The sequence below is a fragment of the Corynebacterium sp. MSK297 genome, assembly GCF_030232885.1.
GTDB lineage: Bacteria > Actinomycetota > Actinomycetes > Mycobacteriales > Mycobacteriaceae > Corynebacterium.
Map to the genome: position 1 here is coordinate 1 of NZ_JASPGD010000003.1, position 57,671 is coordinate 57,671.

Sequence of the window (57,671 nt, forward strand, 5' to 3'; positions counted from 1 at the left end):
TTGTTGAGTGTTGGAAGAAAGAAAATCTCGAGGTTACCAGTTAAGGTCACTGGTCCGATATTCCAGCCCACTCCAGTGACATCGAAACGTTCATCTTGTTCGCCCAAGCGGTTCAGCCGGATCTGCTCAAAATTCGTGCACATGATGTAGCGCGGCCACTGGTGCTCTTTGATGGTGCCGCCGCGCAGATAATCCAGCGCCTGCTGGTGGGCGGCATCCAGATCCACATCCAGCGACTTTGCCTCACCAATCAACTTGTTGGGCATAAAGAAATCAATACGTCCGTGCCCGCCGGTGCTGCTGCGCTTAGCAGTCTGCTCAAAAACATTGAGGTAGGTGGCATTAATACCGAAGCAAGAAAAGAAATCTGTCCAATACTGCTGCGCGTACTTTTGCTCGGTGCCGGACTCATTGGTTTCGCGCCAGGCGGCGATGCGTTCGCGCCAGCGCACCACAAATTGTGAGAGGTTGTGGCGGATGGTTGAGCGTTCCAGGCGTTGCGTGGTGGATGTGGCGCGAGTCATTACTCCATTATCGCAAAGCTGGTGGGGTAACGCAGGTTTAGCGCAGGTTAGGTGTGCTGTGAGCCGTCAGGGCCTGCGGCGTCGTCAAGCAGCACATTCACGTCCTCACTTCGGCTGACCGCTGTCACAATGCCCGGGGTGGCGTGGGGTCTGGGTGACAACCTACGTGGTGTAGAATCAAAACTGAATGGGAGTGATTCAGATGTCAGTTGTGAATATTGAGATCGGCCAGCGGATCGTCGATGCACGCAAGGTTGTAGGCGTGTCGCAGCGCGAGTTGGCCAAAGAGACCGGCTTGTCGCAGCCGACGATCCAGCGGATCGAGAAGGGTGAGCGGGCTGCGTCGAGGCTGGAACTCGTGCTAATCGCAGACGGTTGTGGTGTGCTGGTCGACGACCTGCTTGGCACGAACAGCATCGCTAACGAAGTGCGCTGTGCTGGGCGCACTGACGAGGCTGGATCGAAGGAGCTTGCCGACTACCTGATCTACGCATTCGGAGTTTCGCGTCGTCTCGACCAGCTGGGCATCCCGGAGCGCGTATGAGTAACGAGGCCATCGGACGGGCAGCCGCCGAGAGATTCCGCAGAGAGTATTCCCTCGGCTCCGAGCCAATAACGAATCTGGTCAGGCTCATTGAGCGCAAGGTGGGAATCGGTGTGGCCTACGTTAGGACCTCGGCAGCTGGTCACGGGATGACGATGCTTCTGGATGATATGCACCTCATGGCGGTGGGTTGCACGAAGCATCCCATGCGACTTCGCTCCACTCTCGCTCATGAACTTGGTCATCATCAGCTCGGCACTATTGACAGCATGACAGATGGTACCGATTGGGCTCGGCGTAGCCCCGAAGAGATCCAAGCGGACGCCTTCGCCCGCCACCTGCTAGTTCCAATGGGCGGCGTGGCGGACGTGGTAGACGGTGAGGAGGCCACGCTCGTGACTCTCTCCGACATTGTGCAGACCTACCTCGCCTCTCCCCACATGGTTGCCATCCAGATGCGCGACGCTGGTGTGATCAATGCCGACACCTGCAAACAATGGAGCCAGATTACTGCTGGCGCCATTGCTGCTCAGTTCGGCTGGCGCCCCGAGTACCAGGCCCTAGTCGAGCAGTCGAGCAAACCTCGTGGTCCGCAGAGCCTCATGACGCGGGCCATAGAGGGCTACCGCCAGGGGAGCGTGGCCTCCTCGACTATCGCAAAGCTCAGTGGCGATCCCAATGCCTCAGCCACGAAGGCAGCCCTGGCTGAGGAGGGAATCACTCCTGTCGAGGTGCCAGCCGTGTCGGCACTCCGTCCTAAAGACACAGGTGAGCGGCTCACCTCTGAGGAGTTGTCGGCGTTTATGGGCGGCGCGGAGTAATGCACATCCTTGACACCGGACCGATTTTCAAGTTCCTTACCACCGACTGCGTTCCCGAGTTGCTTTGCGCTCTGGGCCATAACAAGATTCACGTGCCCAGGGCAGTAGAGCTGGAAATATTGGACACTCCCACCCGGCATAGGCAGTTTGAGCGCGCACGTGAGGTCTGGCACCGGTTCCCAGAACGCTTCAGGGAGATTATCCCGGACGATGCCACCGAGGAACTCAGACAGTGCTGTCAAGCTGTCCTGGGAATGGAGTTCGAGGAAATGTACGCTGAACCCAAGGACCGCGGAGAACACATGGCGATCCTCCATGGCGTCCTCCGCGCTCGTGCGGGTGAACAAGTCATCCTCGTGTGCGACGAGACAGCCGGCACCAATGTCATCAAGAAACAGGCAAAGGTGCTCAGCCAGGCGCAACGCAGAGGTCAGTTTTTGCCCGGAGGGAGCATTCAGCACGCTGACACGATCCAGCTGCTGTGGTGGGCAATCGAGGGCGGCGGCTTCAACGGCAGCCGCGAGCAATTTCTCACCAAGTACAAGGCGATGGCTGCCTTGGATTCATCAATGCCGTTTACTGCGAAGGAAGTGGGGCTAACCAAGAGCCCACCATGGCCACCAGACGCGAAGCGCTAATGTTAAAGACTTTCGTGGGGTGACCGGCAGTTTGTCGACATTGCAGCGGGCCACCGTCGCTGATTCCCAACACCGACTCACGCAGTCAGCGCAATGTCACAGTGCAGCACCAGGTCGGCTCGGAACGCTACGAGTCCGACTCGTGGCTTCCGGGTTCCGCAACCTGTCCTTCTTCATGCTGGGCTTGCTGGGCGCACTGCCGAGCAATATGCCACGACACGCCCAGCTTCGGTGCAACAGCGAGTCGGTAGTAGTTCACCCGTTCAAGAATCCGTCGGGCTTCAGCCTCATCTTCGATGCGCATCCCCCGAGAACGGAGAAGATCAATTTGTTCTCCGTGAGATTTAAAAATTTTCGACGGCTGTGACACGCAACTCCCCCTAGAAACGACCGAAGAAAAATGAGGACCGGCCCTGGACTGCTACGAAGAGCAGCGGAACCGGTCTTGGTGTTTTCAGCCTACCCGATGGAGCGGTGCTAAGCAACGATCCTGAGATCAAGTCACTCTGTCGACGCAGGGGTGACGTGCTGTGCTGCGCGCTGGGCAATCGCAGGATCTTTCGCGTTAGCACGGATGCGGTGGGCCAGATCCACGAGAGCCTCTGCCACAATTCGGAAGCCCAGCGCATGTGGGCGTACGTAGTCAAATGGCATATCGACGATCTCTTGGATAGTCACCGGGTGCAGATCACGCGCGGTGCGCCGACGTCGTCAAGCAGCACATTCGCGTCCTCGCTTTGGCTGACCGCTGCGACAATGCCCGGGGTGACCTGCTGGAACACCGTGATCGCGCAAGGCCTTGGCGACGGCGTCGGCACGCTGTTCCGGCCGCACCTGAGCCAGCGGCGCACCTTCCACCACGTGATCGCCCGGCCGCGCCAGAAGGCTGACGTTCACGTTGCAGCTTTCGGCATCGCGACGCAATATGGCGTAATCGATGCGAGTGAGGAAACCGTTCTTATACGCAGGAACGAGACTGATCACTGAGGTCGAGCCCATCATTCAAGAAGTGCTCCGGCATCCATCCTTAATTCAGCTTCGAACGGCCTTCCAGGCGCAATGGGCAAACCTCTACGAGATGGCTGCAGACAACGTGCAGGCGAATGAGTTGGATGGCAGAATCGAGGCTATTGTTGATAAGCTCCGAGATTTGCGAGCGACGTGATCTGTCGAGTAGCAGACCGTCATATAAAGGAGGTTAGATCGGTGCCTGGATTTCTCATTGAATACCATCGCCGCCGCGGCGCGGTGAAGGTTGAGAAGTTCGATTCTTTAGCTGAAGCAATGGAAGAGCGATTGATCCGGGACCAGAAAAACTTGGACGAGGATCTTGAGATCGTGACGGTAGCTAGCAAGAGCCGCGAACAGCTGGAGAAGTCCCACTCGCGGTATTTCATTTCAGCCTAGCCCGATGATATCCACATCCGTGAGCCTTTAGGCACCATTATGGGAGTAAACCTGCCGGGGCAGGCCCAAGCGGTGGCGGCACAACACTGTGGCAGAAAATTCTTAGCGGTACTCTGATAGATGGTCGCAGAAACCAGAAACGTACCCGAGGAGAAGACCAATGGCTAGCCATTACGATTTCTACGAATCGTTGGAACTAGATAAAAATGCCAGTACCGTAGATTTACGAGCCACACTTTCGCAGCGGCTGGAACAACTCACGACCGACGGCGCAGATGACTCCGACCCGAAATTCCATGAGTTGTCCACCGCCCAAACCATTCTGGGCGACGATGCGCGACGCAAGAAATACGACGACCGGCTGGCCGACGACTCCGCCGCCGCAATGCAGATCAGTGACCTGGTACACCTGGCTGACCACGGGCAATTCCCAGGCGCCAGCAATTATTCCTGGACAAATACCGCACAAGGTTCATCAGCCAACGCTGCGCAGATGAGCGCTGCACCGCAAACTTTTACCATCCACACCCGCAAGGTCGAAGAGGCAGAACCCACCGGTCGGCCGTTCGCACGTTTCAAAGCCGCACCGGGAACCACAAAAGCTGCGGTGATCGTCGCCGCACTGGTTCCGGTAGTGATGACTCTGTATCTGGTGTATGCGGGATTTGATGTCGCTGGGCAGTCTACGCCAACAAGTACTGGCGATGGTTTGGCAGACCTTTTCGCCGGAGCCATGTCTGGCGTGCAATCCATGGTGAGCTTGGTAGTCATGTTCGTTGTCGGGCTATTCACTCTGCTGAACATCCTCTGGGGCGAACGTGTGGTCCGCACCACGTTGAGCGAGCCAAGCAGAGCCAACCTTATTTATCTGTGGGTGATTACCGGTTTCTACGCGGTCGTCGATTTCAGCTTGTTTATCGCCGACACCGACGAATTCGGTTTTGCATTCTTCCTGCTGCTGATCCCACGCGTGGCAGTGATCGTCCTGCTTTCGCTGGGTGCTACGCGCCGTTGGTTTGATGGCACCGTAGAAACCCGTGTGCCGATGAATTAATCGCATGAACGCCTAAAATTAATACCTAGAAGTCCCGGTGAGAGCAACTCCCACTGGGGCTTACGTATATTGCTTATACGCTTGAATTCTAGGGCGCAGTTTAACTCCGCCTTACCGCAGCTCGCGTGGCTGCTGGTTCAGGTGACGCGGGCCATCTGCTTCCAACACCACAATATCTTCCAGGCGCATGCCCCATTTGCCCTCGACATAAATGCCGGGCTCGATGGAAAACGTGAAGCCTTCCTGCACCTGCTGCTTATTACCCTCCAAGTAGAACGGATCCTCGTGCGTCGACAAGCCAATGCCGTGGCCTAAGCGGTGGCTGAAGTTCTCGCCATAGCCGGCCTCTGTGATGATCTCGCGGGCAGCACGATCAATCGACTCCGCCGTCGCACCCGGCTTCGCGGCCTCGCGGGCAGCATGGAACGCGCGGGTGACAACCTCATAGGCATCGTGGAATTCCTGCGGGGCCTTGTCGACGGCGCCATCGACCACGTATGTGCGGGTGGAATCCGAGCGGTAGCCATCGCCAAAAGCACCGCCCAGGTCGACGACCACTGGCTCTCCCGTGTGCAGCACGCGGTCGGAGAACGAGTGGTGCGGGTTAGCGCCATTTTCGCCACAGCCGACGATGATGAAATCAATGCTGTGGTGCTCTTGCAAGATCAGGTCATGCAGTTTATTGGCCACTTCGCGCTCGGTGACACCATCGCGCAGCAGCGCCGGAACCTGCTCGTGCACGCGGTCAATCGCGGCCGCGGCGGCCGCTAGCTGCGAGATTTCCTCCTCACCCTTGGCCAACAGCAACTGGCTCATCGCATCTGAACCCAATTCGATGCTGTGGTTCGGCAGCGCAGCATCCAGGCGCAACACGTGATCAGCCGTCATCGCATTAGCTACCGCGATTGTGCTGTGATCGCTGTTTTCCTCCAACAGCTTCCGCGTGATCTCATACGGCGACTGTCCGTCGCGCCAGGCCTCGAAGCGGAAGCCGAGCTCGTCCAGGTTTTCCTGTTTCAGCGTCAGCACGTCGGTCTCCGGGCACACAGCCACCGGATCTTTGCCCGCACGCAGCACCAGGAAGGTGGCCCGCTCATGCGAACTAAAAGTGGAACCAGTCAGGTACTGGAAATCCGGACCCGGGCTGACCAGAAAACCCGCCAGATTCTGCGCGGCGACGATTTCGTTGGCTTTGGCTAAGCGCGCGCGGAAATGATCCGCGGTGACGGGGGTATACTTGCTGTTAGCGGCGGCGTCAGCAGAGTCAGCGGAGGCGTCAGCAGCAGAGCCAGCGGCGGTGGAATTATTGTGAGACGACAAAACCTAGGCCTTTCGATTCGTAGCGTTGTGTTCGTTATATCTAACGGAATTTCTTCCTGGGTTTTGCCGCCAGAATAACAGCGAATCGGGCCTAGGCTTCTGGTGTGTGAGGAGTATAAACCTCCCGGCAGGTGCCAGTCGGGAGCTAATCGAGCGCTAGCCGAGCGTCAGTCGAGCGCTAGTCGAGTGCTAACTGAGAGCCTCGAACTTGCCGACGGCGTGCACCTTCTTCGGATCTGAACCCTTGGTTACCTGTGCGTTCCAGGTAGCTGGGGTGTTGGTCGCCGGGGCGTTGGCAGCGGCATCGGTAGCTGGGGTGTTGGTAGCGGGCCCTGGTTGGGCGCCTTTGCCCCGGAACGTGTAATACGCGATGCGGGCAGGCAGGATCACTGGCTTCTGGAATTCCACCGTGTAGCGCAGCGCGCCGGGCAATTCGCCTTCCAAACCAGCAACCATCTTCGCGGCCGTCCACATGCCGTGGGCAATCGGGGCCGGGAAACCGAAAGCCTTCGCGCCGATCTTGGACACATGTATCGGGTTCTTATCGCCCGATGCTTCCGCGTAATCGTCAATGATGTCGCGGTCCACCTTCCAATTCACCGTGGCGGTCTCGTCGGCAACGTCTAGCTGCTCCAGCACGGAGCCGGAATCCTCGCCGCGGGTGCGCACCTCATTCGGCGTCTGCGCGGAAAACTTCGCACCCATGCCCAAAAACGCCGACGTCTGGCGCCACACCAGCTCGCCGTCAACAGAGATCTCACTGATGAAATCCACCAACAAGCCCTTACGGTGCGGGCGCAGGTTTTCTGCGTGCACGCGCAGGGTCAGCTCGTCGTCGATGCGCAGCGGGCGGGTCTGTTCAATCTCGTTGGTCAGATGCACCATACCGGCCGCGCGGCACGGGAAGTCCGGCGCCAGCATCACCTGCATAAATAGCGGGAATGACAGCACGAACGGGTAGGTGATCGGCAGTTCGTTGCTGTAGCGCAGGCCAGTCGCACGGGTATAGGCGGCCAGGTGCTCGCGGTCCACGGTGAAATTTGCGACCTCAAAAGCCGCCTGCGGGTCACCAGTGGCGTGGCGCTTGGTGCCCAGCACTGGCAGAGTGTCCTTGACGACGCCGCGCAGCAGCTTCGACATGTCGGGGACTTTCGCCAGCTTGGTGTAGTTGCGGGAATTCTGTGCAGTCATTGCGTACAACTCCTTTACGCGCCCATCATGTTCTGGCCACACACGCGCACGGCATTGCCGTTGACCGCGCGGGAACCAGAGCTAGCGAAAAACGCGACCGTTTCTGCAACATCGACTGGTAGACCACCCTGGTTCAGCGAGCTGATGCGACGGCCGATTTCCCGTGGGCCGGTAGGCATGGCGGCAGTCATCGCGGTTTCGATAAAGCCCGGGGCCACGGCGTTGACGGTGCCGCCAGCGGCTGCCATTTTCTCGGCCAAAGCGTCGACAAGCCCGATCATGCCGGCCTTGGTGGTGGCGTAGTTGGTCTGGCCACGGTTACCGGAAATACCAGCCATCGACGAGATTCCGACGATATTGGCATCTGCTGCCAGGCCGCCGTTGTTCAGCATCTGCTCGGTGATGCGTACCGGGGCCACCAGGTTGATGTTTTGCACCATCTGCCACTGGCCCTCGTTCATATTCGCCAGCAGCTTATCGCGGGTAACACCGGCGTTGTGCACGATGATGCCCACGGCCTTGCCGTAGCGCTGCTGGGCGTGCTCGGTGATGGCTTCGGCGGCGTTGTCTGCGGTGACATCCAGTGGCAGGGCAGTGCCTTTCACCTTGTTGGCGACTTCTGCCAATGCCTCGCCTGCCGGTGGAATGTCGATGCAGATTACGTCGGCGCCATCGCGGCCCAGTACTTCAGCGATGGTGGCACCGATACCGCGGGCGGCACCGGTAACTACTGCGAGCTGGCCCGCCAGTGGGCGTTCCCAGTCCACGTTCTCGTTCTCTGTGGCAGAAACGCGAATAACCTGGCCGGAGACGAACGCGGACTTGCCAGACAGCAAGAAACGCAGCGTGGATTCCAACGCAGAAATTGGTGCTCCCGGCTCAACATAAACCAGCTGTCCGGTGGCACCCTTGCGTAGCTCCTTAGAAATGGAACGAGAGAAACCTTCCAGGGAGCGCGCGACGATGCGGGCATCACCTTCCAGGTCATCCGGGTTATTACCGATCACGACGACGCGACCCGAAGCGCCGAGCTTGCGCATCTGCGGGTGGAAGAAATTGTAGAGTTCGTGCAGCTGTTCCGGGCGGGTGATGCCGGTGGCGTCGAAGACGATGGCGGCGCGCTTGGAATCCGCCTCGGCGTCGAGAAGCTGGTAGTCCACCTGGAGCAGGGAACGGATGTCGTCGGCAAGATCGCCGCCACCTACCACCACGGGACCATCCAGGAAGGGTTCGCCAGGGGTGTAGCGGCGGAGCTTGGTGCCCTGGGGGATGCCGAGTTTTGCGCCAAAGTCTGAGTTAATGACGCGTTCCAACATGGATTTTTTCGCCATAATGGGCCTCCTGTAGGGGGTAGAGACGAATTGTACGAATGGTTATGCGTGATTAAGGTTACACGAAATCGTGTAAAGTGAATCCTGGCACCCTATCCTAGGGTCACGGAAAAACTGCAGCAAGCAGATTGTTTTCTGAGACAAAACAAGGGAGAAAATTATGACCCAGCGTCGAAAAGTCGCGATCTTGGGCGGCAACCGCATCCCGTTCGCCCGCTCGAACAAGGAATACTCCTCCGCATCCAACCAAGACATGCTCACCGCAGCCCTCAACGGCCTGGTAGCACGCTACGGACTGCAGGATGAGCGGGTCGGTCAAGTCACCGCAGGCGCCGTCCTGAAACACTCCCGGGACTTCAGCCTGACACGCGAATGCGTATTAGGCTCGCCGCTTGATTCGCAGACCCCAGGCACGGACATCCAGATGGCCTGCGGCACCGGCATCGCAGCAGCCGTACACGTGGCCGACGCCATCGCAGCCGGACGCATCGAATCCGGCATCGCCGGTGGCGTCGATACCACTTCCGACGCACCGCTGGCCGTCGGTGACCGCCTGCGCCGCACCCTGCTGGAACTGTCCCTCGCCAAGACCGCCGCCCAGCGCCTGAAACTGATCGGCTCCATCCGCCCGAAAGACCTGGCACCAGAAACCCCACGTAACTCCGAGCCACGCACTGGCCTGTCGATGGGTGAGCACGCCGCAATCACCGCCCGGAAATTCGGCATTTCCCGCCAGGCACAAGACCAGCTGGCCGTGGAATCACACCAGAAACTGGCGAAGGCCTACGACGAAGGCTTCTTCGACGACCTGATCACCCCATTTTTGGGTGTCACGCGCGATACCAACCTGCGCCCAGACTCCACCGTCGACAAGCTCGCTAAACTCAAGCCAGTATTCGGCAAAAAAGATGCCGAGCGCCACGGCGCCCAGGCCACGATGACCGCTGGTAACTCCACCACGCTGACCGACGGCGCCTCCGTCGCCCTGCTGTCCAGCGAAGAATGGGCACAGCAGCACAACATCCCCGTCCGCGCATACCTGGTGGACTCCGAAGTAGCCGGTGTGGACTTCGTGCATGGCGACGACGGCCTGCTAATGGCACCGACCTACGCTGTGCCACGCCTGCTGGAGCGCAACGGCCTGAGCCTGCAGGACTTCGACTTCTACGAAATCCACGAAGCCTTCGCCTCCCAGGTGCTGGCAACCCTTTCCGCGTGGGAAGATGCAGACTACTGCCGCGAAAAACTCGGTTTGGATCAGCCATTGGGAGCTATCGACCGCGACAAGCTCAACGTCAAAGGATCCTCACTGGCAGCCGGACACCCATTCGCAGCCACCGGTGCACGCATCCTGGCAACCGTCGCCAAGACCCTGGAAGAAAACGGTGGCGGCCGCGCGCTCGTATCCGTCTGCGCCGCCGGTGGACAGGGCATCACCGCCATCGTTGAGCGCTAAACGCTAAAAGTTGAACGTTAAACGCTGAACCTTAAACGCTGAACGTTAAACCAGCGTGAGAACAACCTGAGTGAGACCCTCCTGGAAGGAGACCCCCATGAACCGCATCGCAGAATTTGCCAAGAACCTGGGCAAAGACTCTGACAACGGCGTTAAAGACAACGGCTCTGCCACTAGCTCTGACAACGGTGCTAAAGGTGCTGGTGCTAAAGACGCAGACTTGGAAACCAACTCGGCCAAGGGCACCCCGGAGCCATCCTCTCCGCGCACCCTGCCGACGGAACCAGACCATGCCGCAGCCGAAGACTTGCAGAAGCTTCTCGACGGTAAAGCCGCCCCATACCGCAAGGCAGTGCGTGAGACTCTGGAAGAAAAAGACCTGAAGCTGAACTTGGATGGTGGCATTGATGCCGTGCGTGACCGCATGTACGACCACATCAAGTTCTTGGTGGAATCCGGCGAATCCCGTCACTCGTTCTCCAAGGAAAACGGCGGTTCCGGAAACGCGCTGGCTGCAGTTTCTGGTATCGAAACCATCGGTGCGATCAACCCATCGCTGACCATCAAATCCGGTGTGCAGTGGGGGCTGTGGGGCGGCGCGGTCGACAACCTGGGTAGCGAGCGCCACCGCCATTACATCGAGAAGATCCAAAACGCCGAACTGCTCGGCTGCTACGCGATGACCGAACGCGGCCACGGTTCCAACGTGCAAGAGCTGGAAACCACCGCGACCTATGATCCAGACACGCACGAATTCATCATCAACAGTCCAACTGACTCGGCCCGCAAGGTCTATATCGGTAACGCGGGCCGTGACGGCCGCATGGCTGCAGTATTCGCGCAGCTTTACACCCCGGGCGAAGAAGAATCTCACGGCGTGCACTGCCTGATCGTGCCCATCCGCGACGAGGACGGCAACCCGCTCGACGGCGTCGAAATCGGCGATCACGGACGCAAAGGCGGCCTGCTGGGCGTGGACAACGGCACCCTGTTGTTCAACAACGTGCGCGTGCCACGCGAAAACCTCCTGAACCGCTTCGGTGACGTGGAAGAAGACGGCACCTACGTCTCGCCGATTGACTCACGCAACCGCCGTTTCTTCACCATGCTGGGCACGCTGATCCGCGGCCGCATCACCGTCGGCGGTGCAGGCCTGGCAGCTACCCGGACCGCCAGCGACATCGCCATCCGTTACGCTAACCGCCGTCGCCAGTTCGAAGGCGGCGAAAAGGGCGTCGAAAAGCGCCTGATCGACTACCGCCAGCACCGCCGTCGCTTGCTGATCCCACTGGCGCGCACCTACGCGCTGACTCTGCTGCAAAACCGCATCCTGGAACGTTACGATGACATGCTGAATAAGCAGGCCAGCGGACAATGGTCGGTCACTGACCCCACCGAAGAACAGCTGTTTGCCTCCCGCGAGATGGAATCGCTGGCTGCCGCCGTCAAGGCCGCATCCACCGAGCACGCCAACCGGACTTTGCAAGAAATGCGCGAAGCCTGTGGTGGCGCCGGATACATGTCCGAAAACCTGCTGACCACCCTGCGTGCCGACGCCGATATTTACTCCACCTTCGAAGGTGACAACACGGTGTTGATCCAGATGGTGGGCAAACACCTGCTGACCGCCTTCGGCCGCGATATGCAGGATCTTTCCCCATGGGACATGGTCAAATACGGTGTGGAAACTGCTGCCGATACCGTCCGTCGCCGCACCGGCATCCGTTCCGGCATGCAGTCCGTCATCGATCTGGTCTCCAACCGCGACGAGGACTCGCTGTTCGACGCCGGTTACCAGGTCAAGCTCATTGAAGACCGCGAGCAGGCCGTGCTGCGTTCGCTGGTGCGTCGTATCGCCCCAGCCCGCAAGGCAGACCGCGCCGAGGCCGCCGAGATCATTGATAAGACCCAGGACCACCTGATTGCCGTGTCCTGGGCGCACGTTGACTCGCTGCTGATGCGCACCATGGTCGAAACCGAACTGGAACTGCCAGAAGGCTCCGCCGCCCGCCAGGTATTTGAGCAGGTGCGTAGCTTGTTCTTCTTCGACCTGCTGATCAAACACGCCGGTTGGTACCAGGAGCACAACATGCTGCCATCCGGTCGCGTGAAAGCCGCCCGTGCCGCCATCAACGATCTGGTCGACTCGCTTGGCCCATGGTCGCAGGTGCTGACTGAAGCTTTCGCCACCCCGAAGAGCGCATGGAACGTGCCAATGCTGAACGACGGTGGCGTCGACGGCGGCGATAACGAAGCCTAGAAAATCTCCATCCGGCCGCCGGTAGATTCCGTTTGCCGGAGCTGGTTCACCCAGCCCGGCGAGCCCGGGTGGAAACGCAACACCGGGCGGGAAGCTTGGCAACCAAGAAGGTCCGCAACCAAACAGCTTGGACCTAGTGAATGCTCGAATTTGAGTTTTCTTCGAATAGTATCTCGAGTTTTTTCTCAATTCTGTTCATTTTCTTGAACAGAGTTATCAAGATAAAAACGATGGCAAGAATTATAATAACTGGGATAGCGATTAACAGTACTTGTGCAATGCTCATGATGTCAGATTCTAGGGTGTGACATGGGCGCGGGCAATAGTTGCGCAATTGAATAGTGTACGCGGCCTTAGAAAATCTCCATCCGGCCGCCGGTGGATTCCGTTTGCCGGAGCTGGTTGACCCAGCCCGGTGAACCCGGATGGAACCGCAACACCGGGCGGGAAGAAATCTTCACCGGCGACACCGACTCACGGCGCGCGCCGGTGCGTGCCTCCAAACGACGCCGCGCCCGGTTACCCGCCACAGCCAGCTCCCGGATCGACGGCGGATCCTGCGACAGTGTGTCGTGCGCCTCGGCCAATAACTCGATAGCTTCTTCCAACGCCTCGCACAGCGCCACGGAGTTCGTTTCGCACATCGCCTGAATCAACTCCGGGTTCGTGCCCGCCACCCGCGTGGCGTCTTTAAACGAGCCGGCCGCCAGCGACTGTGCCAAAATCCCGCCATTATCTCCGGTCACCGACAACGCCAACGCCATTAAGTGCGGCAAATGCGAGACCCGGGCGACGGCGTGATCATGGTTGACCACCCGTGCCGGGATGGCCTCGGCGCCAGTAGCACTGGCCATGCGCACGACGTCGGTAAACAGCTCAATCCAGCCCGCATCAATGAGCTGGCCATTTTTTTGTTGCTGGTCAGCGTAGTCATAGGTAATTGCCCAGGTGGCGCGCTCAAACAAACCCTTGCGGGAGGCATTCCACCCCGACTCCGAGGTTCCCGCCATCGGGTGCCCGCCAACGTAACGCGCCTCCATGCCTCGCTTGCGGATCTCCGCGTACACCTCCCACTTCACACTCACGACATCGCTGATGCCGCAGCTGGGAGCGTATTCCGCGATCTGATCCAACACCGCACCCACCGCAAACATGGGCACCGCGACGACGATCAGCGCGTTGTCTTCCTCCGCCCGGCGTAGCACCTGCGGCAAATCATCGGAGACGTCGTAGCCCTCCGAGACCGCTTTGCGCGCGCCGGACGTCGAGCGGTTATAGCCAAAGGCGGTATCGCCAGCTGCGACTAAATCGCGCAGCAAAGAACCTCCGATCAGCCCGAGACCGACTAAACACACTGGACGCGAAATTCTGGAGGATAGCACGGTATCAATTTTGCCAGAATGCGACTAGTCTCACGAGGTATGAACCAGCAAGATTTTGGACCGAGCTTTTCCGTCGTCGTCACCACCGTCGATGGCGCCTGGACTGTGCGCAGCTACGCGGATGATTTCGACGACATCGACACGTCCATCACGCAGGTGCGCAACCTGCGTTCAGAATCCGCCGCCTTCGCCATGCTCTGCATTGACGACGACTACTTCGTGCTGGTCCGCCCCACGCCCGGCGGGGTGCGCCTGCTGCTTTCCGACGCCACGATGGCCGTCGACGACGACTTCGCCGCCTCTGTGCTGGACCGGTTGGACATCGACGTGCCGGATATCGCGGAGGAAGAACTCGACGAGATCGAAGGCTGGGCCGACGGAGACTTCGCGATCCTCGCTGACCTCGGCGTTTCCGAGCAGATGCTGGAGGTTATGACCGACAACCTGGACGAATCCCCCAGTGACCAGCTGGTGCGCATCGCTGAAGAGCTCGGCTTCGACGAAGAATTCCTGGACGTCACCGGGCTGGATTAGAGGGGCCGTTTCGTGCTTGACGACGCAGCGGTGGACGCGGTGCCTGGCGACGCGGTGCAGTGCCGGGTGCTTGGCGACGCAGCGGCGCGCGTAGCGGCTGGCGACTCAGAGACGGACTCAGAGCCTGGCGACACAACGGCGCCCCGAGTGCTCCCGGAACAGTCCGCGCTCACGCGCGCACGCTCCCGTATGGACCGTGCTCTTGCAGCCGCGCGCGACACCCCGGCCGGGGATATACCGGTCGGGGCAGTCGTGTTTGGCCCGGACGGGGAGCCAGTCGCGGCGGCCACCAACCGTCGGCAAGTGGACAATGACCCCACCGCGCACGCCGAAGTGCTGGCGCTGCGTGCGGCGGCGGAAAAACTCGGGCGCTGGCGTTTGGAGGACTGCGAGCTCGTGGTCACCCTGGAACCCTGCGTGATGTGCGCGGGAGCGGCCGTGGCTGCGCGGGTGGGTAGCATCGTGTTTGGCGCGTGGGAACCGAAAACCGGGGCGTGTGGTTCCTACGTGGATGCGGTGCGTGCGCCCGGAGCGCTGTACGTGCCGGAAGTCCGCGGCGGGGTGGCGGAATCTGAATGCCAAGCGATAATTCACAGTTTCTTTTCAGACTTGCGGCGGTGATCTTCGGTAGAATGGTTCGTGTTAGCTTCACAAACGTTTCCTAGGAGGGAAAATACAATGGCTGATGCAGAAAGCTTCCTGGACAAGGCTAAGGCTAAGGGCAAGGAGATCGTTGGCGAGGTTCTCGACAACGACGAGATGAAGAACGAAGGCAAGGGCGAGGGTGCAGCCGCTGAGGCTAAGGGCACCGTTAACGACGCCAAGGACAAGGTCGAAGACAAGGCTGATGATCTGAAGGACAAGGCTTCTGAGACCCTCGGCAAGCTGACCGACGACAAGTAAATTGTCTGCTTAAAACGCCCGGTCAGCTTTGCTGGCTGGGGTTTCCGCCCGTTCGCGTGTGGTGCATTGTGCACTGCGTGCGGCGGGCGGTTTTTGCGTGTGGGGCGGGGCGTGCGGCGGGGTGGGTGTGCGGTGGGTAGCTCGGTGGGGGCGTAGATGCGTGCCGACGGCTGCGGTGATGCCCGGGGCTGGGTGGGTATTCGTATGGTTTTGAGGTGCGGGCGGGTGCAGTTTTGGGGTGGGGGTGCTCCGGAAATAGTGCAGTTTTACAAATAGAGTCTGCTTTGGGCCCTGTTTTGGGTGTCTATTTGCAAAACTGCGCCACTTACGCGACTTATTCCGCCTTGCCCATCCCGGTTTTCTCTCCGCAGTGGCCGCAGTGGCCGTCCACCCGGCTCACCTCGCACACGCCCCACGCCCCACGCGCCTTACACGCCCCACCCGCCCCAGATTTGGACACAGCCCGCAGTCTGTTCTATCCTTATCGGCGGTGGCGTGTCCGAGCGGCCGAAGGTGAACGCCTCGAAAGCGTTTGTTGGGTAACCCCCAACCGCGGGTTCGAATCCCGCCGCCACCGCCATTTTTCGAGCAGATCCTTAAACTAAGGGTCTGCTTTTTTAATATCGACAACAGTGCTCGCTAGCAGCAATGGCTTGATCATGACGGTGACATGTGCATACCAACACCTGCGTACAACGCCATGGTCAGAACCGCAACGCGCTAGCAGCAGCGAGAGTAAGGCGAACAACGTGGCAAAGTTTTTGTACCGGCTGGGATTATTCTCGTTTCGTCATAGCTGGAGCGTGATCATAGCTTGGCTGGTCATCCTGGCGGCGTCCGTCGGCGCGGCATTGAGTCTGTCGGGTTCGTTTACCGGCGATTTCGAAATTGATGAGACCCCGACGATCACCACCACTAAGCGCGTTGTTGAGTTATTCCCGGAAGACGGAAACCCAGCAGCGGCAGCGACGGTGAACTTGGTGTTCCAAGCCCCGGAGGGCGAAAAGCTCAGCGACCCGGACAACACTGCCGCGATCGACGAGGTCATCGCCAGTCTGGAAGAAAACCTGGTCATCGAGGATGAGCTGCGCTTCGGCAACCCGGTCACGCTTTCGCCGGAGCTGGTGGAAACCGTCGAGCGCATGGGGGTTGAGCAGGGCCTGCCAGAGGAAACCGCCCGCTTGGACGCCGAGCACCTGCGTCTTCTTAACGACGACGAAACCATCGGCTGGACTACCTTCCGTTTTGATGCGCCGAACGCCTATGAGGTGCAGCCTGAGCAGTACGACGCCGTCTACCAGGCCATGGACATTGGCCGCGATGCTGGCTTGACGGTGGAAGCTTCTGGCGAAGGTTTTGGTGACCCGATTGCTATTGAGCTATCCAATGAGTGGATTGGTTTATCCATTGCCTTCTTGGTGTTAGTGGTGACTTTCGGTTCGGTGGTCGCTGCGATCTTGCCGATCATCACTGCGATCGTGGCCGTGGGAATCGGTGCTTTGTGGGTCTTTGCTGCTACTGGTTTTGTTGAGCTGAATGACATGACCCCGATGCTGGCGCTCATGGTTGGTTTGGCTGTGGGGATTGACTACGCATTGTTTGTGATGTCGCGTTACCGCAGTGAGCAGCAGCGCCTGCCGAATGACAAAGCTATTGCGTTGGCCTGCGGCACGGCCGGTTCGTCGGTGGTTTTCGCGGGGCTTACCAACTTCATCGCACTGACGATGTTGTGGGTTGCGCAGATCGAGTTCCTGACCGCGATGGGGTTGGCCGCGGCAGCGACCGTCGCATTGGCCACCGTCGTCCCGCTGACCTTGTTACCAGCGATTTTGGGCTTGCTCGGCGATCGGGCCTTTGGTCTTGCACTCCCGGGGGTGGCGGGGCGTCCTCGTCGGAATGGGAAGAAAAAACAAGGTGCGACGATGGGGCGACGCTGGGTGGGCTTTGTGCAGCGTTTCCCGGCGATGTTGTTACTGCTGGTCGTGCTCGGATTGGGTGCGGCTGCTACCCCGTTGACACGCCTAGAGCTCGCGTTGCCGACAGATACCACCGGAAACCCGGAAACTACGCAGCGCAAGGCCGCAGACTTGAAGGCCGAAGGGTTTGGTCCGGGAACGAATGGCCCGTTGTTGGTGCTTGTCGACGCCCACACTGTCAACGAGGATGCCGCCGCGTTGCAGACGATGGTCGAGTTGCAAGGCGAAGAATCGCCCGTGGAAGTGCACGGTGCAGAACCGCCCGCCGAAGAAGGTGCAGCCCGGGAAGTTGCAGCTCCGCTGAGCCGTGAGGATAAAGCTGCCCGCGCGAGCTACCTGTATACCGTTAATCAGATCAATACTTTGGCTGCTGTGGAACATGCTCAGCTGGTGGCGCTGGCCGACGACGGCCGTGCCGCGCAGATCTTGGTCACCCCGACAACTGGCCCGGCGGAAGCTGCGACTGTGGACTTGGTGGAAAATCTCAATCGTATTAATGCCGAGGTGGAACGTGCCACTGGTGTCAGCGTTGGTCTGACTGGTTTGACGGCGGTGCAGGTGGATATCACTGAGCGCCTGGCCCAGGTGATGCCCGTGTATCTGGCGGTTGTCGTTGGAGTCGCGGTGCTTTTGTTGATCATGGTTTTCCGTTCTTTGCTGGTGCCTTTGGTCGCTGGGGTGGGCTTCCTGCTGTCGGTGGGGGCTGCCTTTGGCGTCACGGTGTTGTTCTGGCAGGAAGGCTTCGGTGGTTTTGTCGCGGCACCGGGTCCGTTGATTTCCTTTATGCCGATCTTCCTCATCGGCCTGACGTTTGGCTTGGCCATGGATTACCAGGTCTTTTTGGTTACGCGCATGCGGGAGGCTTTCGTCGTTACGCGTGGGGATGGTCTGCAGAAGTTTGCGCGGCATGACCCGGATGCGCGTGATTTCAACCAGATTGACTATTCCACTATTGCTGGGTTTAGCCAGGGCGCGCGCGTCGTCACGGCGGCTGCCGTCATCATGATTGCGGTGTTCGTTGGTTTTATTGGCCAGCCGTTGCCGTTTATCAGCATTTTTGGTTTTGCGTTGGGCGTGGCGGTGCTTTTCGACGCCTTCTTTATCCGTATGACGTTTGTGCCCGCCGCGATGTTCCTGATGGGCCGCGGCAACTGGTGGTGGCCGCGCTGGCTGGATAAGATCATCCCGCATCTAGATGTGGAAGGAACGAGTCTGGAAGACGACGAGGTGCCGACGCTGGATCGTGCAGCTCGACAAGCTAAGCATGCGAAACGCAATCAGCAGCCCGGTAGACACAGGAAGATAAACTAGCCGCTATGACCGATCTGAGTTTCACCGTCAATACCCACCTGGATCTACCGGGAATGCAAGGCCGTACGGGCACGATCACCACCCCGCATGGCCCGATTAATACTCCGGCGTTTATCCCGGTGGCCACCAAGGCGACGGTGAAGACGCTGAGCCCGGAACAAATTCGGCTCACCGGTGCGCAGGCGATCTTGTCCAACGCGTACCACCTGTACCTGCAGCCGGGCCATGACATTGTCGACGAGGCCGGCGGCGTCGCCAAGTTTGAAAGCTGGCATGGGCCCACCTATACGGATTCCGGTGGGTTCCAGGTGATGAGCCTGGGCGTGGGGCATAAAAAGACCATCAAGATGGATTATGAGCAGGAGATGGCGGAGTTCACCCCGCGGAAGGTGAATAAGGACTCGTTGGCGATTGTCGACGAGGACGGCGTGAATTTCCGCAGCGTGTTGGACGGTTCGCGGCACCGGTTTACTCCGGAGAAGTCGCTGCAGATCCAGCACGGTTTGGGTGCGGATATCATGTTTGCGTTCGACGAGCTGACCACGCTGGTGGATACCCGCGCTTACCAGGAAGAATCCGTGGCGCGCACGCATCGGTGGGCGGAGCGGTGCTTGGCAGAACACGACCGGTTGACACGGGAGCGTGCGCACCGGCCGAAGCAGTCGCTGTGGGGCGTGATCCAGGGGGCGCAGCATGAGGATCTGCGCAGGCAGGCCACCCGTGGGCTGGTGTCGTTATCGCAGGAGGCTGAGGCGGCCGGTCGGCGTGGTTTCGGTGGCTATGGCATTGGTGGCGCGTTGGATAAGGGCATGCTGGGCACGATCGTCGGCTGGGTGTGCGACGAGCTTCCCGACGATAAACCCCGCCACTTGCTGGGCATTTCCGAGCCGGACGACGTGTTCTGGGCAATTGAAAACGGCGCGGATACCTTCGATTGCGTCTCGCCGACGCGCCTGGGCCGCCGCGGTGGTGTCTACACGCTGGATGGTCGGATGAACCTGAAAAACAAGCGCTTTGAGCGGGACTTTTCTGGTGTCGATGAGGAATTCGGCGGCTATGTTTCGCAGAATTACTCGCGCGCGTATATCCGGCACTTGCTCAAGGCCAAGGAATTTCTGGCGGGCACGTTGTGCACGATCCACAACCTGGAATTCATGATTCGCCTGGTTGATAACATCCGGAAATCGATCGACGGCGGTTATTACCGCGAGTACCGCGATGAATTCCTGTGCCGGTACTATGCCAATACCAAGTAGCGCTGTTTCGGCTGGTGCTACAGCTAACGCTGCTGGCACCGGGGGTGTCGGCCGCTACGCGCCGTCGCCGACTGGGGACCTGCATTTTGGCAATCTGCGTACCGCGGTGGCGGCCTGGTTGTTTGCGCGTGCCGACGGTCTGGGCTTTGTGGTGCGCGTCGATGATTTAGATTCGCAGCGGTGCCGTGAACACTTCGTCGACAGCCAGTTGGCGGATCTGCAGGCGATCGGCCTGGACTGGGATGATCGCGGTGCGGAGCTGCGGCAGTCGGATCGGGAGGCGGCTTATGCCGCAGCCGTCGACAAGCTGGCAGGCCAAGGGTTGGTGTATGAGTGTTATTGCTCGCGTAAGGATATCCAGCAGGCGGCGTCGGCGCCGCACCAGCTTCCGGGCGAGTACCCGGGTACGTGCCGGGATTTGAGCGAGGCGCAGCGCGTGAAGAAACGCGAGGAACTTGCTGGGCAGGGGCGGGTTCCGGCGTTGCGGCTGCGTGCGGGGTGCAGCGAGTTCAGCATCACTGACCGGTTGCACGGCGAATACACCGGCCGGGTGGATGATTTTATTGTGCGTCGTGGTGGGAATGCGGCGCAGGCGCGTGATTATGCTTATAACCTGGCGGTTGTGGTCGATGATGCGCACCAGCAGGTTACCCAGGTGGTGCGGGGGAATGATTTGTTGTCGTCTGCGCCGCGGCAGGCGTATCTGGCGCAGCTGTTGGGGCTGGCCGCGCCCGAGTATGCGCACGTTGGCTTGGTGGTCAACGCCGACGGGCAGCGGCTGGCGAAGCGCGATGGTCCGATCACCCTCCGCACGATGTCGGCGCGGCAGGTGGCCGAAGAGGTTTTCGCGTCCATTGGTTGCGCTGGTGCGACGTCGTTGCACGAAGCTCTCGAGAGTTTCCGCCCGGAAGCGCTTGCCGACGACTACGTGTGGGCGGCAGGCTAGCAGCGCTAGTTCTCTAAATCTTCATCGCGTTTAAAAAGCGTGGAGCTGAGCGCGCCCAAGTGTTCAAATTGCGCCTGGAAGGCATGAGCATGCTCGAGATTGCCAACTGTCGCCCCGGACGGCCATGCGTGCAAAGCAAATAATGGCTCAGTCAGACGGATCTGACTGAGCCATTATTTCACGATTTTGCTGCTCGTTTCGCTACAGCTTCCCGCCCCAATATATAAGTAGCTCCTACGAACCCGAAAAACGCAATAACCCAAAGAAGAGTCGTAAACCCTGAGCTGGGCAACGAAGTTGCCAGAAGCAGCAAAGCTGAACTCAATAGTGCAATTAGAATACCCAGTCCTACGTTTTTATTGTTCCGAGAAGTATTCATCTTAACTCCAAACTCTTCCGGTATTGTGGCTTGAAACACACATTAGTCGCACCCCAGCGCCACGTCTAGGGGATTGTTGAAAGCTAGTAATCATTACTACCCTTTATTTGGGGGGGGGGTGCGTGCCTATTTTTTGCCACCCGGAAGCGCTTGCCGACGACTACGCGTGGGTGGGACGCTAGTAGCGCTAGCAGTGCCAGCGCGCTAGCGCTCCAGCACGGCTGCGCCGGTCACCGGGCGTTAGTTACCCAATTGCGCCGCATAGACCTTCGCGAGCGTCGCCAAGCTGGCATATAGGGTGGCGTCGTCGCGGTCGATCAGCCATAGCTGCGCGGTGCCGAACAGCGCGCCGAGGATATTTTCAGCCAACATATCCGCTGGCTGCGCCCAGGTTTTCCCGGTGGCTGCGGCGAGGTAGTCCAGGATGCTTCCGATCAGTTCGCGATAGCTGGCGTTGGACTCTTGCATGATCACCCGCAGCTGCTCGTCCCGGGCGCACATCAGCGCGAGTTCTTGCTGCGCGGCTTCCTCCCATGGGTCGCCGATCAAGTTATCGGCGTAGCTGGCAAAAGCGGCGTGCAAAATGCCTTCCGGGGAAACGGTCTGCTCTGTGGGGCTTGCCGCATGTTCCGGGGGGCTGGCTTGCTCCGGTGCGGCGAAGCGTCGAAAAGCTGCCGTCGAGCGATCAATATCGTCGCGGACGACGGCGCGGATCAGCTCGTCTTTGGAGTGGAAAGCGTAGTGCACCGAACCATGCGGCACCCCGGCTTCCTTGGCGACGGCGCGCGTCGTCAAGCCGAAGGCCCCATCGCGGGCCATGACGGTGTGGGCGACTGCGGTGAGTTCGCGGCGGCGTTGCTCGGCGGGGATACGTTTGCGGGACTGTTGGGAGCCAGAACCGGAGTGTGTGCTGCTCATCGCGGTGAAATCTCCTGCGGGTGGTGGACGGATTCCTCGATGCGTCGGGAATATTCGCGGATGCCCCACCAGCCGGCGGCCGCCGCGCCCAGGGCGATGAGTGCGCCCGCACCGGTGGCGACATTCATGCCGGTCAGGTAGGCGTCGTTGGCGGAGTCGATGAGGCGACTTGCCTGTTCAGTGGGCAGGCTAGCGGCGATCTCGTGTGCCCCGCCGAGGGTATCGCGGGCACTGACGGCCTGTGCGCCTTCCAACCCATGCTCGTCGGCATGCAGGTTCCGCGCATACACTCCCAGGCCCAGGGTGCCCAGCAGTGCGGTGCCCATCGCGCCGCCGAATTCGTAGCCGGTCTCGGAAATCGCCGAGGCCGCAGAGGCGCGCGCCGGGGGAGCGGTGCTGAGTACAACCTCGTTGGTCAGCGTTTCCGAGAAGCCGATGCCGAAACCGACCGCAGCCGCTGCGACCACGACCAGCAGCATCGTCGTGCCGGTATCTAGGAAGGATGCCAGCCCGAAGCCGAGCGCGGTGATCAGAGAACCAATGGTGATGACCTTCCTGATCGAGACCCGCTTGGCGACGGACGGCGAGATGAATGTGCCGGCCATCGTCGCCACGGCCAGCGGCAGCATCCACAGGCCCGCGCTCATGGAGCTGTAGCCTTTGACCAGCATGAGGTACTGCGGATAGAAGAACGTGAGCCCCAGCAGTGCGAGGGTGGCCAGCATGTTGACGGTGATCGCGGCGGTGAATCCTGGGCGCGCGAAGAGTTTCAGGTCGATCATTGGGTTGGCGATGCGGCGCTGGCGGTGGATGAATAATGCGGTGAAAGCGATACCCGCGACTAACGCAACGACGGAGGCCACCGTTGGTTGTTTGATCAGGGTTTTCAGCGCATAGACGACCGGGAGTAGACTGGCGATGGATAGCGCGGCCGAAGGGTAGTCGAATTTCTGTGGGTTCGGGTCGCGCGATTCTGGTAGCAGGTACCACGCGGCGGGTAGGAATAGCGCCATGACCGGGGCGTTAATCAGGAATACCGAGCCCCACCAGAAATGTTCCAGCAACAGCCCGCCGAGTACTGGGCCGAGCGCGCCGCCGCCACCGAAGGCGGCTGCCCACACGGCAATGGCCAGGCGTCGTTCGTGCGCGTTGTCGAAGATGGTGCGGATCAGCCCCAACGTCGAAGGCATGAGGGTGGCCGCGGAGGCACCCAGGGCGGCGCGGGCGAGAATCAGCAGCTCCGGGTTGGGGGCGAATGCCGTCGCCAAGGAGGCCAAACCGAATGCGGGGGCGCCGATCATGAGCATGCGTTTGCGGCCGAAGCGGTCGCCGAGCGAGCCTGCCAGCACCAAGAGCCCGGCTAGTAGGAAGCTGTAGATGTCGATGATCCACAGCATTTGTGCGGAAGTTGGGCCGAGGCCTGCGCTGATGGCGGGCACGGCGATGCTGATGACGCTCATGTCGATGCTCAGCAGCAGCACCGGGCCGACGAGTGTGGCCAGCGCGAACCAACGTGCCGCGGGGGATTGCATCGCTGTCATGGGTTTTCAGTACCGCCTTGAGAACTAGATGTGTGATTTCGGATCCTGAGCAGGTGCACAGGACTATTTGGCCGGGTGGCCAAGTTGACTCCAGCCATTGTGCCACATACTTGGCCGGATGGCCAACAATGGACGCTAGGAACGCGCTGAATATACAACGTGATTTATGCGACATCCTGGCTTATAGTTGCATAGCAGTTATCTCAAAATTTGTTGAAAAATGCTGGGAACGGCAAAACAGCAAAAACAGTAAAGAGAACACACCCCAGAATTGAAGAACAGTTACAAGGAGAGCGGCGATGGCGGACAATGATGCCGAAGGTGCGGGCAGGAAAGCCAAACGCATCCTGCGCGAAGTAACCTACCCGCACAATATTCACCCCGCGATGGTGCCGGGCGTGTCCGTGGAGGATCAAAAGATCCGCTATCGCGTCGATAAGCCCATGCTCACAGTGGTGGGCGGCTTGGTTGTGGCGTTCATCCTGTGGGGCGTGCTGGCGCCGGAGCAGGTTTTTGATGTCTCCTCGATGGCACTGGATTGGATCATGACCAACCTGGGCTGGGTGTTCACCATGATTGCCGTGGTGCTGTTCTTCATCCTGCTGGTGCTCGCGTTCTCCAAATACGGCCGCATCCCGCTGGGGCTGGACGATGAGAAGCCGGAGTATTCCACGTTGTCCTGGGCGGCGATGCTGTTTGCGGCTGGTATTGGCATCGGAATTATTTTCTTCGGGCCGTATGAGCCGCTCAGCCACTATTTATCCCCACGGCCGGGCGCGTATGAGGCCGCCAGCGAAGAAGCAATCAAGGGTGCAATGGTGCAGTCGACGCTGCACTGGGGCGCGAGTGCCTGGGCGATTTACGGAATCGTCGGCTTGTGTGTCGCCTATGTTTCTTTCCGACGCGGCCGCGTACCGCTGATGAGCTCGATCATGTTGCCGCTGCTGGGAAATAGGTCGACGGATTCGCTGCCAGCGCGCATTATTGATGGTTTGGCGATCATTGCCACGCTATTCGGTACCGCCGCCACATTGGGTATTGGATCTTTGCAGATCGCCAGCGGTTTCGAAGTGGTTTCTGGCTGGTCGACGGCGGGCAATACGGTGGCGCTGATCATCATCATGGTGCTGACCATCGCGACGATCGCCTCGGCGGTCTCCGGCGTGGCTAAAGGCATCCGGGTGTTGTCGAATATCAACTTGGTGCTCTCGATCGGCATCGCGGTGTTTTTCTTTGTCGTTGGCCCGACCGCGTTTTTGATGAACGCATTGCCAGCGGTGATGATCGAGTATTTCGCATCGTTTGGTGATGCGATGTCCGCGCACATGGGCGAAGGCGAAGAGATGCAGGCGTTCTTGTCTGCGTGGACCACGTTCTACTGGGCGTGGTGGATTTCCTGGGCGCCATTCGTCGGGGTGTTCGTCGCCAAGATTTCGCGCGGGCGCACCATCCGCCAGTTTGTGCTGGGTGTGTTGTTTATTCCGTCGACCATCATCATGACGGCGTTTGCTGTGCTGGGTGGTACGACGATTTGGCTGCAAAACCGTGATCATTCGATCGCGCCTGATGGCACGGCAGATTCGATGCCGGCACCAGAAGAGATTTTCTTTGTGGTGCTAGACCAGTTGCCGGGCGCGCACATTATTGCGCCGATCATCATCGTGGTGCTGATTATTTTCTTCGTGACGACGGCAGATTCGGCGTCATTGGTGAACTCGCAGCTATCGCAAAAAGGTAACCCTAACCCGAACCCGTGGATTACGACGTTCTGGGTTTTATGTATGGCTGGTATCGCCGTGGTGATTTTGCTTTCGGGCGGACAGGACGCGCTACGCGGTATGCAGAACCTGGTGGTGGTTACGGCGTTGCCGTTCGCGTTCATTTTGATTTTGATGTCAGTGGCATTGTTTAAAGAGCTGCGGAATGACCCATTTACCGTGCGCCGGATTTATGGCGACCGCTTGGTTGCGAATTCGGTAAAACAAGGCGTGTCGAAATACGGCGACAACTTTGCGTTGTCGATTGAGGAATGCCCACCGGATAGCGATTATTCTGCTGGTGGTAACTGGGATTCGCATGCCACCGAGAATGTTGGTTGGTACACGCGCACCGACGAGCAGGGGCGCGCCATTGAATACGATTACGAGACCGGCGAGTACTTGGAAGACGTAGAGCCGTACGAAGCGACTGCACGTGCTGCTCGTGGGATAGCCGAGCAGGTTGCGGTGGCTGATGAAGACGCTGACGACACTGACGACACTGACGACGCTGGTGACACTGGCGGCGCTGATGACGCTGGTGGCGCGAAGTCTGGAAACTCTAGCGGGTCTTAACGCCCATAGTGGTATCTGCAGGACGCAATGCGAAGTTCATCGCCGAAAATTTTATAAACTAGCCGGTGCTCATCTGTGATTCTCCGAGACCAATAGCCTTGAAATCCGTGTTTGAGTGGTTCTGGTTTGCCGATACCGGAGTTTCCATTTCGTTGAATCTCTTTGATTAATCTGTTGATGCGTTTGAGCACCTTCCGGTCTTCAGTCTGCCACCAGGTGTAATCCTCCCAGGCTGATTCAGTCCAGACTAGTTTCATTCGAGTAAATCCCGTTGAATACCTTCGCCATTTTCGAGCTGTTCAATTGAGGCTAGTAGTCGGCGAGCATTAGCCGGGCTTTTGAGTAAGTATGCGGTTTCTTTTAATGATTCATAATCATCAAGGGAGACGACCACTACCGGCTCATGTCCTGCGCGTGTAATGATGACTTCTTCACGATCATCAGTCACGGTATCAAGCATCTCAGCATAGCGTGCTCGTGAATCGGAATAAGACATGGTTTTCATGGGCACCTCACTCTCTCATTTACCTGTACAGAAAATTGTACGCTGGTGCTTTTATGTTTGCAATCTCTGTGTTCCTACAATGAAGCAGGTGACTGAATCGCCGCACCTGCACCATGAGCCACCCAAAGCGAAAACGGCACGTGCCCCGCAGCAAAAATCAACGATGCCCGTGCCACCAGCCGGGCCCGCATGGGCTGCTGCAGTGATGGGAAGTGCCTCGCTCGCGCAGGTCGTAGACATCTACTGGGGTGCCAGCGGTGCCGGGCACCCCGCCGCGGTGGCGTGGTATTTCATCGCGACAGCCATGCTGGTGTGGGTCATCGCGGGTTTTGTGCGGCACCGCAACCCGCAGTTTGTGCCCGAACACCTTCCGGCGTGGGCGATGACGGCGATGGGGATTCTTGCGTTGTCGATGGCGACGTCTGTGGTGCTCGGCTGGTGGTGGTTACATACTGTCTACTGGGCAATCGGCACGGTGCTGGCTTTCGTGGTTTCGATTCGTTACCTGTCCCACCTAGTGCATTTGCCCAGGGCTGAGTATTCTTCGGTGAATTTTACGTGGTCATTGCCGTTGCTCGCGCCGGTGGTGAACGCGGCGTCGGCGGGAATGCTCGCCCGGCACATCACCGATGTCGGTGGTAGCGGCACACTATCGTTTCTTGTGCACGCTATCGGCGCGGCCGGTTTGTTGCTGGTGCTGATTACAGCGGTGCCGCTACTGGTGGCGGTGTATATCGGCCTGGCCCGACAGAAACTAAAAATACCGCTGAATTTCACCACTATTTATTGGATCCCGCTCGGGTTGGTTGGTCAGGCTACGGCCGCGGCGCAGTTGTTGGGGCGCAGCGAACCGTGGGGCAGTATTGCCTACGGGTTTGGTGTGGTCACCATGGTGATCGGCATTCCCGTAGCGATTATTGCGGCCACCAACCACTGGCCCCGAGCCCTCCGCAATTCCATGGCGTATAACCCGACCTGGTGGTCTTACGTGTTCCCGTTGGGAACTGTGGTCTCGGGTCTTAACCAAATGAATAACGCCAGCGGGCAAGTCGTGTGGATTGGTATCGGTAATGTGCTGTTGTTGCTGCTCATTGCGCACTGGTGCTGGGCGTTTTTCGGTGGTGTGCGGTATGTTCAGCAGCGGCGCGGCTAGTTCGATCCGCCCGGGCCGGTAGACTAATTACCTTTGCTCTGCTTGCCACCGTCGCAGAGCAACCCGCCGCAGACCAACCCATCCCAGCCCCAACACGACCAGCACCACGAACCCGCCGGAAGCCACCGCCGCCGCGCTATAAAAATTCACAAACACCGAGGCCACAGCCAATACCCCGATCGCCCCGATACGCCCGACGACGCCAACCAGCGAGGTCACTGCGCCGATGCGTTCGACTGACGACGCCCGCCGCACCCCGAAGGCGGAATAGTTGGCAAAAACGATCAGTAAAAACGCCAGCGCCCCGTAAAACACCAGGTACACCCAGCCGTCGACAAGATAGGACAGCCACGCCAACACCGGGAACGCCACCACGGCGGCAACCACTAGCCCGCGGCGCCGGAACAGCACCTCCGGGCGAATAAAAGACGCCCCAAACGCCATCCCAATAAACAGCAAATATAAAAACAGCAGGTGCGACTCCGCGAAGCCCTTTTCCAAACCGACGGCCTGCCACAATTGAAAATGCAACTGTAAAAACGCCTGCGCGACCACCGCAAGCAGCAAAAACTGTCGCAACGCCGCCGAATCCCGCATCTCCTCCACGGTCGCACGCGCGTGTGATCTCAGCTCCTGCCACAACCTGCGTGCACCGCCAATCCGTGTGGCATCACGCTTGTCGACGCTCGCCCCGGCTTCATTCTCGCCGATGCTTGCTGCGGATTCATTCCCGCCGACGGTTGCCACCTTGTGCTGCTCCGGGATCCGGAAGAACAACGCGATCGTGACGACGGAAATCACCGTGGCTCCAACAGAAATGAAATAAATATTCGCGCCTACCGACAAATACAGCAGCGCGCCGATGGTGCTGCCGATCATCATGCCGAGGTACGCACTTTGCCCTTCCTTGCGCACCAACCAGGAAATGCGTGATTCAACATGATCCGGCGCACCCACCGTGCCTGCCGGACCACCCACAGTGCCTGCTAGACCATCCACCGTGCCTGCTGGGCCCTGCCGGTTTTTCGCATTGTTGATCAGCGCAGCATCCAGGGTGCCGGATTCTAAGGCCGTCGCCAAGCCATAAATGATCCAGGCCAGCAGCATCAACGGAAAGCCATGCCCGAAAATCACCAGCAGGAAGAATATGCAGAACACCAGCCGGGAAATAAAATACAGCGTGCGGCGGCTGATCATGTCTGCGATGGAGCCCGAGGGGAATTCGAAAAGCAATACCGCGACGCTAAAACCGGCCTGGACCAGTAGGATCTGCGGCAGGCTTAATCCCTTGTCCAGCAGCAGCGGCGTCAAAATCGCGTGCGGGACCGTCAGCGCGAGGTTCATGAGCAACTCGGCAGCGAAAAATGGCGTGGCGACGTCGGCAAGAACGCGCAGCTGCTCCCCGGACTGCATGCGCCCCTGTTGCCTGGTTTTCGGTCGCGGCATGGTGGTCCTTATCGTTGAGTTTTGCCTAGCTCAATCATCTGATTGACAAAACAATAGCACTGTGACCGGCTTAAACAATGGTTGATGAAAATCGGGCCTCGACGTTGCTGTGATGTAGGTCGCGTCTAGGATGGGCTAGGTGACTACAACGCCGCACTTGCACCATGAACCGCCCGCGCCACGGCCGAAACGCGCTGCACTGAGCCTGCCGCCCGCTGGCCCCGGGTGGGCGGCGTCAGTGATGGGTACGGCGGCGCTCGCACTGGGCGTCGAATCCTACTGGGGAGCTAGCGGCGTCGGTCACGCAGCGGCTGTGGCCTGGTATTTCGTTGCGACGGTTCTGCTGGCTTGGGTGATTGTCGGGTTTGTTCGACACCATAACCCACCATTTGTGGCAGAACACCTCCCGGCCTGGGCGATGACCGCCATGGGGGTGCTTTCGCTGTCGATGGCTACCTCCGCGGTTCTTGGCTGGTGGTGGTTGCACACCGTCTACTGGCTTTTCGGCACTGTGCTCGCTTTCGTGGTGACTGTCCGGTACCTGGTTTATTTGCCGTCTGCACAGTATTCGGCGGCGAACTTCACCTGGGCGTTACCGCTGCTTGCGCCTGCGGTGGCCGGAGCCCCGGCGGGAACACTTTCCCAGCACCTCACCGATACCGGTGGTAACGGCACACTATCGTTTCTTGTGCATGCCATTGGCGTGGTGGGGCTGTTGATGCCGCTGATTACAGCGGTTCCGGTGCTGGTAGCGGTGTATATCGGCCTGGCCCGACAGAAATTAAAAATGCCGCTGAACTTCACCACCATTTATTGGATTCCCCTGGGCGTGATTGGCCAGACCACAGCCGGGGCGCAGTTGCTGGGGCGCAGCGCACCCTGGGATCATTTTGCCTACGTATCCGGTGTGGTGATCATGGTGATCGGTATACCGGTACTGCTCATCGCGGCTTCGAAACACTGGCCGCAAGTATTCCGCAATTCCATGGCATATAACCCCACCTGGTGGTCCTGCGTATTCCCGGTTGGAACGGTGGTCTCGGGTTTGAATCAACTGACCAATGCCAGCGGCCATAACGCCTGGATGATCGTCGGCACCCCAATGCTACTCTTGCTTATTGCGCACTGGTGCTGGGTGTTTTTCGGTGGCGTGCTCTATGTGCACCGGCGGCGCGGGTAGACAGTGAATCTATCCGACGGTTCTGCACCTTTATTTCACACCCCCTACTTCACATCGCGCTTCTGGTTGGCGAGAAAGCCTAACCCACACAGCACGACTAGCCAGCCAATAAGCACTGCGGCACCAGCCCATCCAGTGTGGATGTAGTCGTAGAAAGCAAAACCGGTGGTCAACGAGCCAAAGGTGGTGTTAGGCAGCAGTTGGGCGACTGGGCGTAGGAATTCGTAGATCATCGCGGCAGAGGCCAGCAGTTGCTCGACGATCAGCATCCAGACGATCGGTAGCCCGACCGCCGCGATCTGCGAACGCACCAGCGCGGCCAAACCAACCGCAGCCACGGCATACAACGGGTAACCAATGAGCACAGCCCACAGGATGCTGGTGGCTTCACTGGAATCTAGGTGCAAACCAAAAACTGGCGCGACCACGAGCGATATCCCGATAGAAACCGCCAGCAACACCAGCACAAACACCCCGGTGACCAGCATTTTTGCCGCTAACCAGTTCCAACGTTGCGGTTGGGTCAAAAATGCCTGCCCGTGCATGCCGTGCGCCAGATCGCGTGAGGTCGATGCCGCAGCATAGATAATCGCGAGCATCTGAAACAGGTCCCCGGCAATCAGCAGGTCATTCCAATAAAAATCCGTCGTCGCATCCGAGGCGAACAGCCCCATCAACACGACGGGTCCAACAATCGAACCCACCAGCAGGATCGCGTAGACCCACGTGCTGCGCAGACTCGTTAGTTTTGCAATTTCTGAGCGGACTACATTCATGGTTTAAGCGCCTTTCCGGGTGGAATATTCTTGGGCATCGGCGGTAGCAGTCAAGAAACGCTGCTCCAGGTTCTGCGATTCGGTGCGCAGACCAATAATTGGGATTTGGTGTTCGGCAGACAGCTTGCCGACGAGCCGGCGGATTTCAATTTCCTCCGTATTTTCCGGAACCTCCAGCGCCAACACGCCAGCATCCCGCGTCGACACGTCCAACCCGGCTGATTGCAAACGCTGCGTGAGCTTGTCGACGTCGTCGCCACCAGCTTCCACCACTACTTTGGTGCCGCCGCGCAGGAATTCCTCCATGCTGTATTCGCCGATCATTTCACCGCGACCAATCACCACTAGGCGGTCGGCGGTCTGCTCCATTTCGGAAAGCAAGTGCGAGGAAACCAGCACCGCGCGGCCTTCACTAGCCAGGTGGCGGATGGTGTGCCGCATCCAGCTCACCCCTTCTGGGTCCAGGCCGTTGACTGGCTCGTCGAGGATCAGGTGCTTTGGATCACCCAACAGTGCGCCGGCCAAACCGAGGCGTTGTTTCATGCCCAGCGAGTATCCACCGATCTTCTTGTTTGCGGCATCGGAAAGGCCCACGATTTCCAGGCATTCGTCGACACGGGCAGCAGAGATTCCCGCGCCGTAGGCCAGCACCCGCAGGTGCGCGCGCCCGCTGCGGCCCGGGTTAAACCAGGTGGCTTCCAGCAAAGCGCCGACCTGCGCGGGTTTGTTGCGCACCCGGGAAAATTCCGTGCCATCCACAAAGGCCTGCCCGCTGCTGGGCTTATCCAACCCGAGGATGCAGCGCATAGACGTCGACTTACCGGAACCGTTGGGGCCCAAAAAGCCCGTGACCGCCCCGTCGGGGACCTGGAACGTCAAATCTTTGATGGCGGTTTTCGCACCATACTTTTTGGTTAGTTGTTCAACTGTGATCATGCCACCAGTATGGCAGCAGGCGACGGCGGTGTATATAGTGCTGCGGGTGGAAATTCGTGCCTCATACCGCAGTATGAGGTTGCGGTTCAGCCCAGCCCATGATGCACGGCATAGAGCACCGCGTGCACCCGGTCGCGCGAGTTGGTTTTCCGCAAAATGTGGGTTACGTGCGTTTTCACCGTCGGCATGGAGACGAACAGCTCCTGCGAAATTTCTTGGTTCGACAGCCCACGGGCCATCAACTGCAGGATCTCCGTCTCGCGCGGGGTAAGCGGTTCTGTTGTAGCGTTGTCGCTTGCAGAGTTGTCGCTGGAGCGGTGCTGCTTGTCGACGCCCACACTGGCCGCGCCCCCAGCGTTGCCAGAGCGCATGCTGCGCAGAAGACGTGCGGTGGCTTTCGGAGAGATGATCGCGGTGGATTCATCCACGGTACGCACTGCCTGCAGCAGATCTTCCGGTTCGCTGTCTTTGAGCAGGTATCCGCTGGCTCCGGCTTCGATTGCGCCGACAATATAATCGTCGTTTTCAAACGTCGTCAAGACGATAATGCGCGTATCGGGGTGAATTTTTAAAATTTCACGGGTTGCGGTGATGCCATCGGTATCTGGCATTTGAATATCCATCAACACCACGTCCACCGGATCATTCGCTGCCTGGTTAATAGCCACCGTGCCGTTGTCGGCTTGCCAGGCCACCGTGATGTCGTCCTGCGAATCCAGCACCATGGCAAAACCGGTGCGCACCAGCAGCTGATCGTCGGCAAGCCCGACTGTGATGGGGCGCGTCGTGTCCATGTTCATCCTTTGGCCGCTCATGTTGGAATCTCCACCGTGACATTGAAACCGCCTTCATAATACTGCGAGTTGCCCCAGCGCGCGGTGCCACCATGGATACGGGCGCGCTCACGCATGCCCTGCAAACCACGACCTGTAGAATCCGCGGCCTCATACACACCGGTTCCTGGAGCATTGTCGACGCTCACACGCACCGACGAAGCCGCAGACCAGTCGACTTCCAGGCGCGCGTCGGTGGGCCCGGCATGCTTCATGATGTTAGTCAGTGCCTCCTGCACGATGCGATACACCGTCAATCCACGGGCAGGGTCCAACTGCCGACGGGTGCCGGTCTCGTGCCAATCGATATGCACGCCGCCGCGCCGGGCCTCGTGCAACAATTCTTCGATGCGTTCCAGACCCGGCGACGAGGATGTCTCGCGGGTGTCGTCGTCACGCAAAACACTGAGCAACTGGCGCATTTGCGTCAATGCGTCCCGGCCGGTGTGCGAAATGGTGGTTAAAGCCTGCAGTGCGGCCTCGGGGTTATGGCGCGCGGCGTAGCGCCCGCCGTCGGCCTGCGCGATAACCGCGGTGAGCGAGTGGGCGACGATATCGTGCATCTCGCGGGCGATGCGGGTGCGCTCGGTGACTGCGGCGAGTTCCGCGCGGGCGTGGAGTTCTTCTAAGCGCAGGCGTCGACGGCGGCTACGCAGCCCCAATTGCCAACACAGCGCGATGGAAAGGAGGGTGATGAAGATGAGCGCGGAATACAAAACGAAAAACTGTTGCAGGCCAAGGGTGCTATCCAGCCCGAGAATCTGGTATAGGAAAAAATAGCTGCGCACCGTGGACAGCACCAGCGTGCCGACGGCGCCGAGCAGCAGAAACGTCACCCAGAGTTTGCGGCGCACCGGCAGGTTGGCGGCGATGAAAAATGCTTGCCAACAGACCACCGCATAGCCCAGCAACGAAAACCCATTGGTGGCAACCGCCAGTACGGTCAGTGTTGCCGCCAATAGCATCAGCGCTGGCTCCGGGCGGCGGCGTTGCCACAACAAACCCACCCAGAGCACCGTGGTGATAGCTGCGGTAAGCGCGGCCGGGGGACGGGGAGTAAGACCGGGATCGAAATCAACGTCTGCGAGTGCCAGCAGCACCAGCAGAGGTGTTTGCACCAGTACTTGGCGCCACAAAGATTTATCCCGCATGAGGCTCATGCTGCCAGTCTAGAGCGATGGCGCTAGAGCCGTGGCGCGTGCCTAGACCCCTGGCGCGTGCCTAGCGCATGAGTTCGGCGAAGCGCCGCAGGTAGTCAGCGACGAAGTCGCGGGTTTTGTCGTTGTTGAACGCGCCGGCGTCGTCAAGCAAGCTCGGTGATTGTCCCAGGAAGACCTCTGGCTGGCCTGGGGTGGGCATGTCGAAGTAGGAGAGCGCCAGGCGCAGGTTTTTCTGCGAGCTGTAGCCGCCCATGCGCCCGACGGAGTGGCTGATGATGCCGGCCGGGAGGTGTTTCCAGGCGACATCTGAGTTTGGTTTGGAGCCGATGTCGATGGCGTTTTTCAGGCAGGCGGGGATGGTGCGGTTGTTTTCCGAGGTCACGAACAAGATTCCGTCGGAGGCCTTGATGGTTTCACGGAATTCGGTGTAGGAGTCTGGGGTCTGCACATCGGTGACTTCTGGGTCGTCGTAGTCGAAGTTGTACAACGGCAGGTGCCCAATTTCGACGATGGTGCCGGTGCAGTCTTCCGGCAGTAATTCGATGGCTTGCTTGGCGATTTTGCGCGCGAATGATCCGCCGCGCAGGCTGCCGACCAGCACCGTGATCTGCTTTTTCTTGCTTGCCGACGCTTTCTGTGTGGGCGTTGCTTGGGTGGGGGCTGCTTGGGTGTTGTCAGTTGCTGGGTTGTTCATGCGCAACATCCTTTCTTTGTGCGTAGTAGGCTTGCTGACAATTAATTAATAGATATGATGAACAATTAAGTTCAGTAGCATGAAGTCTAACAAAGTTTGCGTGAACTAATTCCACTTGCAAGGAAGGAGCCTGCGATGTCACAAGCAGTCGACAAAGAATGCGCCTGGCTGGAAGCAATTAGCGTGTTCCAACAATTACGCAAAGGTAATTACCAAGCCGGGGTGGATGCGCTCTGCCCGCCCAAGGGTGAGGATGTCAAGGGTGCAGGCGTTGAGGGTGTGGGCGTCAATGGAGCAGAGCTCGCTGGGCAGAGTGAGTATTCCCAAAGTGAGCAGCAAGAAGTAGCCCACGGCCTAATGCGGATGTTGGCGATCTTGCTGCGTGGCGAAGACCAACAAAAACTCGATGATTTCGTGGACGTTGCGCTGGGGATGGCTCCGCCACCTCGGGGCTAATCGAGTGAACTTGGCCCCGTCGCGGCGCTGATGAGAGCCGAAGCCTTAGACTCCGATCGAATCGCAGGTGATCCTGTTTTTGGGGTCTCTTTTACAAATAGGCCACCTGAAAGCGGCCTTTTTCGTTCACTTTTTGTAAAAAAGGCACAACCAGTCCTGGGGGGCAGGTCGCGCCGGTGACAAGAACATGTTTACGCATCTGAAGGCTTCCTGCTGTTCGGCGTACTTTCGACGATTCTCCCGTCGGTGACCACTAGAATTCGTTCTGCCAGATTCACGATGTTTGCATCGTGGGAGGTAAAGATGACTGTGGAATCAGTCTCCAAGAGCTTGTTCATTGACAACTCTGCTGATACTGAATCGAGAGCGGATGTCGGCTCATCTACAAGGATGACCGGCGATTTTTGAAGGATGGCACGGATGATGGCAACTCGCTGTCGCTCTCCTCCGGACAATCCGCTATTGCCGGATCCTACTAATCGGTCTAGGCCGTCGGCGCTGGCGAAGTTTCCCAGTCCGAACTGATTCAGCAATGTGCAAAGAATTTTGTCATCGAAACTGTTTTCTGTCCCTAGAGTAAGGTTTTCTCTGAGTGTTCCCGGAAGCAAGTCAGGTTCCTGCTCGACGTAGGTGACAACAGTGCGAAGATCTTTTCTGTTCCAGTCACTAAGATCCCGCCCTCCGACACGGATGTGGCCGGCCGAGGGGTCATAGAATTTCAGTAGAAGACTGAATATTGTGGTTTTTCCCGCACCAGAAGCTCCTGTGAGTGCCACTTTCTCACCTGGCCGAACTGTTACAGTTGCGCTATCTAAGATGGTTTGGCCCTCTCGGCTGAACGATGCCGACTCGAACTCGATGGATCCTGGGGGAGTGGGCCAAAGCTCTGGAAGCGAATCGTGTCCGACTGAATCTTCAACTTCGAGATCGAAGAGCTGGTTAATTCTGCCCAGTGCCCCTCTAGCCTCAAAGAAGGCTCCGAGGGACTGAGACACCTGCACGATGGGGGCGAGCATTAGGAATAGTGCGGTAACGAAGATGGTAAGTGCCTCTCCCGACAAATCACCGTTGTTTAACCTAATGGATCCGAACGTGACGACCGCGAGAAGTGCGATGTAGGAAGCCACAGTGCTCAAGGGGTCAAGAACAGCTTCGACGAAGCTCATCTTTCGCCGGTTCCGGTAGGCGTGGTCAATCTCGGTGGACAAGTTGCCAATGACCTTTGTCTCGACTCGGAAGGCCTTGATAGTCCGAATTGTTGATAGCGCTGACTGTAAGATTTCTCCGAGCGCTGCAAGGTGGTCCTGAACTTTCGACGAGAGATTCTGTAGGGAACTTGAAATAGCTAGAATTATCACTAGGGCTATCAGCAGCACTGCAACTACGACCAAGAGTAATTTCCAGTCCACCACAGCCATATAAATGAGTGCACCGATGATGACGGTGACACCACCCACGAAATCAGTAAGGGTAGAAGAGAAAGCTGTGCTAACGATGGAGGTGTCCGACGTTACCCGTGTGGTGAAGCTGCCCGACCCCCCTTTCTCAAACTCCCCCATCTGCAGGTAGAGAAGGTGCTTCGTGATCTTCTTACGCATGTCGCGGACTGTTCGATCCGCTGCGATGGATACCACGTACATTGTAGCGGCGGTCAAAACGGAGGTTCCCAGAATAGTTAACAGTAGGAGTATCAGTGGTTGCTGAAACTCGCCGCTACTCACTCCGGATATCAACTGGCCAACAAGTGCGGGTTGAAGAAGAGTAACCGCGGTAGACAACAATGATAGGAGGATTCCCAAGCTGATCAGTCCAGCATTGTTTCGCAGAAGGTTAAAAGCTGTCATTGGGGTGGACTACTCCTCGGTTCAGGCTCTCGTCTGGGGGTATTGCGGTGCGTCAGCGATTCCGTTTCGGACCGTGAAGCGGTAGTAAAAGACAGGCTCTTCATCTTGTGCGTAGCCCGCTGAACGAACCAGCATAACCTCATACTCGGATGTATACCGCGGGCATGTTGGCTATCTTCCAGTCTTAGGGGACGGTTGAAGGCGTTTCATTTGTCTAAAATATCTTTGTGAAGTGACCCGTTTCTATGGGGCAGGGCAACGATATCAGGGTTCATGTATGGGCGCAGATTTATATTCGGGAAACTTTGATTACAAAATTGCCGACGATTTAGGGGCACGCACGCCTGTGTTCGGGTTGTGTGGCGCAAAGATAAAGACGGCAACACCGTCTCCACGCTCTACCGCGCGGATACGTCGAGGGCATTTACCCCGAGGTCTACGCCAAGCTAGTCGCACAGTCTGCCGGAAATCTCGGGCCATCGTGGATCGGGGTGAACCCGACCAATGGAAAGTGCCAACTCATCTTGGTGATCGACCCGTTTATGCCGATGGGCGAGCGGACTCGTCGAATATCCGATTAATCAAGGTGGTGGCTACGCTGCCTTCGCCCTCCGATTGTCACGGTCACCGTTTTACGCCGGTGATCCTGTTTTGGGGTCTCTTTTACAAATAAGCCCCCTGAAAGTGGCCTTTTTCGTTCACTATTTGTAAAACGGGACCATATTCTTGGTCGATGCCCCGGCCGGACACACTTTTGGGGATGCGGACGAAATCTTGGAGGATTTTCCGCATAACCCACCGCTTAGATCCGGGCTGCGGTGTGAAAAAGAAAAATCTCGAGACACCGAAATAGGAACGATGTCTCGAGACTTCACATGGCGGAGGATGTGGGATTTGAACCCACGAGGGTCGTGAAACCCGCACGCGTTCCAGGCGTGTGACATAGGCCGCTAGTCGAATCCTCCAGCGAGAACTAAGTCTAACAGTAGATCGTCAGAACACAAAACCGGGAAGAATTCAGGCAACTTCAGCGCTTTCACCTGCGAGTTTTCTCCGCCTTACGAGTTTTCTGCGCCTTGTAAGGTTTCCTCGCCTTGCGAGTTTTCCGTGCTGATCGGTTTCGCAGCTGCCACCACAACACCAGCAACCAGGCGACAAACCAACCAGCGTGCCACCCCCACGGCACCGGTTCTGGCCCAGCACCCGTTTCCGTGATCACACCATCGGCATAGACCACGCCAATGCCCAAGTTGCGCAGGCGCTCGTGATCGCCAGCCTCCCATGCCTGTTGCGCCAGGATATAGCGTCGCGATGGCTTGTCGACGAGCGCGCCGTCGACCTCTAACTGACCGGAATAGACCACCGGCAAGGCCTTCGTATACGGGTTGATGCTCACCCAACCCGGCGCAGAAACCACCGTCGGGGCATCCGGCAAAAACACCGTGCGGCCGTCGGCACGCTGCAATAAATCCTGGTCCAACCCGGCGGTGACCTCCCGCGGGGCTAGCACCGAGACCTCCGCAGGAGCATCGATGACCTGCAGCACAGCACACAGAAGAGCCAGATATGCCCACAACCGCGGCACGCCAGCGGCGGCGCAGCAATACGCGGGAATCGCCAACATCACCAGCTTCTGCGAATCCCGCAACACGCCCGGATCAACCGCAGACAACAGCTCCGGGGCCAGCCATCCCACCAACGCGCCCGCGAGACCCAGCACCGCCAACGCCAGCACCGCACGCGGCACCGCGCGACGGCCCAGCCACAGCACGGCAAACAACACCACCCCGAAAATCGCAAACCCTGCCGACCTCGACGCCGGAACCGCCTGCCCATTCCATATTCCCCCCAAGCCCAGCAGCGAACCCAGCGTGCCGACGTAGGTTTCTGCCCGCGGGCCAAAGGCAAAATAACTACTCGTGGCCGCATGCGGGATATCCTGCAACGATGGCACCAGCCACGGCAGGCTGGCCAAGCCCGCGACCACCAGCGTGAGCACGCGCGAACGCCAGTCACGCACGACGAATAACGCAGTGAGCGTGGCAAACAGTGCGCCGGTGGGCGTGAGCGAGGACAGCAGCACCGCCACCAACACCCAGACCAGACGGGTGCGCAGGGCGACGATGACCGGCAGCAACCAGGCTGCCAGCACCAACGACCACTGGCCTTGCAATAAGCGCTCGACGACGAACGGATTGGCCACCGCGATGGTCATTGCCGTCAGCTGCGCGGGCAGCGATGCAGAACGCTCGTGTGCCAGGAGCGCCCCGGCATACGCAGCGGCTGCCGCGCCACTGATGAGCAAGACCCGGACTATCCACGAGGCCGGAAACAACACCCCGAGGATCGCCAGCACGCCATCTTGTGGGGCATTGCGCGCGGGCAGATCCCCTAAACCGAAGGCCGACGGCGACAGGGCTGGTGAATCCAGCACGAGCATATCTCGCCAGGCTAGTTCGCCAGCTGCGAAAAACGGCCAGGTGAGAGCGCCAACCAGCAGGCTGGCCCACAACCCGAGGATCAGCAGGCGTGCGTTCATGTGCTAGCTGGCGCTGGGGTTGCTGGCGTTGGGATTGGTGCCGGGGTGGCCGGTGTCGGAGTGGTCGGTGTTGGCGTGGTCGGTGCCGGGGTGGTTAGCGTGGGCGCGCTTCTGGCTGTGCCGGTGGCGCCAGATCATCCACACCGCAGCTGCCAGCAAAGCGATGCCGAGGGCAGTGGCCAGAAAACCAATGGCCTCCCAACGTTCCACCACGCGCATTGTCTTGCTGGCCAGGTCTTGTGCTTCGTTGCGGGAAGCGGAATCATGTTTCGCGTGCGTGGACAACACGGTGCGCTCCGGGGCTGACTGCGCCGGGGTGCCATCGGCAGCGAGAAAGACCTCGTAGTGTTCATCGCGGTTGACGATCTGCCCAGTGATCGGTTCTACCCACACCAAGCGGTCCACAGAATAATAGGGGCGCATGGTCACGGTATCGGCGGCGGAAAGATCGCCGGTGACGCGCTCGTTGGCAAGCTCGTCGGCGGTATAAAAATCTGTGGCGGGGCCGGTGATCTCCATGGCGTCGAAAAGCTTCGTGGCTGGCTCGTCGAGGATTTTCGGTGACAGTGCCGAGACCGGGGTGGGTGGGCTGAGCAAATCCTGCGGCTGCGAATACGCGCGCAGCAAGGAATTGTGCAGCGGATGGGCCGTAATGGTGTGGCGGTATTCGTAAAACTCCGCGGTGGCAGCACCTTCTTCATCCTCGCCCTGCTCGATGGTGTCGGCGAAGTCGATGGGCAGTGGTTCTTGGGTGAAAAGATCGAAGAAATTATAGGAACGCTTCTGTGTATCCGGTTCGAAGGCATAGTAGATGCCTGGGCGGGCAAACAGGCCCGTGTCGACGACGGGGGTGTCTGTGTTGTCGGTTCTACCGTCATCATAAAACCGCACGCGCGAGGTAGGGTCTGGGATGCCAATGGCGGATTCGCGGTTGATGGTCACGTCGTTATCCGCATGACCGAGGGGGCGCGCGTTGGCGCCATCGTCGGCAAGCAGCGTGTGGCGTGCAGTAATTTCGGAACGGCGCGCCGGATCGTCTGCATCCTGCGTGGTGCGCAGCAGCGTGATTTCACTGTCGACGTGCGTGGTAGTGGTGTTGATATAACACGAAAAAGTTGGTGTCGTTTCCGGGCAATCGTCGGGGCGGGGAAGCGGCTTGCCAGCTCCGGCATTGTTGGTTGCTGCAGCGAATTCCGCCGTGTCTAACAGCTGGGTTTCCGCGTCTTCGGTGCGCGTGTGCACCGTGGTGCCTTCTGGCCAAGAATCGTGGAAGGCCATTACCAGCGGCGGAGCGGCGGCGCCAACCACTAGTGAGAGAGCAGCAGCGGCCACCGTTAACGTGACACGACGGAACATAGTGCTAGCAGTATACCTGCGGCGTTAACTTCTTAAGCGCTGAGGCCCAAGCTAAGTGGAAGCCCAATATGCAGTAACCTACACTTCTTTTTAATTTCCGCGAGTTGCTTAATGCTCACCATTCTCCCCACCTCGATTGCATATAATCAGACGCTAAAGGAACGAGGAATTGACGCATTATGTGCAGTAGGTTTGGCCGGGTGTGCGACATTTATCGCTTCACGCTTTATTTCTCATAGTGTGGATGATGGTTTATAAGCCGTCGTTAGCACGCGAACTGCAAGACTTGCCTGCTAGCCTGAGCGCATGGTCGCCACCAGTGTCTCCGCATCGGTTCCGCAGCGTATTGACTGCCTAGAAGGTATTCGTGCGCTTGCAGCCGTCGGGGTGCTGATCACTCACGTGCATTTTCAGACTGCTTCTGGGCCAGTGGTGCTGGAACGTTTTGATTATTTCGTGGCCGTGTTTTTTGCGCTCTCCGCATTTTTGCTGTGGCGTAGGCCGATCGGCCCGGGTTTTTTACGCAAGCGTGCCGCGCGCGTACTACCCGCTTACCTCGTCTGCGTTGCGGTGGTGGCGTTGGCGTTGCCAGCGGCTAGCACCATGAGCTGGCAACAACTACTCGCTAACCTGACCGCCACGCAGATCTATATTCCCGATGGGTTGGCACCAGGACTGACACATTTGTGGTCATTATGCGTGGAGTTTGCTTTTTATTTCACCCTGCCATTGATCGCCTGGGTGCTTCTGCGCTGGCAAGCCCGCACGCGAGTACTCCTGCTGTGCGCGGTGGGGATCGCGAGTTTGGGCTGGGCTTTTTTGCCGTTTGTGGCCGGTTTCGACGGTAGCGATGGCGCTAGTTGGTCGGCGAGTGTGAACCGGCAGATTTGGCCACCGGCCTATACGCTGTGGTTCGTCGTCGGCATGCTGGCTGCCGAGGCGGAATCGGCGGGTATTGCCAAGCGACCAGGCCTGGTACGACGCATCCTGGGCATGAAACCGCTGTTTTGGCTGCTAGCCACTGCTTGTTTATTCCTGGCCAGCTGGGAAGCTATCAGCCCGCGTGGCCTTACGCATCCGAGCCCACTGGAATTCGCCATCCGCATCAGTCTGGGCACTGTCTTCGCGGCGTGCATCGTGGTGCCTTATGCACTGCGGCCTACCCAATCTGGCCTGCTGCTGAGCCAACCGGTGCAAGCCGTGGGACGCTGGTCTTATTCGCTGTTCCTGTGGCATGTGGCGGTGCTGTCCATCGCCTTCCCGCTGGCAGGAATCGAGATGTTTAGCGGCGGTTTTGTCAGCATTCTGGCACTTACCCTGGGGCTTTCTGTAGCGGTCGCGGCTATCAGCTACACCTTGGTAGAAGAGCCAGCCCGGCTTTGGCTCAGGCAGGCCACCGCACCGGCAGCCAAACACGCCGCGAGCAAACTATCACCGGCATAATGCGCGTCCGGCCACGGTGCGCGCGCCAACCACAACCCGCAAATCCCCAGCAATGCTGGTGCCAAAACCACCGGTCGGATCGTTGTCCAGCGCGTGATTGCCCACGCCGCAGCTGCTGAGACCGCCCCTGCTGGGCCCACCACCGCACCCGAGACCGCAACGGCGGCCACTGGGAATGCCCAGGCAGGCAGTGTGGGTTTTGTTGCTAGCAAGCGTCGCGCGTGCCGACGTCGCGCGGTTGCGAATTGGGTGTTGGCCGTCGGCCGTGCGAGCGGGAACAACACCAGCGCGGCTAAGGTCACCAGCGATACCCCCGCACCCACAAATAAGGACGTGCGGTACGTAGCCTCACCGGCAAAACTCATGTGAAACTGTCCGGATGCGCCTGCGGGCAGCACAAACGCCTGGGTAGCGGCATCAATGCTGGTAGGTTGCAGCTCGGTGACAGTGCCGGAGGCGTCGACAAGCTCGCCGCGTAAGCCCTCATTGAACGCGCGTCCGGTGACGAGCAGGCGGCCCTCGCCTACAGCATCTTCAGCGTCTGCAGCACCCGGCACCGTGCGGCCATCGACAGGCTCATAACGCGCGGTCGGGGCAAAGCCAGGCTCGCGCAGGCTGACCCACGCGGCCGCAGTAGATATGGTGTGCGTGCCGGATAGTTCCACCGTTTCACCTGCGGAATATTCCGTGCCGTCGATGGTGACCGGCTGCTCATCGTCGGTTCGGATCTCCAGCTGCATTGTGCGCGGAACCTCGAAACTGCGCTGTACAACACCCGTATCCACCGCCAGGCGTTGGAAGACGAACTGCCGAGCATTCGCGGTAGCTGGCACGTGCACCAGGCGCGACAACTCATGGCCAGCCAGGTGGATATCGGAGACCCCGGTGCGGGTTTCCGGGTTGAGCTGGACTTCTATGCGGTTGGCACGGAGATCATTCGGGAAAGCAACGCGGGTATCTTCGCCGGCTGCAGTTTCCACGGTGATGGTGCGGATCGGCTCGTCGCTGGTACCCGCGTTATCATCCTCAGGAACGTCATTAGCACCCTCATCGGCATTCTCATAACCCCCATCAGCAAAAGCCAGTACTCGCAGGCGTGCATCCTCCGTGGTGGTCAGATGTAATTCCGGGGCGTCGACTGTGCCGTCGGTGCTGCGGAGCTGCAACGTTCCGGGATCGCCCGGGGCTGGCCACCAGGCTTGGTCCGTGCCATCGACCGCCGCATTGATCGAGCGCGCCGGATCTGCGCCCCCAAAAGCGGTGGCATCCGCGGCCGAAGATGAGGCCTGCAGTTGCACATCACCGCGGGGACGCACCGGCAGCGGCGTGGCGACGCTCGGGTAATCCACACTCGGGTGCTTCGTGGTGGCCTCATCCGGGCTGGCCAGCGGGCCAGAGACTGCTCCCTGCAGGGTGCCGAAATTACGATCGACTAGCAGTGGGGTATCGGTGACGATCTCGGCATCAGACCCTTCCTTTGCCGCCCCCGCACCCGCATGGTCCACCAACCGGCGCGGAGCCGGGCCATCGATAGCATCCAACACCGCCAGCGCCTCGCCGCCACCGGCCACCGTGACCGGATCATGCGCGATGTGCATATCCCGCTGTGCATCCAGGACAAAGACGGAAACCCCACCAGAATCTGGGTCGCCGAAATCATGGCGCTGCACAGCAGAACTTGCGGGGCTGTTTTCGACAGCGCGGTCTAAAGCGTCGGCAAGCTCGTCGGCACGCTCCCTCTGGGCGGAAGAATCCAAATCATGGCGCACCAGCACCGCACCGATTCCCAAACGCAACAACGGATCCACCGAGCGATCCAGCGTGGCCAGCACCCCATCCAGCCCACGAATCGCCTCCGGCGGCAACAGCGGCACTGCATCACGTACCGCCCAGGGCACATCCAACAACGGCTGGGCGGGCTCATCGCGGGTCCAACCCCATTCCTGCCGGGCAAACGAGGTTTCTGGAACCAGCAGGGTACGCGTGTCGACGTTGTCATTGAGGAAATCCGCAGCCTGGCGCCAATATTCCGGCACCTCGCGGTACGCACCGGTGGGTAGTAACCGGCCCGACCACACCGGAGCCACCGACAGCAGCGCGATCACCGCCACGCCCAGGCCTGCGGCCGCGCGCCGGGTCAACGGATGCTTAAGGCGCGGCATCTCCAGCACAGTGCCCAGGTGCGCTACGCCGAGCAGCAGCGGGATGCGCACCAGGGGATCGAATTTGTGCAGGTTACGCAGCGGAGCCAGGACGTTGTCCAGCAACTGCCCATAGGGCGCGGCCAGGATCGTGATTCCGACCAGCAGCATCACCAACCACAGCCCGTGGTAGCGCAGGCGGGTGCCAGGCGTGGAGCCCTGTGCGCCTTGAGCACTCAACGCCAAGCCCGCCAGACCACACGCTGCAATCGCTACCGTAACCAGCACAAACACCGGCTGCGAGACCAACAAATACCCGGCCTCGCGCTCAGTATCGGCAAACGGCGTCCAGTGAGTGGTGCCGCGCAGAATCTCCAGTAGGTTCAGCCAGCGTGTGGTCACATAGGACGATTCGATAAAATCCGTAAACGGTGGGGAATACTTGCCCAACACCAGCAGCGGGCCGATCCACCAGGCGCTCACAGCGACCGCGGCCGGGATCAGCAGCCAGCCTTGCCGACGCCACAGAATCACCAGGCCAGCCGGGATGCAGGCGGCTAGCGTTGCGGTGGCGTTGACGGCCCCCATCAGCGCGATGGGGATGGTGGCCGCGGCGATATCCCGGCCCGTGATTTTGTCTGTGCGCAACAGCGGCACCAGCACCCAGGGGGCGAGCATGACCGGCCAGGCCTCGGAAGAAATTGCGGTCAGTGTGGTGAGTGTGCGCGGCGACAGCGCAAACAGCAGCGCAGCGATGATCTGAAAAGCGCGGATGCTTGCCGACGCCGTGGTGGAGCGGCCAGAACCAGGAACAACACACTGGCAGAGCCGATAAAAACCGGAAAAACCAACCCCTGCGACGATGGTCCACCACAGCCGTTGCGCCACCCAGGCGGGAAGCAACCAGTCCGGGATGGCGTCGGCAAGCAGGAAAAACAGGCCCTGCGGGAACAGGTAGCCATAGGCCTGGTTTTGCAGCTGCCCCAGCGGGAAGACATCCGTCCAGGCGTGGGTGGCCGCGGCCAGAAAACCGGCGGGATCAGCCGTGAGATCGTGTTTAGTATCCGCGGCGATAAGCCCGACAGGCTGGGCAAACATCGCGGTGGCCAGCACCAGCCACACAATGGCGTGGGTGTTAAGTGGGTGAGTGGCGTGGGCGCGAATGCGCAGGCGGGCGCGCACGGCAGGCCTACTCACGTGAGCCGTATTCGGCACCACCTAACAGGGCATCATCCGGCGGGGTGGTACCAGAGATGGTGTCTTGGCCGGAAAACTGCGCGATGCCCAAAATCGCGACGACGCCCAGCGCGACGCCGACGACAGCGCTGCCCAGAGCCGGGCCTAGGCTGCGGCGGTTCAGCGACTGGCGGTTTGGCGACTGCCGGTTGAGCGAGCGAGAAGAATCAGCGGCCATAAATAATTGTCCTTAATCCTGGGGATGAATCATCCCTTAATTTAGTCGTCTCTGGTGAAGTATTCCGGATCGTCTTCTTCATTTTCCGGTGGCACGACCAGCACCGGAACCCCGGCGTTTTTCACGATTGTTTCCGCCGTCGACTGCGACCACAGCGCGCGGAATCCGGTCAGCGCGCGGGTGCCGGTGATGATGACGTCGACGTCGAGTTCTTGGGCCGCATCCACGATGGCCGAGGCGATGGTCGTGGCCGATTCCACCAGGTGCGCCTTGCCGTACATGCCGAGCTTTTCAGCTGCAGCGATGCCCTGGCGGCACACTTGCACGGCTTCGGCGTAGGCGGGATCGTCTTCCAGATTATCGGAGGTCATCGTCGCCTGATGCATGCCGGTGCGCGAGGCAGCGCGGGCTTGCTGGCGGGCGATCGGCTCCCACGCAGTCAAGATTTGCACGGTGCCGGGTTTGAGCAACTTGGCAGCGTATTCGAGCGCACGGTCGGCGTTTTCGGAGCCGTCGTAGGCAATGAGCATGGTCTGTTCGCGGGAATCGGAACTCATAGCTTTCTATCCTAATAGCGTTGCGGGTCGAATTGCTGCAACCAAACTAGTACCAAGCTGTGTGAGCGGTTAGTCTATAAAGCGTGAATTCGGCGAAATCGAGAAGTTTCAAAGGTGTGGCGATTGTGCTCGGCGTCTTCGTCGGGCTTTTCGTCATTGCTGGCATTGCCTACGCCATTGATGTCTCCACGAATCAGGGCAAAATCCCGCGTGCGACGTCCGTGGGTGGCGTCGATATTTCCTCCCTGGAGCGCGAGGATGCTCTGGCCAAGCTTGACGACGAACTCCGCGAGGCAGAAAACGAACCCGTGCGTGTTGCTGCAGGCGAAAAAACCACGGAATTCGTGCCAGCGCAGGCAGGGCTGCGCCTGGACTTGGAAGGCACGATTGCCGCTATTCCCGATGAGTCGATGAACCCACTTGTGCGCCTGGCCAGCTTCTTCCGTTCGACGAAGGAAGTCGACGTACAAACCGCCGAGGATCCGGCCGCGCTGAACCCGGAGCTTGACCGCATGGTCGGCGAGCTGCACCGGGACCCCGAAGATGGCGCGGTATTCCTGGAAGCCGGCAACGTGGAACCGCGTGATGCCGTACCGGGCCAGGAAGTTGATCGCGCGCAGCTGCAAGAAGAGGTTGCGAGCTCCTGGTTGGATCCGGAAGGCATCGCGGTAGAACCGAATGAGATTGAGCCGGTGATTAACCAGGATCAGGTGGATGCGATCGCCGAAGGCCTTGCCGCCAAAGCTGTCTCCGGCCCGCTGAAGGTGCGCGGCCGCGAGAATATTACGGGCACGATTGAACCCGCGCGCATCGGCGAGTTCGTGCATTTTGAAGCCCACGAAGGGCACTTGGAGCCACGTGTCGACGAGTCCAAGGCCCGGGACATCTTGGGCGAAGGCCTGGCGGAATCCGAACGCCCGATGAAAAATGCTCGCTTGTCCATGTCAGGTGGCCAGCGGCAGGTTACCCCGCACGTGGATGGGGAAGTCATTGACTGGGAACAGACCATGGCCGGTTTCGCCGAGCGCGTGTTGGGTGACGACCGCGAGTGGGATGCCACCTATGAGGACCAGCCAGCGACGTTTACCACCGCGGATGCTGAGGCCTCGACTTTTGACCAAGTGGTTGGTGAGTTCACAACCAGCGGTTATTCCCCAGCCTCGGGCACGAATATTTCGGTGATCTCCAATGCGCTCAACGGCACCATCGTGTCGCCGGGCGAGACGTTCTCCGTCAACCAGGCCACCGGCTCGCGCACTGCCGCGCAGGGCTATGTGGAATCCGGCGTGATTTATGAAGGCCGCGCAGACACCGCCGTCGGTGGTGGCATTTCGCAATATGCCACCACTTTGTACAACGCGGCCTATTTTGCGGCCATGGAAGATGTCGCGCACACTCCGCACAGCTACTACATCTCGCGCTACCCGGCGGGGCGCGAGGCCACGCTGTACGACGGCGTGATCGACCTGAAGTTCCGCAACAATTCCAACCACCCGGTGCGCATTGAATCGAGCGTCGGCGGTGGTTCCGTGACCGTGCGCCTGATGGGCGTGAAGGAATACGAGGTGGAATCCATCAGTGGCGGTCGTTGGGCGCACACCAATCCACCGAAGCAGAAAGTCAGTGGTTCCAACTGCATACCGACCTCCGGCATTCCGGGCTTTACGACGTCCGATACCCGGGTGATCCGTACCTTGGATGGTGCGGAGGTATCGCGTAATACTCAGACCACCGTCTATGATCCGCAGCCAATCGTGACCTGCGGCTAGAGCTAATGTTTGAGCCAGTACCTGCCGGGCGTCGGCAAGCGCTGGCTAGGTAGGATAATTGCTATGTTGCTGTCTGATCGAGACATCCGTGCCGCCATTGATTCTGAACGGCTGGGCATTAGCCCCTGCGATCCAGAGCTGATTCAGCCTTCGTCCGTCGATGTGCGGCTGGACAAGTTCTTCCGGGTGTTTAATAACTCGCGCTATACCCACATTGATCCGAAATTGGAGATGGAAGACCTGACTACGCTGCGCGAAGTTGGCGACGACGAAGGTTTTGTGCTGCACCCCGGTGAGTTTGTGTTGGGTGCCACTTTGGAGGAATTCCGCTTGCCCGCAGATCTGGCTGGCCGTTTGGAAGGTAAATCTTCGCTGGGGCGGCTGGGCTTGCTGACGCACTCGACGGCTGGTTTTATTGATCCCGGTTTTTGCGGGCACATCACTCTGGAGCTGTCGAACGTGGCGAATTTGCCGATCACGCTGTGGCCAGGCATGAAGGTGGGGCAGCTGGCTTTGTTTGCGATGACCTCGCCTGCGGAATCACCGTATGGCGCGGGAGCGTTGGGCTCAAAGTACCAGGGGCAGCGCGGGCCGACGCCGTCGAAGTCCTATTTGAACTTCCGTTAAATGGCCTGGGCTGTAGGCCGGTTCTAACTGGGGTTGTTGCGTGCATCTTACTGTTTTTGGCCTGGGTTATTTGGGGCTCACACATGCTGCGTGCATGGCAGAGGCGGGGCACGAGGTGCTCGGCGTTGATATTGCGCCCGCGCGCGTGGCGCAGTTGCAGGCTGCGCGTGTGCCGTTTTATGAACCGGGGTTAGCAGAGTTGGTTGCCCGTGGCGTGGAATCGGGCCGGTTGCGCTTTAGTTGCGATTACCGGCAGGCTGCGGAGTTTGCGCAGTTGCATTTTATTGCCGTGGGCACGCCGGAACGCGCGGATAGTCCGGCGGCTGATACCAGTGCGGTGGAGGCAGTCGTCGACCAGCTGGCGCCGCTGTTGCGTGGTAAACACGTGCTGGTGGGCAAGTCTACGGTGCCGGTGGGTACGGCCGCGCGGCTGCAGGAACGCGCAGCTAATATCAGCCGAGCCACTGTTGACATTTTGTGGAATCCTGAGTTTTTGCGCGAAGGGCATGCGGTGGCCGATACGCTGTGCCCGGACCGGATCGTGGTGGGAACAGGGGCAGAAAGCACTCCGAATGGGGCTGGCACTCCGAATGGGGCTGGCACTCCGAATGGGGTGAGCTCAGCGCCAGCGTTGCAGAAATTGCGTGAGGCGTACCGGGCACCGTTGGAGCGGGGAACGCCGTTTTTGGTGATGCCGTGGGCGAGTGCAGAACTGGTGAAATCCGCGGCGAATGCCTTTTTAGCCACCAAGATTAGTTTTATTAATGCCATCGCAGAGGTCTGCGAAGCCGTTCGCGGTGATGTTGCTGCGGTAGCTGAGGCCTTGGGCTACGACGAGCGCATAGGGCACCAGTATTTGGGTGCTGGCCTGGGCTTTGGTGGTGGCTGTTTGCCGAAGGATGTGCGCGCTTTTCGGGCGCGTGCCGACGAGTGCGGCGCCGGTGATGCGCTGGCGTTTTTGGGGCAGGTGGAGTTGATCAATGCCCGTCGGCGGCAGCGCGTGGTGCAGCTGGCCAGTGAGCTGGTGGCGCAGCCTTCGAAGGTGGCAGAGCCTGCGGGGTCGGCACGGCCGGGATTGTCGGGCGCGGTAATCACGGTGCTGGGGGCGGCGTTTAAGCCGAATTCTGATGATGTGCGCGATTCCCCGGCCTTGCATGTTGCTGCTGAGTTGGCGCTGCGTGGTGCGCGGGTGCGCGTGTGTGACCCGCAGGCAGTGGAGAACGCGCGTCGGGTGTATCCGGGCTTAGAATATCCGGCTTCGCTTGCCGACGGTGTGGCTGGGGCTGATCTGGTGATTCTGGCGACCGAGTGGCGGGAGTACCGGGAACTGGACCCGGTGTGGGCGGCGGAGTTGGTGGCCGAGCCGGTGTTGATTGATGCACGCAATGCGTTGGACCTCGCGCGCTGGCGGGGTGCCGGTTGGCAGGTTCATGCACTTGGCCGTGGCGACTGAAGTAGTTCCGCACTGCAGGAACTAGGAACGGCGGGACTCGCGCACCTTTGAAGAATTACCCCCGAAATGGGGTGGTTTCTGACATGATTTTCGGTGGCGCTCGACGTTGGAAAAAGGCTAAAAATGGCGTCGAGTGAGCTATCAAACCATGCGGAATTACTAATTTAGGTCCCCCTATTTAGGGGCTGACTAGCGGGTTTTGGGTTTCCTTTGTTAGGTATTCCTGCAGGTAGCAGGGTTGTGTGCCCTAAGGTGGATTAGTAGAACCTATTGATTTATCTAAGATTCATAGGGTTAGCATTTCGCAGCATTGTTGGTAGTCTGGGAATCACAACAAAACACACGGAACCGGATAGACGGTTTCAGAATTGATTTTCTTAGAAAGGTGTGATCGTTCCATGAACGAGAAGCTATTCAACTTGATCAACAAGCAGGTTACTAACGAGCACGGCGCTGCTTTGATTTACACCCAGCTGGCATACGAGCTCGACGAGCTGTCCCTGCCTGGTATGCGTGATTGGATGTTCAAGCAGGCTGATGAGGAGCGTGAGCACGCACAGAAGTTCGCTGATCACCTGCTGGATCGCGACGAGAAGCCACAGATCGGCGAGATCAGCGTTGATGATCTGAAGATCGAGAAGCCAATCGATGCTTTCAAGGCTGCCCTGGAGCATGAGAAGAAGGTTTCCGGCCAGATCCGCGACATCGTTCGCTTGGCTGACGAGATCGACGACATTGACTCCCGCACTCTGTTGAACTGGTTCTTGGATGAGCAGATCGAGGAAGAAGCATCTGTTTCCGAGATCGTCGACCAGCTTGAGCTGGTAGGCGACAACGGATCCGGCATCCTGCGCATCGACGCTCAGCTGGCAGAACGATAAAATTTACAAGAGCCAGTAAAGAATGGCTCTGAGAGCTCTGCTTGAAGACCCCAGGATTTTCCTGGGGTCTTTTTACTGCTTGGGACCCGTAGTGGAATTTAAGGGCGGGGATCCGCAATGAAAAATTTCACTTACGGTAGCCTATGCAATCATGAATGTGCTGCCGGGAAATGAAGATCAACTCCGACAAGAGCTAACGCCTGCCGTAGATGATCCCGTAGCATTGCAGCAAGCCTGGGAAAGAATTGCCGCTGGAGGGTTTCCCCGTCGCAGTACCGATGGGCAGTCTTATGTCTTTGCGATGCGGTACAGCGAGTTGCAGGCTATGACCACGCAGTCTTTGCCGACCTTAGTCGAGCAGAGAGAAAACGGGGTACACCTGCACATCAATCGGCTGACGGACAAGCTGAAATATGAGCTGGGAATGATGAATCATCTGCCTGGCACAGATATCTGGACGCTCACAGTAGAAGTCTCACAGCATTACCAGGGCAGCTATGGGTTCCAACTGACTCACGGTCCGCGGACGCCAACGATGTGCGACCCGCATGCCATTCGCACGGTGTGGAATGAGGACGGCTTCGGGCTCTCGGAGATCTCGCAACCGCTTCCGGTTTCTAACACCACAATGCAGGTGAGAAAAACCCATTGCGCTGGGGTAGATGTGTTGGTGTATGTGCCAGGAAAATCCAGACGAGCAGGGTTGCTCACGCTTTTCGACGGTGAAAAGTGGTGCAAAACCAACCTGCATGCGTGTATTTCTGCGATCAACGAAGAAGCTGAGTTACCCGTCGCGGCAGCGTTAGTGTGTAATGATTCTAATTCGCAGCGTGTGCAGCGGCTGGGACTTGATGCAGACTTCCTAGCGGCTGTGTGTATGCAAGTGCAGGATCACGTCGTCAAGCTTATGGGAGAACTAGGGGTGGAGTTTGCCCCGGAAAAGAGTATTCTGGCAGGCCAGTCGCTCGGTGGGCTTGCGGCGTTGTATATTGCGCAGAATTACCCGCATGCTTTTCGTGAGTTCATTGTGCAGTCGCCGTCGCTATGGTGGAAACCCGATAAAACGGCGGTGCCCACGGACAACAGCCTTCAAAACAGCAGTTGGATTACTGAGCAGTTTTCAAGGCAACCTGCGATGCCGCGCTTGCGTATTGATGTGGGGGCGCGCGAGGATATCGGGGTGGCGAAAGCTCATCTGCTCGTGTGCAAACTCAGCGATTGCGGGTGGCCACACCAGTTGAAAGTCTATGAGGGTGGGCATGACTATGTCGCGTGGAGGGCGCAGTTAGTGGCGCATCTTCGGGAAATTGCTATTGCCTGACACTTATTTGTGAGGTTAGACTATCCAATTAGGCTATGACTTGGTTCATGCAGATTCAGGCTCAGATTCAGATTCAGATTCAGACCTAGATTCAGATACAGAAGGTAAAAATGAAAATTCGTCGTCACGCACAGATTATTGGAGCCGCTCTCACCGCAAGCAGTGTAGTGCTCGTTAGCTGCAGCCAAGCTGACGAATCCGCCGATGGATCGGATGCCGCAAGCACGAGTGCGCAAGCCACGAGTTCGGAAACTGCTGGAGACAGTGCTGGCAGTGAAGATGAAGCCACCTCATGGCCGCGGACTGTGGATTCACTCGTTGTGAACAACGGCGAGGTCACTGGTGATACCGAAGAAGTTGAAATTACCGAGCAGCCGAAGAGTATTGTCTCGACTTCGGTGACTTTGACCGGTTCCTTGCTGGCAATGGATGCACCCATCAAGGCAACTGGTGGTGCGGCGGCCGGCGGTTTGGCCGACGAGCAGGGATTTTTCCTGCAATGGGCCGACGAAGCCACAGAACAAGGCGTCGAAAGCCTGTACAACCTTGAGGTAGATGTGGAGGCAATTGCAGCGCAGGATCCGGACATGATCGTTGTGAGCGCCAGCGGCCAGGATTCGGCGGTGGCTGAATATGACAAGCTCAGTGCCATTGGTGTGCCCGTCGTGGTGGTTGATTATTCTGACCAGGGGTGGGATGAGATCATGAGCTTGCTTGCAGAGGCCACCGGGCATGAAAAGGATGCTGCTGAGGCGATGCAAAAGTATGAGGATCGCCTGGAAGAGGTCACCAAGGCCATCGAGCTGCCAAAGCAACCGACGAACTTTGTCATGCCGCTGCCTGGTGATCGCGGTTTGAACTTCTGGAGCGCGGAGTCAGCGCAGGGGCAGCTGCTGGAAGACGTCGGTTTTGAAATTGCGGTGCCGGACGACAAGATCGTTGATACCGCTGGACCGCGCGGTGCGCGCAAGGACGTCAAGACCGTGGTCCCGGAGAACGCCCCGAAGGCCATCACCGGTGAAACCGTGTTGACGATGAGCACCACCGGCGAAGACCCAGTCGAGGAGTTGAAGAACAACCCACTGTTGGCCAACAACCCGGCCATCGCGAACGACGCCATCTACTTGCTGAGCCCAGAGCTGTTCCGCATGGACTTCTACAGCGCGATGATGATGCTCGACCAGCTGGGAGAGCACTTCGCGAAGTAAGAATCCCGACTAAGGCGAGCGCTGTTGCCGCCTGCACTATGAGCTTTATCTGGGAATTTCACAATTAATGTATTATTCGGGGCTAAACAGCGTCGAGAATTCATCCATTGCGCAAGCCATTGTGGCGTGAGTCGATAAACTCAGCCCGGATTCCCGCAGACCTGCAACCCTGTTGTGGATTGCGCGTAGCTGGGGTTGGAATTGTTTCATATTGTCTGCATTAAAACTCCACATGTTCAAGGCACGCTGCAACCAGGTGAGATCGTTGTGCCAGAGTTGTTGTTCTTGCGTGTTTGTGAGTTGCTCGTGCTCCTCTTCACCTGGTGCCTTCTTCTTTTTGGATTGTTGAGACTGCTCCCACGGGTCGTCGACCGGAGCGTTTATGCCGTTGTCATTATTAAGGTCATTGCTAACGTCATTGCTGACGTTACTGCCAATATCACTGGGGGTCTCAGTTTCATCGTCATGCACAGTACTGTGTTGCATTTGCTGTTGTGCTTGTTCAGCGCTCTGCTTTTCTTGCCGACGTTTTTCCTTTTGGGCTTCTTCCCGGTGAGCTTTGCGTACACAGGCCATTTTTTGTCGCAGCGTTTGTACCCACCGGCGGTTCGGTTTAGCTAGTGGGCCTTCTGCGTCGGTGGATTGCCAGGTGCCGTCAGCGAATAGCCACACGATGGTTCCGCTGACTGGTTCGAAGATGGGGCGGGCGCGTTTGTCGGTTTTGATGTTGTGGTGGTGTTGGCACAGTGAGATGAGGTTGGCTGGGGTTGTTGGCCCGCCGTCGTGGTATTCGATGACGTGGTCCATTTGGCAGCTGGTTGCGGGTTTTGTGCAGCCTGGGTAGCGACAGTGTCCATCGCGGCCGGTTATGGCAGCGCGCATGGTTGGTGTGGTGGTATAGCCTGTGACTTCGTGGTGGGCTGTGGCATCCATGTCGTGGTGTTTGCCTGCTTTATCGGCGAGGTTGTCGGCTGCGGTGCCAAATAGCGTGGTTACACCAGCACCGGTATCTGTGGAGACGAACAGTGGGGCGTCGGCAATATCGTTGGCGCGGTAGCAATTTAAGGTCACGGATGTGTGTGCTTTACCTAGTAGTAAGTCCACGACGGCGTCGCGAAGCGAAATGCCTGCTGTTTTCGCATGCTCATGCACGTGGGCATCGATCTTCACAGCGGTGGCGGCGTCGGTGTCGAAGTGAAACTCGTGGGTGTCGTCGCCATTGCGGCTGCCCAGCGGAATAGCGTGGACTTCATAATTTTTCCGTGTCGGATTCTTTTTCTGCTTCTGACGAACAGAGGAATCATGGGCTTCAATTTCGCGATTAATGCGGTTGGTGATGCTCCGTCTCGACGGCATCTGCTGCGCAGGTTTGGTTGGCGTGAGATATTCGACCAGCAAGTTATCGATGACAGCGAACAAGTGTGCGTTGACATCGCCGGCTTTAACCATTGCGCGGTCAATCGCGATCCACCGATCTATGTCGATATGCCACATCGTCGTCGCTAAATCACGCAGTTTAGGCAGATCAGTCATGCGATAAAACGCGCCGATGATGTCGCCAACCTTGTGGCTGCTCAGGCCGCTGGTTTCCATGAGTTCTTTGAGTAAAAGATCGTAATCGTAATGCTCAAAATCAATGAGGGAATCCCAGGCGTGAAACTCTTGTCGACGCAGGCCCAGCATGGTTTGGGCGTCTTCGTCGTGAGGGTTGCAGTGCGTGAAATAAGCGGTGGCGTCGGCGTTCACGGATTCCCTCCCCGAATATGCTTGCTAACTGGAATGTCTCTAGTCTAACGCACGCAACGTAAAAACACAACAGTGTTCGAATAAAAATAAGCCCTTAAAATTTGGGGCAGCAACCTGGGGAACCTCCCGACAGGGTGGTGTGGGGGTATGATTTTTCCAGTTAGATGGGGTGTATAGCAGATTTTTAGCCTTGTCGCTATCGAATATTGCACAGCATAATGTGCAAGTTTTGTGTATCGATTTAATTTTCGTATTGACCCATAGGTGGTCGGTGAGTGAGGGTTTCTCAGACTCGCCCAAATTATAAGAATTGTAAAGATTGTAAGAGTTGTAAGCAGTAGTAAGGGGATTGTCTATAATGACGGTATGACGCGTACGAAAAACCCATTTAGTCCAGGAACTGGCACGACTCCACCGTATCTTGCTGGTCGGGTAGAAGAACTTACTGATTTTCGGTACGCGCTATTGGACGGGCCCGGGTCACATGAACGTCTTAGTCTGGTATCTGGGATGCGGGGAGTGGGCAAGACTGTATTGCTCAATGAGTTTGAAGATATCGCTCGTGCAGAGTCCTGGTGGGTCATCTCGGAAACCGCGACACCAGGTTTTATGGAAAGAATCCGTGATAAAATCTATTCTTTCGCAAAAGACCAGTTTGACCTAGTTTCGCGAAAACTGACGGGCCTTAATATTGCTTCGCTCGGAGGCATTCAGTTGAGTGAAGCAGAAAAATTCACGCCAACGGTTACACTTCGTGATGTTCTTACAGATTTTTTGGAATTACAGGCAGAGCGAGATGAAAAGCTAAATCAACCACCCGTCGGGGTGCTGATAACGCTCGATGAACTCCACTACTACCACCAGAGTGAGATCATCGAATTCGGTGCTACGATACAGCATTTGGTGCGAGAAAACCGAGAAATAGCGCTTGCAATGGCAGGGATTCCACAATCCATTAAGCCACTGTTGGCAAATGACCGGGGGAGAAATCCGGTGACATTTTTGCGTCGCGCAAATCGTATTGACTTGGGGCTTATATCTGACGATGACGTTGCAATCGCACTCGCAGAACCGTTGAAAAATACAGAAATTTCATGGGACGACGATGCATTAGCCGAAGCGGTCTCGATCTGTGGCGGATACCCATTCATGATTCAGTTAATCGGGCAGCAAGCTTTTCGCAAGAAGGAGGGGGAGGACGATTTCCATCGCTGCTGTTCGGACAGGTGGTGAAACTGCGCGCCGGAAATTAGGGCAATTGGTGCACGACACCGCTTTGAGTGATCTTTCACCGGTGGACCGAACATTTCTCGCTGCGATGGCAGTTGACAATGGCCCATCACGCATGGCGGATATTGCACAACGTTTAAAAGCTGATGCACAATACGTAGGAAAATATCGTGGCCGACTGCTCGAAGCCGGGGTGATCGTCCGTACCGCCCACGGATATGTTGATTTCCAATTACCCTACATGCGTGATTATCTGCGTAAACATGTAGTCGTAGATTCATTGGCAGTAACGGACTTGTTCAATGAATAAGGTGGTTGCGTTTGTAACGCTCGCGACACCCGCATCAGTAACCACGATCCATTAACCCCGCGCGCGATTAATCGCGGCCATGATTTCTAACTTGCGTGGCAACGCTAAACGCCCTGGGTGCTTTCCGGACGCGCCGCCTGGGTGCTTGCCCTTGCTGCCAGGTACGCCGCCACCCGAAAAACGAGACACCGCATCGATTCCACCACGTTTAACCTGCTCCAACACCTCGTCGACAAGCGCGGTAGACTCACCGTGCTGGGTGCTCAAACTCCCCAAAATCGCCGCAATCGCGCGGGTCTGCGAACCGTCCACCAGCTGCGATACCGCCGACAAATCAATGAAACCCTTGCCGACGCGAATGCCCGCACCCTTTGCCTGCGGCGGCTTTTTCGCACGGAAACGCTTCGCCGGCAGTGGCCGGTGTGCTGGCTTCAGAAACGGCTCCTGCTTGTCGACGGCGCGCGCCAAAACAGCAGCACGCTCCGTGATGTCATACGGGTGGTAGGAATCCATGTGGATCACGGTGTCCGCGACATCAATAAATGCCGCGGAACCACCCGCAACCAGCACCGTCGACACGCCCACCGCAGCTAACCCGCGCACACGATCAACCAGGGGAGTGATCGGTTCCTTCTCCGTGGGGATCAACTCGCGCATGCGCTCATCGC

The 57,671-nt window shown here is 58.6% G+C and carries 50 protein-coding genes, 2 tRNA genes and 1 pseudogene (1 of these 53 running past the window's edge); 26 read left to right on the top strand and 27 right to left on the bottom strand.

Going from position 1 to position 57,671, the window contains the following annotated elements:
* Positions 1–524, bottom strand: a 524-nt coding sequence (locus QP888_RS03670) for a type IIL restriction-modification enzyme MmeI (protein ID WP_350338222.1), incomplete at its 3' end; no start/stop codon positions are given.
* Between the two features lie 202 nt (positions 525–726).
* On the opposite strand from QP888_RS03670, the gene QP888_RS03675 reads away from it, so the two are divergent.
* From QP888_RS03675 to QP888_RS03685, 3 genes are all read left to right on the top strand, one after another.
* Positions 727–1,068: a helix-turn-helix domain-containing protein gene (locus QP888_RS03675; protein WP_284812174.1), complete on the top strand. Its 342-nt coding sequence runs from the start codon at positions 727–729 to the stop codon at positions 1,066–1,068.
* On the top strand, positions 1,065–1,889 hold the full coding sequence (locus tag QP888_RS03680; RefSeq protein ID WP_284812175.1) for an ImmA/IrrE family metallo-endopeptidase: 825 nt from the start codon (positions 1,065–1,067) through the stop codon (positions 1,887–1,889). The genes QP888_RS03675 and QP888_RS03680 overlap by 4 nt, the downstream gene beginning before the upstream one ends.
* A gap of 92 nt (positions 1,890–1,981) precedes the next feature.
* Positions 1,982–2,527: a PIN domain-containing protein gene (locus QP888_RS03685; RefSeq protein WP_284812176.1), complete on the top strand. Its 546-nt coding sequence runs from the start codon at positions 1,982–1,984 to the stop codon at positions 2,525–2,527.
* Between the two features lie 127 nt (positions 2,528–2,654).
* Here the strand turns inward: QP888_RS03685 and QP888_RS03690 are convergent, their stop codons facing one another.
* The 3 genes from QP888_RS03690 to QP888_RS11090 form a co-directional block, all read right to left on the bottom strand.
* Positions 2,655–2,897, bottom strand: coding sequence for a hypothetical protein (locus tag QP888_RS03690; protein WP_284812177.1), 243 nt, complete (start codon positions 2,895–2,897; stop codon positions 2,655–2,657).
* Between the two features lie 131 nt (positions 2,898–3,028).
* The gene (locus QP888_RS03695) at positions 3,029–3,205 is read right to left on the bottom strand and encodes a hypothetical protein (RefSeq protein ID WP_284812178.1); all 177 of its coding nucleotides are present in this window, start codon (positions 3,203–3,205) and stop codon (positions 3,029–3,031) included.
* Between the two features lie 33 nt (positions 3,206–3,238).
* Positions 3,239–3,529, bottom strand: a complete 291-nt coding sequence (locus tag QP888_RS11090; RefSeq protein ID WP_350338223.1) for a DUF2254 family protein — start codon at positions 3,527–3,529, stop codon at positions 3,239–3,241.
* A 204-nt stretch (positions 3,530–3,733) separates the two neighbouring features.
* Between QP888_RS11090 and QP888_RS03705 the strand changes: the two genes are divergently transcribed.
* Together QP888_RS03705 and QP888_RS03710 are read left to right on the top strand one after the other, a co-directional pair.
* Positions 3,734–3,934, top strand: a complete 201-nt coding sequence (locus tag QP888_RS03705) for a hypothetical protein (RefSeq protein WP_284812180.1) — start codon at positions 3,734–3,736, stop codon at positions 3,932–3,934.
* Positions 3,935–4,094: 160 nt separating this feature from the next.
* Positions 4,095–4,988 (top strand): hypothetical protein, encoded by an 894-nt coding sequence (locus QP888_RS03710; RefSeq protein WP_284812181.1) that lies wholly within the window; start codon positions 4,095–4,097, stop codon positions 4,986–4,988.
* Between the two features lie 111 nt (positions 4,989–5,099).
* On the opposite strand, the gene QP888_RS03715 is transcribed toward QP888_RS03710, so the two are convergent.
* From QP888_RS03715 to QP888_RS03725, 3 genes are all read right to left on the bottom strand, one after another.
* On the bottom strand, positions 5,100–6,308 hold the full coding sequence (locus QP888_RS03715; protein WP_284812182.1) for a M24 family metallopeptidase: 1,209 nt from the start codon (positions 6,306–6,308) through the stop codon (positions 5,100–5,102).
* A 189-nt stretch (positions 6,309–6,497) separates the two neighbouring features.
* Positions 6,498–7,499, bottom strand: a complete 1,002-nt coding sequence (locus QP888_RS03720; protein ID WP_284812183.1) for a MaoC/PaaZ C-terminal domain-containing protein — start codon at positions 7,497–7,499, stop codon at positions 6,498–6,500.
* 14 nt (positions 7,500–7,513) lie between these two features.
* Positions 7,514–8,830: a 3-oxoacyl-ACP reductase gene (locus QP888_RS03725; protein ID WP_284812184.1), complete on the bottom strand. Its 1,317-nt coding sequence runs from the start codon at positions 8,828–8,830 to the stop codon at positions 7,514–7,516.
* A 160-nt stretch (positions 8,831–8,990) separates the two neighbouring features.
* On the opposite strand from QP888_RS03725, the gene QP888_RS03730 reads away from it, so the two are divergent.
* Together QP888_RS03730 and QP888_RS03735 are read left to right on the top strand one after the other, a co-directional pair.
* Complete coding sequence (locus tag QP888_RS03730) at positions 8,991–10,286, top strand: acetyl-CoA C-acetyltransferase (RefSeq protein WP_284812185.1); 1,296 nt, start codon at positions 8,991–8,993, stop codon at positions 10,284–10,286.
* Between the two features lie 97 nt (positions 10,287–10,383).
* Positions 10,384–12,546: an acyl-CoA dehydrogenase family protein gene (locus QP888_RS03735; protein WP_284812186.1), complete on the top strand. Its 2,163-nt coding sequence runs from the start codon at positions 10,384–10,386 to the stop codon at positions 12,544–12,546.
* A 353-nt stretch (positions 12,547–12,899) separates the two neighbouring features.
* Here the strand turns inward: QP888_RS03735 and QP888_RS03740 are convergent, their stop codons facing one another.
* Positions 12,900–13,928, bottom strand: coding sequence for a prephenate dehydrogenase (locus QP888_RS03740; protein ID WP_284812187.1), 1,029 nt, complete (start codon positions 13,926–13,928; stop codon positions 12,900–12,902).
* Between the two features lie 39 nt (positions 13,929–13,967).
* On the opposite strand from QP888_RS03740, the gene QP888_RS03745 reads away from it, so the two are divergent.
* From QP888_RS03745 to gluQRS, 7 genes are all read left to right on the top strand, one after another.
* Complete coding sequence (locus tag QP888_RS03745; RefSeq protein WP_284812188.1) at positions 13,968–14,462, top strand: tRNA adenosine deaminase-associated protein; 495 nt, start codon at positions 13,968–13,970, stop codon at positions 14,460–14,462.
* 189 nt (positions 14,463–14,651) lie between these two features.
* Entirely contained in the window at positions 14,652–15,083 is a 432-nt protein-coding gene (locus tag QP888_RS03750; RefSeq protein ID WP_284812417.1) for a nucleoside deaminase, read from the top strand.
* A 57-nt stretch (positions 15,084–15,140) separates the two neighbouring features.
* Positions 15,141–15,365: a CsbD family protein gene (locus tag QP888_RS03755; protein ID WP_284812189.1), complete on the top strand. Its 225-nt coding sequence runs from the start codon at positions 15,141–15,143 to the stop codon at positions 15,363–15,365.
* Between the two features lie 489 nt (positions 15,366–15,854).
* Positions 15,855–15,945, top strand: a tRNA-Ser gene (locus QP888_RS03760).
* Positions 15,946–16,114: 169 nt separating this feature from the next.
* A complete protein-coding gene (locus QP888_RS03765) occupies positions 16,115–18,652 on the top strand; it encodes an MMPL family transporter (RefSeq protein WP_284812190.1) in 2,538 nt (845 codons plus the stop codon).
* 5 nt (positions 18,653–18,657) lie between these two features.
* Positions 18,658–19,908 carry a tRNA guanosine(34) transglycosylase Tgt gene (gene tgt, locus QP888_RS03770; RefSeq protein ID WP_284812191.1) on the top strand — a complete coding sequence of 417 codons (1,251 nt, stop codon included), beginning with the start codon at positions 18,658–18,660 and terminating at the stop codon, positions 19,906–19,908.
* Positions 19,892–20,854: a tRNA glutamyl-Q(34) synthetase GluQRS gene (gene gluQRS / locus QP888_RS03775; protein WP_284812192.1), complete on the top strand. Its 963-nt coding sequence runs from the start codon at positions 19,892–19,894 to the stop codon at positions 20,852–20,854. Before tgt ends, gluQRS begins: the two co-directional genes overlap by 17 nt.
* 619 nt (positions 20,855–21,473) lie before the next feature.
* Here the strand turns inward: gluQRS and QP888_RS03780 are convergent.
* Positions 21,474–22,151 carry a TetR/AcrR family transcriptional regulator gene (locus tag QP888_RS03780; protein WP_284812193.1) on the bottom strand — a complete coding sequence of 226 codons (678 nt, stop codon included), beginning with the start codon at positions 22,149–22,151 and terminating at the stop codon, positions 21,474–21,476.
* Positions 22,148–23,692, bottom strand: a complete 1,545-nt coding sequence (locus QP888_RS03785; protein ID WP_284812194.1) for an MFS transporter — start codon at positions 23,690–23,692, stop codon at positions 22,148–22,150. The genes QP888_RS03780 and QP888_RS03785 overlap by 4 nt, the downstream gene beginning before the upstream one ends.
* A gap of 299 nt (positions 23,693–23,991) precedes the next feature.
* On the opposite strand from QP888_RS03785, the gene QP888_RS03790 reads away from it, so the two are divergent.
* On the top strand, positions 23,992–26,025 hold the full coding sequence (locus QP888_RS03790) for a BCCT family transporter (RefSeq protein WP_284812195.1): 2,034 nt from the start codon (positions 23,992–23,994) through the stop codon (positions 26,023–26,025).
* Here the strand turns inward: QP888_RS03790 and QP888_RS03795 are convergent.
* Positions 26,022–26,282, bottom strand: coding sequence for a Txe/YoeB family addiction module toxin (locus tag QP888_RS03795; protein WP_284571365.1), 261 nt, complete (start codon positions 26,280–26,282; stop codon positions 26,022–26,024). The two genes, QP888_RS03790 and QP888_RS03795, sit on opposite strands and share 4 nt — an antisense overlap.
* Positions 26,279–26,530, bottom strand: a complete 252-nt coding sequence (locus QP888_RS03800; RefSeq protein ID WP_027017393.1) for a type II toxin-antitoxin system Phd/YefM family antitoxin — start codon at positions 26,528–26,530, stop codon at positions 26,279–26,281. The genes QP888_RS03795 and QP888_RS03800 overlap by 4 nt, the downstream gene beginning before the upstream one ends.
* Positions 26,531–26,609: 79 nt before the next feature.
* On the opposite strand from QP888_RS03800, the gene QP888_RS03805 reads away from it, so the two are divergent.
* Positions 26,610–27,683, top strand: a complete 1,074-nt coding sequence (locus tag QP888_RS03805) for an SLAC1 family transporter (protein WP_284812196.1) — start codon at positions 26,610–26,612, stop codon at positions 27,681–27,683.
* Positions 27,684–27,710: 27 nt separating this feature from the next.
* Here the strand turns inward: QP888_RS03805 and QP888_RS03810 are convergent, their stop codons facing one another.
* A complete protein-coding gene (locus QP888_RS03810; RefSeq protein ID WP_284812197.1) occupies positions 27,711–29,129 on the bottom strand; it encodes an MFS transporter in 1,419 nt (472 codons plus the stop codon).
* A gap of 139 nt (positions 29,130–29,268) precedes the next feature.
* On the opposite strand from QP888_RS03810, the gene QP888_RS03815 reads away from it, so the two are divergent.
* Positions 29,269–30,309, top strand: a complete 1,041-nt coding sequence (locus tag QP888_RS03815) for an SLAC1 family transporter (protein WP_284812198.1) — start codon at positions 29,269–29,271, stop codon at positions 30,307–30,309.
* Positions 30,310–30,353: 44 nt separating this feature from the next.
* Here QP888_RS03815 and QP888_RS03820 read toward each other — a convergent pair whose 3' ends face one another.
* From QP888_RS03820 to QP888_RS03840, 5 genes are all read right to left on the bottom strand, one after another.
* The gene (locus QP888_RS03820) at positions 30,354–31,085 is read right to left on the bottom strand and encodes a DUF2705 family protein (protein ID WP_284812199.1); all 732 of its coding nucleotides are present in this window, start codon (positions 31,083–31,085) and stop codon (positions 30,354–30,356) included.
* Positions 31,086–31,088: 3 nt separating this feature from the next.
* Positions 31,089–32,021 (bottom strand): ABC transporter ATP-binding protein, encoded by a 933-nt coding sequence (locus tag QP888_RS03825; RefSeq protein WP_284812200.1) that lies wholly within the window; start codon positions 32,019–32,021, stop codon positions 31,089–31,091.
* 86 nt (positions 32,022–32,107) lie between these two features.
* The gene (locus QP888_RS03830; RefSeq protein WP_284812201.1) at positions 32,108–32,815 is read right to left on the bottom strand and encodes a response regulator; all 708 of its coding nucleotides are present in this window, start codon (positions 32,813–32,815) and stop codon (positions 32,108–32,110) included.
* Positions 32,816–32,832: 17 nt separating this feature from the next.
* A complete protein-coding gene (locus QP888_RS03835; RefSeq protein WP_284812202.1) occupies positions 32,833–34,014 on the bottom strand; it encodes a sensor histidine kinase in 1,182 nt (393 codons plus the stop codon).
* 61 nt (positions 34,015–34,075) lie between these two features.
* Positions 34,076–34,717: an NADPH-dependent FMN reductase gene (locus tag QP888_RS03840; RefSeq protein ID WP_284812203.1), complete on the bottom strand. Its 642-nt coding sequence runs from the start codon at positions 34,715–34,717 to the stop codon at positions 34,076–34,078.
* A 126-nt stretch (positions 34,718–34,843) separates the two neighbouring features.
* Here QP888_RS03840 and QP888_RS03845 point away from each other — a divergent pair, with 126 nt between their 5' ends.
* On the top strand, positions 34,844–35,164 hold the full coding sequence (locus tag QP888_RS03845; protein WP_284812204.1) for a hypothetical protein: 321 nt from the start codon (positions 34,844–34,846) through the stop codon (positions 35,162–35,164).
* A 191-nt stretch (positions 35,165–35,355) separates the two neighbouring features.
* Here QP888_RS03845 and QP888_RS03850 read toward each other — a convergent pair whose 3' ends face one another.
* The 4 genes from QP888_RS03850 to QP888_RS03865 form a co-directional block, all read right to left on the bottom strand.
* Positions 35,356–37,008 (bottom strand): ABC transporter ATP-binding protein, encoded by a 1,653-nt coding sequence (locus tag QP888_RS03850; RefSeq protein WP_284812205.1) that lies wholly within the window; start codon positions 37,006–37,008, stop codon positions 35,356–35,358.
* Positions 37,009–37,884: 876 nt separating this feature from the next.
* A tRNA-Ser gene (locus tag QP888_RS03855) sits at positions 37,885–37,973 on the bottom strand.
* A gap of 71 nt (positions 37,974–38,044) precedes the next feature.
* Positions 38,045–39,547 carry an MmpA family trehalose lipid delivery protein gene (locus tag QP888_RS03860; RefSeq protein ID WP_284812206.1) on the bottom strand — a complete coding sequence of 501 codons (1,503 nt, stop codon included), beginning with the start codon at positions 39,545–39,547 and terminating at the stop codon, positions 38,045–38,047.
* A 3-nt stretch (positions 39,548–39,550) separates the two neighbouring features.
* Positions 39,551–40,903 carry a porin PorA family protein gene (locus tag QP888_RS03865; RefSeq protein WP_284812207.1) on the bottom strand — a complete coding sequence of 451 codons (1,353 nt, stop codon included), beginning with the start codon at positions 40,901–40,903 and terminating at the stop codon, positions 39,551–39,553.
* Positions 40,904–41,209: 306 nt separating this feature from the next.
* Between QP888_RS03865 and QP888_RS03870 the strand changes: the two genes are divergently transcribed.
* Complete coding sequence (locus QP888_RS03870) at positions 41,210–42,346, top strand: acyltransferase family protein (protein WP_284812208.1); 1,137 nt, start codon at positions 41,210–41,212, stop codon at positions 42,344–42,346.
* On the opposite strand, the gene QP888_RS03875 is transcribed toward QP888_RS03870, so the two are convergent.
* The 3 genes from QP888_RS03875 to QP888_RS03885 all read right to left on the bottom strand — a co-directional run bounded on the left by QP888_RS03875 (position 42,253) and on the right by QP888_RS03885 (position 46,458).
* Complete coding sequence (locus QP888_RS03875) at positions 42,253–45,585, bottom strand: alpha-(1->3)-arabinofuranosyltransferase domain-containing protein (protein WP_502869116.1); 3,333 nt, start codon at positions 45,583–45,585, stop codon at positions 42,253–42,255. The genes QP888_RS03870 and QP888_RS03875 overlap by 94 nt on opposite strands.
* Before the next feature lie 91 nt (positions 45,586–45,676).
* Complete coding sequence (locus QP888_RS03880; protein WP_023018478.1) at positions 45,677–45,901, bottom strand: DUF2613 domain-containing protein; 225 nt, start codon at positions 45,899–45,901, stop codon at positions 45,677–45,679.
* A gap of 41 nt (positions 45,902–45,942) precedes the next feature.
* Positions 45,943–46,458 (bottom strand): universal stress protein, encoded by a 516-nt coding sequence (locus QP888_RS03885; protein WP_018120693.1) that lies wholly within the window; start codon positions 46,456–46,458, stop codon positions 45,943–45,945.
* Between the two features lie 83 nt (positions 46,459–46,541).
* On the opposite strand from QP888_RS03885, the gene QP888_RS03890 reads away from it, so the two are divergent.
* From QP888_RS03890 to fepB, 6 genes are all read left to right on the top strand, one after another.
* The gene (locus QP888_RS03890; RefSeq protein WP_284812210.1) at positions 46,542–48,227 is read left to right on the top strand and encodes a VanW family protein; all 1,686 of its coding nucleotides are present in this window, start codon (positions 46,542–46,544) and stop codon (positions 48,225–48,227) included.
* 63 nt (positions 48,228–48,290) lie between these two features.
* On the top strand, positions 48,291–48,854 hold the full coding sequence (gene dcd, locus QP888_RS03895) for a dCTP deaminase (protein WP_021352870.1): 564 nt from the start codon (positions 48,291–48,293) through the stop codon (positions 48,852–48,854).
* A gap of 40 nt (positions 48,855–48,894) precedes the next feature.
* The gene (locus QP888_RS03900) at positions 48,895–50,307 is read left to right on the top strand and encodes a UDP-glucose dehydrogenase family protein (protein ID WP_284812211.1); all 1,413 of its coding nucleotides are present in this window, start codon (positions 48,895–48,897) and stop codon (positions 50,305–50,307) included.
* A 398-nt stretch (positions 50,308–50,705) separates the two neighbouring features.
* Positions 50,706–51,188 (top strand): ferritin, encoded by a 483-nt coding sequence (locus QP888_RS03905; protein ID WP_021352872.1) that lies wholly within the window; start codon positions 50,706–50,708, stop codon positions 51,186–51,188.
* Positions 51,189–51,339: 151 nt separating this feature from the next.
* Positions 51,340–52,509, top strand: coding sequence for an alpha/beta hydrolase-fold protein (locus QP888_RS03910; protein ID WP_284812212.1), 1,170 nt, complete (start codon positions 51,340–51,342; stop codon positions 52,507–52,509).
* Positions 52,510–52,619: 110 nt separating this feature from the next.
* Positions 52,620–53,717, top strand: a complete 1,098-nt coding sequence (gene fepB, locus QP888_RS03915) for a Fe2+-enterobactin ABC transporter substrate-binding protein (RefSeq protein WP_284812213.1) — start codon at positions 52,620–52,622, stop codon at positions 53,715–53,717.
* 72 nt (positions 53,718–53,789) lie between these two features.
* On the opposite strand, the gene QP888_RS03920 is transcribed toward fepB, so the two are convergent.
* Entirely contained in the window at positions 53,790–55,463 is a 1,674-nt protein-coding gene (locus tag QP888_RS03920; protein ID WP_284812214.1) for an HNH endonuclease signature motif containing protein, read from the bottom strand.
* Between the two features lie 366 nt (positions 55,464–55,829).
* Between QP888_RS03920 and QP888_RS03925 the strand changes: the two are divergent.
* Positions 55,830–57,003, top strand: a pseudogene (locus QP888_RS03925) (ATP-binding protein).
* Between the two features lie 51 nt (positions 57,004–57,054).
* Here the strand turns inward: QP888_RS03925 and QP888_RS03930 are convergent.
* Positions 57,055–57,671: the 3' portion of an ABC-ATPase domain-containing protein gene (locus QP888_RS03930; RefSeq protein ID WP_284812215.1), read on the bottom strand. The gene runs 1,012 nt beyond the window's last position; the window shows 617 of its 1,629 coding nt (coding positions 1,013–1,629); its start codon lies beyond the right edge, outside the window — the gene reads right to left on this strand; it ends in the stop codon at positions 57,055–57,057.

What these genes read in the sequence shown, in the direction of transcription:
- QP888_RS03840 (WP_284812203.1), bottom strand. Translation starts at nt 34,717, where the DNA reads ATGTTGCGCATGAACAACCCAGCAACTGACAACACCCAAGCAGCCCCC.
- gluQRS (WP_284812192.1), top strand. Translation starts at nt 19,892, where the DNA reads ATGCCAATACCAAGTAGCGCTGTTTCGGCTGGTGCTACAGCTAACGCT.
- QP888_RS03780 (WP_284812193.1), bottom strand. Translation starts at nt 22,151, where the DNA reads ATGAGCAGCACACACTCCGGTTCTGGCTCCCAACAGTCCCGCAAACGT.
- QP888_RS03675 (WP_284812174.1), top strand. Translation starts at nt 727, where the DNA reads ATGTCAGTTGTGAATATTGAGATCGGCCAGCGGATCGTCGATGCACGC.
- QP888_RS03720 (WP_284812183.1), bottom strand. Translation starts at nt 7,499, where the DNA reads ATGACTGCACAGAATTCCCGCAACTACACCAAGCTGGCGAAAGTCCCC.
- QP888_RS03865 (WP_284812207.1), bottom strand. Translation starts at nt 40,903, where the DNA reads ATGTTCCGTCGTGTCACGTTAACGGTGGCCGCTGCTGCTCTCTCACTA.
- QP888_RS03825 (WP_284812200.1), bottom strand. Translation starts at nt 32,021, where the DNA reads ATGATCACAGTTGAACAACTAACCAAAAAGTATGGTGCGAAAACCGCC.
- QP888_RS03730 (WP_284812185.1), top strand. Translation starts at nt 8,991, where the DNA reads ATGACCCAGCGTCGAAAAGTCGCGATCTTGGGCGGCAACCGCATCCCG.
- QP888_RS03880 (WP_023018478.1), bottom strand. Translation starts at nt 45,901, where the DNA reads ATGGCCGCTGATTCTTCTCGCTCGCTCAACCGGCAGTCGCCAAACCGC.
- QP888_RS03875 (WP_502869116.1), bottom strand. Translation starts at nt 45,585, where the DNA reads ATGTTTGCCCAGCCTGTCGGGCTTATCGCCGCGGATACTAAACACGAT.
- QP888_RS03850 (WP_284812205.1), bottom strand. Translation starts at nt 37,008, where the DNA reads ATGACAGCTTTTAACCTTCTGCGAAACAATGCTGGACTGATCAGCTTG.
- QP888_RS03795 (WP_284571365.1), bottom strand. Translation starts at nt 26,282, where the DNA reads ATGAAACTAGTCTGGACTGAATCAGCCTGGGAGGATTACACCTGGTGG.
- dcd (WP_021352870.1), top strand. Translation starts at nt 48,291, where the DNA reads ATGTTGCTGTCTGATCGAGACATCCGTGCCGCCATTGATTCTGAACGG.
- QP888_RS03910 (WP_284812212.1), top strand. Translation starts at nt 51,340, where the DNA reads ATGAATGTGCTGCCGGGAAATGAAGATCAACTCCGACAAGAGCTAACG.
- QP888_RS03680 (WP_284812175.1), top strand. Translation starts at nt 1,065, where the DNA reads ATGAGTAACGAGGCCATCGGACGGGCAGCCGCCGAGAGATTCCGCAGA.
- QP888_RS03755 (WP_284812189.1), top strand. Translation starts at nt 15,141, where the DNA reads ATGGCTGATGCAGAAAGCTTCCTGGACAAGGCTAAGGCTAAGGGCAAG.
- QP888_RS03845 (WP_284812204.1), top strand. Translation starts at nt 34,844, where the DNA reads ATGTCACAAGCAGTCGACAAAGAATGCGCCTGGCTGGAAGCAATTAGC.
- tgt (WP_284812191.1), top strand. Translation starts at nt 18,658, where the DNA reads ATGACCGATCTGAGTTTCACCGTCAATACCCACCTGGATCTACCGGGA.
- QP888_RS03800 (WP_027017393.1), bottom strand. Translation starts at nt 26,530, where the DNA reads ATGAAAACCATGTCTTATTCCGATTCACGAGCACGCTATGCTGAGATG.
- QP888_RS03835 (WP_284812202.1), bottom strand. Translation starts at nt 34,014, where the DNA reads ATGAGCCTCATGCGGGATAAATCTTTGTGGCGCCAAGTACTGGTGCAA.
- QP888_RS03860 (WP_284812206.1), bottom strand. Translation starts at nt 39,547, where the DNA reads ATGAACGCACGCCTGCTGATCCTCGGGTTGTGGGCCAGCCTGCTGGTT.
- fepB (WP_284812213.1), top strand. Translation starts at nt 52,620, where the DNA reads ATGAAAATTCGTCGTCACGCACAGATTATTGGAGCCGCTCTCACCGCA.
- QP888_RS03870 (WP_284812208.1), top strand. Translation starts at nt 41,210, where the DNA reads ATGGTCGCCACCAGTGTCTCCGCATCGGTTCCGCAGCGTATTGACTGC.
- QP888_RS03810 (WP_284812197.1), bottom strand. Translation starts at nt 29,129, where the DNA reads ATGCCGCGACCGAAAACCAGGCAACAGGGGCGCATGCAGTCCGGGGAG.
- QP888_RS03710 (WP_284812181.1), top strand. Translation starts at nt 4,095, where the DNA reads ATGGCTAGCCATTACGATTTCTACGAATCGTTGGAACTAGATAAAAAT.
- QP888_RS03750 (WP_284812417.1), top strand. Translation starts at nt 14,652, where the DNA reads ATGGACCGTGCTCTTGCAGCCGCGCGCGACACCCCGGCCGGGGATATA.
- QP888_RS03725 (WP_284812184.1), bottom strand. Translation starts at nt 8,830, where the DNA reads ATGGCGAAAAAATCCATGTTGGAACGCGTCATTAACTCAGACTTTGGC.
- QP888_RS03735 (WP_284812186.1), top strand. Translation starts at nt 10,384, where the DNA reads ATGAACCGCATCGCAGAATTTGCCAAGAACCTGGGCAAAGACTCTGAC.
- QP888_RS03805 (WP_284812196.1), top strand. Translation starts at nt 26,610, where the DNA reads ATGAAGCAGGTGACTGAATCGCCGCACCTGCACCATGAGCCACCCAAA.
- QP888_RS03790 (WP_284812195.1), top strand. Translation starts at nt 23,992, where the DNA reads ATGGCGGACAATGATGCCGAAGGTGCGGGCAGGAAAGCCAAACGCATC.
- QP888_RS03745 (WP_284812188.1), top strand. Translation starts at nt 13,968, where the DNA reads ATGAACCAGCAAGATTTTGGACCGAGCTTTTCCGTCGTCGTCACCACC.
- QP888_RS03905 (WP_021352872.1), top strand. Translation starts at nt 50,706, where the DNA reads ATGAACGAGAAGCTATTCAACTTGATCAACAAGCAGGTTACTAACGAG.
- QP888_RS03830 (WP_284812201.1), bottom strand. Translation starts at nt 32,815, where the DNA reads ATGGACACGACGCGCCCCATCACAGTCGGGCTTGCCGACGATCAGCTG.
- QP888_RS03820 (WP_284812199.1), bottom strand. Translation starts at nt 31,085, where the DNA reads ATGAATGTAGTCCGCTCAGAAATTGCAAAACTAACGAGTCTGCGCAGC.
- QP888_RS03885 (WP_018120693.1), bottom strand. Translation starts at nt 46,458, where the DNA reads ATGAGTTCCGATTCCCGCGAACAGACCATGCTCATTGCCTACGACGGC.
- QP888_RS11090 (WP_350338223.1), bottom strand. Translation starts at nt 3,529, where the DNA reads ATGATGGGCTCGACCTCAGTGATCAGTCTCGTTCCTGCGTATAAGAAC.
- QP888_RS03785 (WP_284812194.1), bottom strand. Translation starts at nt 23,692, where the DNA reads ATGACAGCGATGCAATCCCCCGCGGCACGTTGGTTCGCGCTGGCCACA.